The following is a 55419-nucleotide window of genomic DNA, read 5'->3' as shown; positions in this document are numbered from 1 at the left end:
GGCAGTGAGGTCATGGGCTCCATGTCGCCGTACGGCGTCGGTGGCGGCCACCGGCACACCCCCGAGATGATCCAGAACCTCGGCGCCGCAGCGGGGGAGCCGGTCACCGTCTCCTTCACGCCCACCCTCGCGCCCATGCCCCGCGGCATCCTCGCCACCTGCAGCGCCAAGGCGAAGGCGGGGGTCACCGCCGAGTCCGTACGAGCCGCGTACGAGAAGGCCTTCGCGGACGAGCCGTTCGTGCGTCTGCTGCCCGAGGGGCAGTGGCCCGCCACGGCGTCCGTCTACGGTTCCAACGCCGTTCAGATCCAGGTCGCGTACGACGCCGCCACGCACCGGATCATCGCGATCAGCGCCATCGACAACCTGACCAAGGGCACGGCCGGCGGGGCCGTCCAGAGCATGAACATCGCCCTCGGGCTACCCGAGGAAACGGGTCTTTCCACGATCGGAGTCGCACCGTGAGTGTCACGGCAGCAAAGGGATTCTCGGCGGCCGGGATCGCCGCCGGAATCAAGGAGAACGGCAATCCGGACCTGGCCCTCGTCGTCAACAACGGTCCCCGGCTGACCGCCGCGGGCGTCTTCACCTCCAACCGTGTGAAGGCCGCACCCGTGCTGTGGTCCCAGCAGGTACTGGCAGGCGGTCAGGTCTCCGCCGTCGTCCTCAACTCCGGGGGCGCCAACGCCTGTACGGGTCCCAAGGGCTTCCAGGACACGCACGCGACCGCCGAGAAGGTCGCGGACACGCTGGGCCTGAACGCCGCCGAGGTCGCCGTCTGCTCCACCGGCCTCATCGGCGTCCTGCTTCCGATGGACAAGCTGCTGCCCGGAGTCGAGACGGCCGCCGCCCAGCTCTCCGAGCACGGCGGTGAGAAGGCCGCCATCGCCATCAAGACCACCGACAGCGTGCACAAGACGGCCGTCGTGACGCAGAACGGCTGGACCGTCGGCGGTATGGCCAAGGGCGCCGGCATGCTCGCGCCGGGCCTGGCCACCATGCTGGTCGTCCTCACCACGGACGCGGAGGTGGACGGCGAGAGTGTCGACAAGGCGCTGCGCGCCGCCACCCGCACCACCTTCGACCGCGTCGACTCCGACGGCTGCATGTCGACCAACGACACCGTGCTGCTGCTCGCCTCCGGCGCGTCCGGCGTCACCCCCGAGTACGAGGAGTTCGCCGAGGCCGTACGGAAGGTCTGCGACGACCTCGGTCAGCAGCTCATCCGGGACGCCGAGGGCGCCAGCAAGGACATCAAGGTCGAGGTCATCAACGCCGCGAGTGAACAGGACGCTGTCGAGGTGGGGCGTTCCATCGCCCGCAACAACCTCCTCAAGTGCGCCATCCACGGTGAGGACCCCAACTGGGGACGGGTGTTGTCCGCCATCGGCACGACCGCCGCCGCCTTCGAACCCGACCAGCTGAACGTCGCCATCAACGGCGTCTGGGTCTGCAAGAACGGCGGCGTCGGCGAGAACCGCGAGCTGGTCGACATGCGCTACCGCGAGGTCCACATCGTCGCCGACCTCGCCGCCGGCGGCGAGACCGCCACGATCTGGACCAACGACCTCACCGCGGACTACGTCCACGAGAACAGCGCGTACAGCTCATGAGCAATACGACGCGGAAACACACCGCGCTCCCCAAGGCCCAGATCCTCATCGAGGCACTGCCCTGGCTGACCCGGCACCACGGCAAGACCGTCGTCATCAAGTTCGGCGGCAACGCCATGATCGACGAGGACCTGAAGGCCGCGTTCGCCCAGGACGTCGTCTTCCTGCACCACGCGGGGCTGAAGCCTGTCGTGGTGCACGGCGGCGGCCCGCAGATCAGCGCGGCCCTCGACCAGCACGGCATCGTCAGCGAGTTCAAGGCGGGCCTGAGGGTCACCACCGAGGACGCCATGGACGTCGTACGCATGGTGCTGGCCGGGCAGGTGCAGCGCGAGCTGGTCGGGCTGCTCAACCAGCACGGGCCGCTCGCCGTCGGCATGACCGGCGAGGACGCGCACACCATCACCGCCACCAAGCACCTGCCCGAGATCGACGGCGAGCTCGTCGACATCGGGCGGGTCGGAGAGATCACCGCCATCGACACCGGTGCCATCGAGGCGCTGCTCTCCGACGGCCGGATCCCGGTCGTCTCCTCGATCGCCCGCTCCCAGGACGACGGACATGTCTACAACGTCAATGCTGATACGGCGGCTGCGGCACTCGCTGCGGCGCTGGGCGCCGAAACACTGATGGTCCTGACCGACGTCGAGGGCCTCTACGAGGACTGGCCCGACAGCGACGAGGTGATCAGCCGCCTCACCGCCTCCCAGCTGGAGAAGCTGCTGCCCGACCTGGCCAGTGGCATGGTGCCGAAGATGGAGGGCTGTCTGCACGCCGTACGCAACAGCGTCACCACGGCCCGTGTCATCGACGGCCGGGTCCAGCACTCGATCCTGCTGGAGATCTTCACCGACGAAGGGATCGGCACGATGGTCGTGCCGGACGCACATCCCGATGAACAGGGGGACGCCGTATGACCGCCAACGAAGAGCTCACCCAGCGCTGGCAGGGCGCGCTCATGGACAACTACGGCACCCCCCGGCTGCCCCTCGTCCGCGGCGCGGGCACCCGGCTGTGGGACGCGGACGGCAAGGAGTACCTCGACTTCGTCGGCGGTATCGCGGTCAACGCGCTCGGCCACGCCCACCCCGCGATCGTCGAGGCCGTCAGCGCGCAGATCGCGTCCCTCGGGCACGTCTCCAACCTCTTCGTCGCCGAGCCGCCCGTCGCGCTCGCCGAACGGCTGCTCCAGCTCTTCGGCCGCGACGGCCGGGTGTACTTCTGCAACTCGGGCGCCGAGGCCAACGAGGGCGCCTTCAAGATCGGCCGGCTGACCGGCCGGAAGCACATGGTGGCGACCCAGGGCGGCTTCCACGGCCGGACCATGGGCGCCCTCGCGCTCACCGGCCAGCCCGGAAAGCAGGAGCCGTTCCTGCCGCTGCCGGGTGACATCACCCACGTCCCGTACGGTGACGCGCAGGCCCTGGCCGCCGCGGTCACCGAGGACACCGCCCTCGTCGTCATCGAGCCGATCCAGGGCGAGAACGGCGTGGTCGTTCCCCCGGTCGGCTACCTGAAGGCCGCCCGGGCCATCACGGCCGCCACCGGATCCCTCCTCGTCCTCGACGAGGTGCAGACCGGAATCGGCCGGACCGGACACTGGTTCGAGTACCAGGCCCATGAGGGCGTCCTGCCGGACGTCGTCACGCTCGCGAAGGGCCTCGGCGGCGGACTGCCGCTCGGCGCGACCGTCGCGTTCGGACGGGCCGCCGAGCTGCTGAAGCCCGGCCAGCACGGTACGACCTTCGGCGGCAACCCGGTCGTCTGCGCCGCCGGACTCGCCGTACTCGACACGATCGCGTCCGAGGGGCTCCTCGAGAACGTGAAGCGCACGAGCGAGAGCCTGCGGGACGGAATCGAGTCACTCGGGCACCCTTTGGTCGACCATGTCCGAGGTGCGGGTCTGCTCCTGGGTATCGTGCTCACCGAGCCTCTCGCGCCCCAGGTGCAGCAGGCGGCTCAGGACGCCGGTCTCCTGGTGAACGCGCCCGCCCCCGATGTCGTACGGCTGATGCCGCCGCTGAACCTCGGCGATGATGAAGTGGAGGCGTTTCTCCGGGCCCTTCCCGGTGTTCTCGACGCAGTCAACGGGGATGGACGATCCTGAGAAATGGGACGAAGACGATGAGTCAGGCGCAGGACCATGAGCACGTAGGGCCTGCCGTGCCGCAGACCCGCTCCGCACGCCACCGCCGGATCGTGGACATCCTCAACCGGCAACCGGTGCGCTCGCAGAGCCAGTTGGCGAAGCTCCTCGCCGACGACGGGCTGAGCGTCACCCAGGCGACGCTCTCCCGGGACCTGGACGAGCTGAACGCGGTGAAGATCCGCAACAACGACGGCGACCTCATCTACGCGGTACCGAGCGAGGGCGGCTTCCGCACGCCGCGCGCGCCGCTGGGTGAGTCGGCGAAGGAGGAGCGGATGCGGCGGCTCTCCGTGGAGCTGCTGATCTCCGCGGAGACGTCCGCGAACCTCGTGGTCCTGCGGACCCCTCCGGGGGCTGCGCAGTTTCTTGCGTCGGCGATCGATCAGGCCGAGCTGCACGACATCCTGGGCACGATCGCCGGAGATGACACGGTGTTGCTGATCAGTCGTGATCCGCTGGGTGGGCAGGCGTTGGCCGATCATTTGCTGCGGTTGGCTCAGAATCATCACTGAGGTGTACGGCGGTGGAGGCGGCACCCCCGGTCGGGGGGCCGCCTCCACTGTTGTGTTTTGGGTGCGGGTCGTATGTGGCGGGTCGCGCCCACGCGGCGGAGCCGCACAATGTCACAGCCCCGCGCCCCTGAGGGGGCGCTCCAGTCACCCGAGCCTTTGAGCCAAGCCCCCCGTACACCTGACCTCGTCTCCCGCCGTGATCAGGAGGGCCTCTATGTCCGGGAGGGACTCCAGCCAGGTCAGGGCCTCTCGGGAGCCCATGGCGAAGGCGGCTGTCGCCCAGGCGTCCACCCAGGTCAGGCGGGGGCCCACCACGGTCACGGCGACCAGGTCGGTGACCGCGGAGCGGCCGGTGCGCGGGTCGACGATGTGGGCGCCGCGCTCGGCGGTGCCCGAGGTGGCCACCGCCAGCTCGTCGGCGTCGGCGGCGGAGACCACGGCCGCGAGCGCACCGGGGCGCAGCGGGTCCGAGACGCCGATCCGCCACGGGCGTTGCGTTCCGGGCACGCCGAACAACTGGACGTCGCCGCCGCCGTTCACGCTCACCCCGCTCGCCCCGGCCGCGGCGATGTGCCGGGCCGCGCGCTCGGTCGCCCACCCCTTCACCAGACCGGTCGGATCGAGCCGGCCCTCGTACCTCGTGCTGAACCAGCCCTCGCTCAACCGCTCCGCCTCGGCGCACAGATCGAGCACCTCGGCGACCTCCGGAGCGCACTCCTCGACACTCAACCGACCGCGTGCGAGGCGCGAGATCTGACTGTCCTCGCGATAGGTGCTGAACACCTCGTCCACACGGTGGAGTTGGGCGACCGCCTCCTCCAACGCACGCTGAACGGCATCGGGTTCGCCGCCGCGTACGTCGAACGAGAAGACGGTGCCCATGACCTCCTCCGCGTGCCGCAGCACGGGCGGCTCCTGGGACGCGTCGGACGGGTCAGCCACCGGCCTTGTCCAGGGCCGATTGCAGTGACTGCTTGTAGCCGCCGCTGGTGTACGTGGCGCCGGAGACGGCGTCGATGTCGGCGCTGCCCGCGGCGACGGCCTCTTGGTTGAGCTTGGGTACGGCATTGTTCGTCACCTGCGTACTTTGTCCGCCGCTGGGGGCCTGAACGGCCTCGGCCTTGGTGATCTTGTTGCCGCTGAGGGTGAGACGGACCTGGACGGGCCCGTACTGGGTCTGGGCGACGTCTCCGGTGACGGTGCGGGCCTGCGCCGCGGGTGGCTGGGACGCCTCGGCCGCCCCGCCGCCCGAGCCCGCCGCCCCGCCGCCCGGGGCCGCCGCCCCGCTGTCCGAGCCCGCCGCCCCGCTGTCCGGGGCCTTGTCGAGGGCCGACTGGAGGGACTCCTTGTAGCCGGCGCTGGTGTAGGTGGCGCCGGAGACGGCGTCGATGTCGGCGCTGCCCGCGGCGACGGCCTCCTGGTTGAGCGTCGGTACGGAGCTGTTGCTGATCTCCGTGCTGCGTCCGCCGCTAGGGATCTGGACGACCTCGGACTTGGTGACCTTGCCGCCGCTGAGCGTGATGCGGACCTGGACGGGCCCGTACTGGGTCTGGGAGACGTCTCCGGTGACGGTCTGCTCGCCCGCCTGCTGCGCGCTGCCGCCCTGGGCCGACTCCTGCGCCGCCGCCGTCTGCTGCGGCGCAACCCCGCCCTGCGCCGACGCGGACGCCGGATCGGAGGAGGGCTTCAGCGACAGCAGCAGGACGATCCCGGACACGGTGGCGGCGCCGGCCAGCACGACACGCCGAATGGGGTGGCTTTTCTTCATCGCTCCTGACTCCCGTCGCTCACATCTCGAACGACTCGTGATGGATGCGCCGGGCGGGGACTCCCGCGCCGCGCAGTGCTTCGTAGACCTGCTGCGCGAAGCCGGGCGGCCCGCACATGAAGACGTCGTGGTGATCGATGTCCGGCAGCTTCCCGCGCAGGGTCTCGGCCGAGATGTCCGGGCGCTCCCCTTCGGGGCTGTTCACCGCGTACATCAACCGGGCCCCGCGCTCCTCCGCGATGGCCGCCAGTTCGTCCCACAGGGCCAGGTCCTGGGTGGTGTTGGCCCGGTAGAGCAGGGTCAGGTCGCCCGCCGCGCCCGGCAGCGTCTCGAACAGCGCGCGCATGGGCGTGATACCGACGCCACCCGCCACCAACAGCACCTTGCCGCGGCTGCGCTTGCCCGCCGTCAGCGCTCCGTAGGGGCCCTCGGCCCAGACCCGGGTGCCGGGCGTCAGGTCGCGCAGCGCGGCGCTGTGGTCGCCGATCGCCTTCACGGTGATGCGCAGCATGTTGGGGCGGGGTGCCGCCGACAGCGAGTACGGGTGGGAGCTGAGCCGCATGCCCGGCGCCAGGAAGCGCCAGCGGAAGAACTGCCCGGCCTCCGCGCCCATGCGGTGCAGCTTCCGCCCGCTGATCAGCACGGAAACGATTCCTGGCGTCTCCTCGATCACGGCCTCGACCCGCATCCGGTGCCGCATGTTCAGCCGGATCGGCACGACCACCCGGTACCAGAGCACCGCCGCGGTCACCGACCCGTACAGCCCGTACCAGACCGTCTTCGCGGTGGGCTCGACGGCGAAGTCGTTGCCCGTGGTCAGCTGGTGCCAGAACGACAGGTAGACGGCGGCGTAGGTGAGCAGGTGGATGTGGTACCAGGTGTCGTAGCCCATCCTGCGGCGCACCGGGCCCATCGAGAGCAGGCCGATGAGAAACAGCAGACCGGTGCCGATCGCGGCCTTGCCCATGTCCGGCAGCTGGTTGATCGAGTCGATGGTCTGCTGGACGATGTCGCCGAAGCTCTTGCCCGCCTGGAGCGCGTAGCCGTACATGGTCAGCACGAGGTGGGCCAGGACCAGACAGATCGTGTACCGCCCGCTCATGGCGTGCCAGCGCGCGACCCGGTCGGAGCCCACCCGGCGCTCCAGGGCGGGCACCCGGGCCATTTGCAGCACCACCAGTGCCATCAGATATCCGGCGAGCAGGCCGGTGATCCGGCCGGCGTTCAGGATCTTGCTGTTGTTGTCCGCGATGGACGGGGTGTTGCTCCACCACAGCCAGATGACCCCGGCCGCGCCCGCCCAGACGGCGAGCAGCAGTGGGACGGCGGGGGAGCGTCGTGGGCGGATACGGCGCAAGGTCTGGCGCCGCGCGGCGCGGCCACCGGCGATCGTGGACAACGGTTCCTCCGTGGTCGTCCGTTGGGACGGGGTGAGGGGAGAGACCCCCTGGCCCAGAGATACGGTCCGCGACGCCCGTGTGTTCAGAGGCGGCTAATAGTGAGTGATCGCGGTCGCCCCGCTCTGCGTCCCGATCGCGATGTGCGGCTTTTGGGCCGGATCGGCCCAGCGTAGGATCCGGCGCATCGCGTCCACCGGCACCGAGACGCAACCAGCCGTTGGCCCACGCCCGTTGACATGCAGGAAGATCCCGGCACCCCGCCCCCGCACCGGCCGTTCATAGTTGAACCCGATGACGAAGGCGTACGCGTACTGCGTGGGGTACGCCTTCAGGTGCTCGGACCGGGCGGCGCGGCAGTCGGCGGGGCGGGGCTCGGTCCAGCGGTTGTACGCGCGGGAGTCGTTGTCCTGGCACCACCAGGACTTCTCCCGCACGGGGCGGTAAGGGGCGGTGGTCCCGGCGGGCGCGGCCTTGATCCCGAACGCGTACGGAAGGTCGTACAGCCCGGTGGGTGTCGTGTTTGTGCCCTGCCGCCGCGAGCCGCCCTCGGTGAGCCCCTTGGCGCCGAAGCGCGCCGGCGTCGAACCGACCTTCACCCAGCGCCCGTCGCGCCGGTTCCACCATGTGAGCGTCCCGGTCGTCGAGGACGGACGCGGAGCCAGAGCGGTGAGCAGCTGGGTGCCGCCACCGGTGTCCGCCATCCGTTCGGGGAGGGTGGGCGGGCCGCTCGGGGCCAGGGCGAGAAGGGATATGGACGCGAGGGCGGCGGCTCCGAGGCGCATGGCTCAGACCGTACTGGGCGGCAGGGGGAGCGGCAGCCCGGGTAGGCCGTCCAGGCTCGTCGCGATGTGCTCCTTCTTCGCGAAGTACGCGCTCAGGGAGGCGTCGTCCTCGCGTGCGAAGCGCTTGGCGTGCAGGTCGCGGTCCTCGTCGTACGACATGAAGGGCACCGAGTAGCCGCAGCTGTCCCGGACGACCTCGGCCGTCACCACGATGATCGCGCGCAGGCCGTGCAGGGCCGGGTCGATGTCCGGGAAGTGCGTGAGCAGCTCCTGGAAGCGGGGGTCGTCGCGGAAGACCGGCTCGCCGCGGCCGTGCACCCGGACGATGTTCGGTGGGCCTTGGAAGGCGCACCACATCAGGGTGATCCGGCCGTTCTCCCGCAGATGCGCGATCGTCTCGGCGCTGCTGCCGGCGAAGTCCAGGTACGCCACGGCTCGGTCGTCCAGCACGACGAACGAGCCGGTGAGGCCCTTGGGGGAGAGGTTGACCGTGCCGTCCCCGGACAGGGGCGCGGTCGCGGTGAAGAAGATCGGCTGCGCCTCGATGAAGGTACGCAGCCTGCCGTCTATGCGCTCATAGTTCTTTCCCATGTCTAACGATTATGGAGAAAGACCTTTCGCTTGTCTAAGGAATGTCTGGTTCCGTCTCCTGCCGGAACGCGGGTTCCGTGGCCGCCCCGATCGGCGCGTGGGACGGGGCGGCCACGGAGGCTGTCACTGGTTGAGGGTGCAGGTGGCGAGGGCGCCCAGGCCCTGCGGCTTCTCCGCGGTGCGGCCGATGGAGATCGCGATGCGGTCGATGGTCGACGTGCGCTTGTCCGCCAGGGGGCCGAGGATCGCATTCTGTACGAAGTTCGGTCCGCCCTGGCCGACGGTGTTCGCCAGGCGCGTGTTCGCCTCGGAGATCTGCGTGTTCAGCAGCGCCAGATTGCGGTCGACCTCGGCCTGGGCGGAGGCCGGGATCGCGGGCAGCTGCGACGCGACGTCCGGGCAGGTGATGGTGCCGGCGGCGGTGGCGTCGCCGTTGTCGCCCGTCTCGCCCGTGTTCCCGGTGTCGCCGGTGTTCCCCGTGTCGCCGCCGGCCTGCTCGGTGGCCGTCGCGCTCGGCGCCGCGGTGGCCGTGGCGTCGCCGTTGCTCACGCCGTTCGCGTTCAGGGTGCACGGCGCGAGCGAGTCCAGGCCCGTGGGCTTGGCGGCGGTGCGGCCGATCGCGGTGGCGATGCGGTTGATCGTCGCCACCCGCTTGTCCTCCAGGGGGCCGAGGATCGCGTTCTGCACGAAGTTGGGCCCGCCCTGGCCGACCGTGTCGACGAGCCGCTTGTCGGCCTCGGCGATCTGGGTGTCCAGCAGCGTCAGGTTGCGGGTGACCTCGGCCTGGGCGGAGGCGGGGATCGCGGGGAGGCTCGGCGCGACAGCCGGGCAGTTCACCGTGCCGGGGGAGGTCGCGGCCTTCGTCGTGGCGTTCGTGCTGCTCTTGGACGTCTCCCCGGCCAAGGCGTTGCCGGCGATCACCGCTCCGGACAGCACCACCGCGGCGGTGCCGCCGATCATCACGACGCGGCGCTTGTTGTACTTCGGAAGGGCCCTGGACATGCGGAAGCCTCACTCGGGTCGGGGGTTGTCCTCTGTCGTTGACAAACGCGGCGCCTGCGTTCGGGGAGAGGTACGAGTAAGCGCGTTCTGTCGTTCAAGCGCCTCCACAAATTTCGATCACCTCTTTCGATCCGGCTCTTCCCGGGGCGGCATCCGGCTCTTCCTGGGCGGCCCGGGATTGACGAATCATGCAGAGTCCTGCATACTCATGCATATCAGCGAATGCACTGTGAGGAGCAAACCGTGACCGAGCGCGTCGTACTCGCCTACTCAGGCGGTCTGGACACCTCCGTCGCCATCGGCTGGATCGCCGAGGAGACGGGCGCCGAGGTCATCGCCGTTGCGGTCGATGTCGGCCAGGGCGGCGAGGACCTGGACGTCATCCGCAAGCGCGCGCTCGCCTGCGGTGCCGTCGAGGCCGAGGTCGCGGACGCCAAGGACGAGTTCGCCGAGGAGTACTGCCTCCCGGCGATCAAGGCCAACGCCCTCTACATGGACCGCTACCCGCTGGTCTCCGCCCTCTCCCGGCCGACCATCGTCAAGCACCTCGTCGCCGCCGCCCAGAAGCACGGCGCCACCACGGTCGCCCACGGCTGCACCGGCAAGGGCAACGACCAGGTGCGCTTCGAGGCCGGCATCGTCGCCCTCGCCCCCGACCTTCAGTGCATCGCCCCGGTCCGTGACTACGCGATGACCCGGGACAAGGCGATCGCCTTCTGCGAGGCCAAGAAGCTCCCGATCGCCACCACCAAGAAATCCCCGTACTCCATCGACCAGAACGTCTTCGGGCGTGCCGTCGAGACGGGCTTCCTGGAGGACATCTGGAACGCGCCGATCGAGGACATCTACGAGTACACCTCGAACCCGGCCGAGGCCCGCGAGGCCGACGAGGTGATCATCTCCTTCAAGGAGGGCGTCCCGGTCGCCATCGACGGCAAGCCCGTCACCGTGCTCCAGGCGATTCAGCAGCTCAACCAGCGCGCCGGCGCCCAGGGCATCGGCCGCATCGACATGGTCGAGGACCGGCTCGTGGGCATCAAGTCCCGCGAGGTGTACGAGGCTCCGGGCGCGATCGCCCTGATCACCGCCCACCAGGAGCTGGAGAACGTCACGGTCGAGCGCGAACTCGCCCGCTACAAGCGCCAGGTCGAGCAGCGCTGGGGCGAGCTGGTCTACGACGGCCAGTGGTTCTCCCCGCTCAAGCGCGCCCTGGACGGCTTCATCAACGAGGCCAACCAGCACGTCAACGGCGACATCCGGATGACCCTGCACGGCGGCCGCGCCGTCGTCACCGGCCGGCGCTCCGAGACCTCGCTGTACGACTTCAACCTCGCGACGTACGACACGGGCGACTCGTTCGACCAGGCCGCGGCCAAGGGCTTCATCGACATCTACAGCCTGTCGTCGAAGATCGCCGCCAAGCGGGACCTCGCGTAAGACCGACCGGTCTAAGCAGTAGCGTGATGGCCGCCTCCCTGACCGCCGGTCGGCAGGGAGGCGGTGGTACATCCAGGTGGCACATCTACACCTCCGAGGAGCACAGCAAGTGAGCAGCAACAGCGGTGACGTCCGACTCTGGGGCGGCCGTTTCGCCGACGGTCCCGCCGAGGCCCTGGCCAAGCTGTCCGCATCCGTCCACTTCGACTGGCGGCTCGCGCCCTACGACATCGCCGGATCGCGTGCCCACGCGCGCGTGCTGCACAAGGCGAACCTCCTCACGGACGACGAGCTGACGCGCATGCTCGCGGGGCTCGACCAGCTCGAAGCGGACGTCGCAGCAGGCGATTTCGTCGGCACCGTCGCCGACGAGGACGTCCACACCGCCCTGGAACGGGGCCTGCTGGAGCGCCTCGGCCCCGACCTCGGCGGCAAGCTGCGCGCGGGCCGGTCGCGCAACGACCAGGTCGCGACCCTCTTCCGGATGTACCTGCGCGACCACGCCCGGATCGTCGGCGGCCTGATCGCCGAGCTCCAGGACGCCCTGATCGGCCTGGCCGAGGCCCACCCGGACGTCGCGATGCCGGGGCGTACGCACCTGCAGCACGCCCAGCCCGTCCTGTTCGCCCACCATGTGCTCGCCCACGTGCAGTCCCTGTCCCGGGACGCCGAACGCCTGCGCCAGTGGGACGAGCGCACGGCCGTGTCGCCGTACGGCTCGGGTGCCCTGGCCGGTTCGTCCCTCGGCCTCGACCCGGAGGCGGTCGCGAAGGACCTCGGCTTCGAGCACGGCAGCTCGGCCAACTCCATCGACGGCACCGCCTCGCGCGACTTCGCGGCGGAGTTCGCCTTCATCACGGCGATGATCGGCGTCAACCTCTCCCGGATCGCCGAAGAGGTCATCATCTGGAACACGAAGGAGTTCTCCTTCGTCACGCTCCACGACGCCTTCTCCACCGGCTCGTCGATCATGCCGCAGAAGAAGAACCCGGACATCGCGGAGCTGGCGCGCGGTAAGTCGGGCCGCCTCATCGGCAATCTGACCGGCCTGATGGCGACCCTCAAGGCGCTGCCCCTCGCGTACAACCGCGACCTCCAGGAGGACAAGGAGCCGGTCTTCGACTCCATCGACCAGCTGGAGGTCCTGCTCCCGGCCTTCACCGGCATGATGGCCACGCTGACCGTGCACCGCGAGCGCATGGAGGAGCTGGCCCCGGCCGGCTTCTCGCTCGCCACCGACATCGCCGAGTGGCTGGTCAAGCAGGGCGTGCCGTTCCGCGTCGCGCACGAGGTCGCGGGCGAGTGCGTGAAGGTCGCGGAGGCCGACGGCAAGGAGCTGGACGAGCTCACCGACGAGCAGTTCGCGAAGATCTCCGCGCATCTGACGCCCGAGGTGCGGTCCGTCCTGAACGTCCCGGGCGCGCTCGCCTCCCGCGACGGCCGCGGCGGTACGGCGCCCAGCGCGGTCGCCGCCCAGCTCGCCGAGATCAGGTCGGACGTGGCGGCCCAGCACACATGGGCCACGGCGAAGCAGAAGAAGTAGCAGGTCGGGTGTAACAAGGGCATCGCGGGTTACGTTGGTCGGGAGCCGTACAGGAGACGTACGGGAGCCGACCGAAACGGAGCCGCGATGCCCTTCGCCCGCCTCGCCTCAGCCACGACTCCCACCGCCCACATCGGCCTGGGCCTCGCCGCCGTGGGCCGCCCCGGTTACATCAACCTCGGCCGCGAGGACGACCTCCCAGCCGTACGCAGTGTCGACGCCCTGCGCGAGCGCACCCACGAACTCCTCGACGCCGCCTACGCCCAGGGCGTGCGCTACTTCGACGTTGCCCGCTCCTACGGCCGCTCCGAGGAGTTCCTCGCCGACTGGCTGAACGCCCGGCCCGACATCGACGACATCGTCGTCGGCAGCAAGTGGGGCTACACCTACACGGCGGCCTGGCGCCCGGATGCCGAGGCGCACGAGATCAAGGACCACAGCCTCGCCGCGTACGAGCGCCAGCGCGCCGAGAGCGCCGAGCTGCTCGGCGACCGGCTCGACCTCTACCAGATCCACTCGGTGACCCCGGACAGCCCGGCCCTCACCGACAAGGAGCTGCACGCCAAGCTCGCCGAAGCCGCCGCTCAGGGCCTCTCGATCGGCTTCTCCACCAGCGGGCCCGCCCAGGCCGACGCCATCCGTGCCGCGCTCGCCGTGACCGTCGAAGGCGCGCCCCTCTTCCGTACCGTCCAGTCCACGTACAACGTCCTGGAGACCTCGGCCGCGCCCGCGCTCGCCGAGGCGCACGACGCGGGGCTCACGGTGATCGTCAAGGAGGGCATGGCCAACGGCCGCCTCGCCGCCGCGCACGCGCCGGAGGCGGTCACGGCCATCGCTGAGGAGACGGGCCTCGGCGCCGATGCCGTGGCCCTCGCGCTCGTCCTGCGGCAGCCCTGGGCCGGAGTGGTCCTCTCCGGCGCGGCCACCACCAACCAGCTGGCCTCGAATCTGCACGCCGCGGTCGTCGACCTCGACGACGACCAGCTGGCCCGCCTCCACGCCCTGGCCGAGGACCCGCACGCGTACTGGGAGCGGCGCGGGCAGCTGCCCTGGCACTGACAACCCCCTGATCACGGAGACCGTGAGACGCACACGCTTCCGATGAGACATGAATGTCTCACATGGGTTATGATTGTCTCATGGCCGTCGACCGTGAACATGTGCTGCGCAGCGCAGCCGCCCTGCTCGCCCGAAAATCCACCGCCACGATGGACGAGGTCGCCAAGGCGGCCGGGATCAGCCGGGCCACGCTGCACCGCCAGTTCGCGGGGCGCGACGCGCTCGTACGGGCGCTGGAGTCGCTCTGCATCGAGGAGTGCGAGGCGGCGCTGGACGCCGCGGACCTCGACGCGGGCCCCGCTCAGGAGGCTCTGCGCCGGCTGGTGAAGGAGATGGAAGGCGCCGCGGGCCTGTTCGCCTTCCTCTACACCGAGAACCAGCTGTTCGAGGGCGAGGAGCTGAACGAGGGCTGGGCTCGGATCGACGCCCGGATCGGCGATCTGTTCCGGCGCGGCCGGCAGAGCGGCGAGTTCCGTATCGACCTCACCCCGGCCTGGCTCACCGAGGCGCTCTTCGGGCTGATCGCCTCCGGCGCCTGGGCCGTGATGGAGGGCCGGGTGGCCGCGAAGGACTTCACATTCATGATCGTCGAGCTGCTGCTCGGCGGCGCACTACGGAGAGAGTAATCATGACCAGCACCCTGCAGCCGGTGACCGTGGCGGAGGTGGAGAAGCGTCCGGGCCGTTGGCTGGCGCTGTCCGTCCTCGTCCTCGCCGTGCTGCTGGTGGCCGTCGACGCGACCGTGCTCGGTCTCGCGACCCCTTTCATCAGCGAGGACCTGAAGCCCTCCGGCACCCAGCTCCTGTGGATCGGTGACGTCTACTCCTTCGTCATCGCGGGCCTGCTCGTCTCCATGGGCAGCCTCGGCGACCGCATCGGCCGCAAGAAGCTGCTGCTCGTCGGCGCCACGGCGTTCGGCCTGATCTCCGTGCTCAACGCCTATGCCACGACACCGGAGTTGATGATCCTGGCGCGAGCGCTGCTCGGTGTCGCGGGTGCGACCCTGATGCCCGCCACGCTCGCCCTCATCCGCAACATCTTTCACGACCGGCGCGAGCGCAGCCTCGCCATCGGCGTCTGGGGCGCGGCCGCCTCCGGCGGCGCGGCGGTCGGGCCCATGGCCGGTGGCTTTCTGCTCGAACACTTCTGGTGGGGCTCGGTCTTCCTGATCAACCTGCCCGTGATGGTGGTCCTCGTGCTCGTCGGCATCAAGCTGCTGCCCGAGTCCCGCAACCCGAACCCCGGCCCGTGGGACCTGACCAGCGTCGGCCTGTCGCTCGTCGGCGTGATCGGCGTCGTGTACGCGGTGAAGGAGACCGCCACACACGGGTTCTCCTGGGATCCGATGGGCGTGGGCCTGCTCGGCGCCGCCGCCCTGTACGGGTTCGTACGACGCCAACTCGCCATGCCCGTACCGCTGTTGGACATGCGACTGTTCCGCAACCGCGGGTTCTCGGCGGCCGTGTTCGCCGATCTGCTGACCGTCTTCGGCCTGTCCGGGCTCGTCTTTTTCCTGTCGCAGTATCTGCAACTCGTGCAGGGCAGGGCGCCGTTCGAGGCGGGCCTGGCCGAACTGCCCGCCGCGATCGGTGCGGTGGCGGCCGGCCTGATCGCGGGCTCGGTCGCCCGGCGGTACTCGGTGCGTGCCGTGGTCTCCGGTGGCCTCACCGCCGTGGGCCTCGCGCTCGGCACGCTCACGCTGCTGAGCCAGTCCACCGGCTATCCGCTGCTCGGCGGCGCGCTGCTGGTCGTCGGCGTCGGCGCGGGCTTCTCGTTCACCGTCACCGCCGACGTGATTCTCGGCGGCGTGCCCAAGGAGCAGGCCGGTGCCGCGTCCGCGGTCTCCGAGACGGCGTACGAACTCGGTGCCGCCCTCGGCATCGCCCTGCTCGGCTCCATCGTCACCGGTGTCTACCGCGACTTCGCCGCCCCGGCCGGCACCCCGGCCGCGGCCCACGAATCGCTGGGCGGCGCGGTGGAGACGGCGGCAGGCCTGCCCGCGGAAACCTCCCAGGTGCTACTGAGCGCGGCCCGCCAGTCGTTCGTCGACGGCCTCACCCTTGCGGCGGGCATCGGAGCGGCGGTGCTTCTGGCAACGGCGGCAACGGCATGGTTCCTGCTGAAGGGACAGAAACTGGAAAACGCAGGCGAGGAGGACGCGGGCGCGCCCCGATAGGGGTGCGGGGCTCTGCAGCTACGCGGCCTTGGCCTTCGTGGCGTACATGTCCACGTACTCCTGCCCCGACAGCCGCATGACCTCGGTCATCACGGAGTCGGTCACGGCGCGCAGCACATAACGGTCGCGGTCCATCCCCTCGTACCGGGAGAACTCCATCGCCTCACCGAAGCGAACCGTGACGCGCCCGGGCCGCGGGAAGCCGGCCCCACCGGGCTGGATCTTGTCCGTGCCGATGATGGCGAACGGGACCACGGGCGCGCCCGTCATCAGGGTCAGCCGGGCGATGCCGGTACGACCGCGGTAGAGCCGGCCGTCGGGGGAGCGGGTGCCCTCCGGGTAGATGCTGAAGACCTTGCCCTCCTCCAGCACCCGGCGGCCGGTCATCAGCGCCGCGACACCGCCGCGGGCGCCGTCACGGTCGACCGGGATCATGCCGACGCCGGTGAAGAACCACGCCATCAGCCGCCCCTTGAGGCCCTTGCCGGTGACGTACTCGTCCTTGCCGATGAAGAAGACCTGACGGTCGCAGAAGAGCGGCATGATCATCGAGTCGATGAAGGTGAGATGGTTGCCGGCCAGGATGACCGGACCGTCGCCCGGGATGTGCTCCATGCCCTCCACCCGTGGGCGGAACATCAGGCGCATGATCGGTCCGAGCAGTGCCTTGATGAGCGCGAAGCGGGACAACGGGCCCTCCGGTGTCAAGGGATTCGGTATGAGTCTGTGCAGGTGAGGACGATACTCGCGGCCACCCGGTGATTGCACATCGGGTTCACGGACTAGATACGCACTGTTGACCAATGTTTACCTGCCGTGGTGTCCCGGCGGCGTGAGCGTCACCCGTTCGACACGAAGTGGCGTACTCCGTACGACATTCAGCGGCACCCACGTGTTCCACCACAGGTCACCCTCCCGATACGCGTGGGCACCTACGATCGACCCGCTTTGACAGGTGCGGGGCGGTACGGCGGGAGGAGCGCTCATGGGGACGCAGGAGTCGAACGGTCAGGATCTGGGACAGGGGCGGGGTACGGCGCGACGGGCACTGCTCGGGGCCGCGGTGCTCGTCGCGGGCGGAGCGGTCCTCGGACTGCCCGGCGCGGCGAGAGCCGACGCGCGGCACGGGAGCGGCGGCTACCGGAGCCTGCCGAAGCCGACCGTCATCGGGCATCGCGGGGCCAGCGGCTACCGGCCGGAACACACCTTCGGCGCCTATCAACTGGCCCTCGACATGGGCGCCGACGTCGTCGAGGCCGGCGACCTGGTGCCCACCAAGGACGGCCACCTCGTCTGCCGTCACGAGCCCGAGATCGGCGGCACCACCGATGTGGCGACGCACCCCGAGTTCGCCGACCGCAAGACCACCAAGACCCTCGACGGCATCGCGGTCACCGGCTGGTTCACCGAGGACTTCACGCTGGCCGAGCTGAAGACGCTGCGGGCCGTCGAGCGCATCCCCGCCAACCGCCCGCACAACACCCTCTACAACGGCCGCTGGGAGATCCCCACCTTTGAAGAGGTGCTCCGCTGGCAGGACGAGCAGACGAAGAAGCGCGGCAAGCAGGTCTGGATCTACCCCGAACTCAAGCACCCCACCTACTTCCGCAAGCTGGGCCTCGGCCTGGAGGAGCGGGTCGCCACACTGCTGCGCAAGCACGGCAAGGACAAGAAGAACTCGCCGGTCATCCTCCAGTCCTTCGAGCCGACCAGCGTCGAGCGCCTGAACAAGCTCGTCGGCAACCCGCTCGTCGTCCTGCTGTCCGCCGCGAACACCCGCCCCTGGGACTTCGTCGAGACGGGTGACCCGCGCACGGTCACCGACCTCGTCAAGCCCGCGGGCCTGAAGTGGATCGCCTCGTACGCGCAGGGCATCGGCCCCACGCTCGACCTGGTCATCCCGAAGGACGCGAGCGGCAACCTCACCACGCCGACCACGCTCGTCGACGACGCGCACGACGCGGGCCTGATCCTGCACCCGTACACCATGCGCAACGAGAACCCCTTCCTGCCCACGAGCTTCCGCAAGGGCACCGACCCGGACGCCTACGGGGACGCCTTCGGCGCCTTCAAGGTCTACTTCGAGACGGGCATCGACGGCGTCTTCTCCGACAACCCGGACACCGCGCTGCTCGCCCGCGAGGACTTCGTCAACGGATGATCCCCTCACCCCGATGGGGTGACAGTCGACCGCCCCGGCAACCCCTTGCCGGGGCGGTCGCGTCCCGGCGCATATGACCCACGAGATGGTTTCCACTTTGCGCCCGCTGCTCGCCGCCGAGGCCTCGGCGGAGGCATATGCGTCCGGGACCGAACAGAGCGACCTCGAACAGGCCGTGTGGCTACGCCTCCTGGAGCGCCTCGACGCGGACGGCCCACCCGTCGACCCGCAAGGATGGTTGCGCCGCGCCGTGCGCTTCGAGGTCCGCCGTACCCGCCGCACGGCCCGCCTCGAGCGGCCGTACGTCTCGGAGCCCGCCGACGAGAGCGGGTCCGGCCCCGAGCAGCAGGCGTTGACCGCCGACAGCCGCCGCGCCCTCCATGACGCGGTCCGGCGGCTGCCCGGCCGCTGCCAGAGTCTCATGGCGGCGCTGCTCTCGCCGAAGGACCTCACCTACCGGGAGATCGCAGGTGAGTTGGGTATCTCACAAGGCAGTCTGGGTCCGGAACGTTCCAGATGTCTGGGATGTCTGCGTCGGATGCTCGCACCGGTGGTTGCGCCCAGTGGGTCCCGGGGATAGGAGTGAGGGACGACCGGTGGAACAGGTGAGCGGGAGGCATGCACACATGGGCATGAGCGTGACCATCTCGGCGGCGACCGAGCAGGACGCAGAGCAGATCCTCAAGCTGCAGTACCTCTGCTACCAGAGCGAGGCGGAGCTGTACGGCGACTACGGCATCGAGCCGCTCACGCAGCCGCTCGACTCCCTCAGGGCGGAACTGGCGGGCGGCACGGTCCTGGTGGCCCGGCTGGGAGACGAGGTGGTGGCCTCCGTCCGCGGCGCCGTGGACGCCGACGGCACGGCGCGCATCAACAAGCTCATCGTCCACCCGCGCATGCAGCGCCACGGCCTGGGCGGACGGCTGCTCGCCGCGATCGAGGCCCAGCTCGCCGAGGCCGGCGCGGCGAAGTCCTTCCAGCTGTTCACGGGCCACCGCAGCGACCGCAACCTGCGCCTGTACCGCAAGCACGGCTACGCGCAGGTCTCCACGGAGCGCGTCGACGAGCGGCTCACCCTGGTGACCCTGGCCAAGGGCGCCGAGACGACCGCGTTCGTGGCGAGCGCTTAAGACCGACCGGCAATTGGAGGGCGGCGTCGCGGGTTCTGGCACGCACATCTGCCGCGTTGTCGTCGGTCGCGATGGCTCCGCCATCACTCCCTCCTCCGCCTTGCAGCTGCACGCACCAGAACCCGCTCCTTCTCCCACCCTCCCATTGCCGGTCGGTCTAAGGGGCGGCGCCGCGGTGCTCTCAGTCGAGCGCCGCCACGCGCGCCTTGCGCAGCCAGTACATCGCCGACAGCGGCAGCAGCACCGGGATGAACAGATAGCCCATCCCGTAGTCCGACCACACCGTGGCGTCGGGGAAGGCGGACGGCTCCACCAGCGTCCAGGTCCCGACGACCAGTACGCCCGCGAGCTCGGCGGCGCAGCACACCAGCGCCGCCCTGCGGGCCCTCTCGCCGCCGCGGACGAGCGAGTACGTGATGAAGCCGTAGACGAGACCCGCGACCGCCGACAGCGAATAGGCGAGCGGGGCCTTGTCGAACTCCGTCGCGATCTGCACGGCGGAACGCGACACGGCGCCGACCACCATCACGCCGTACAGCCAGAGCAGCAGCATGCCGGGGCCGCTGATGAGCCTCGTCCGCTGCTTCTTCTCCGTCTTCCCCGTGATGGCGTCGGCCTTCGTCACGTCAGCCTCCCCAGATGTCATAGAGCCGCACCTCCAGTACGGCGAGGACCACACCGCCGGCCGCCACCGTGATCGAACCCCAGCGGGTGCGCTCCGCCAGCGACATGAAGCCCGCGGCCGGAACGCACGCGAAGGCACCGAGCAGATACGCCACGAAGATCGTCGTGCCCTGCTCCGGCTCCTCGCCGCGCGCCAGCTGGACGATGCCGATCACCAGCTGGACCGCGGCGAGCAGCGACACCACGGCCATGCCGATGAAGTGCCAGTCCTTCGTGGACTGGTCACGGTAGGCGGCCCAGCCGCACCAGGCGGCGAGCGCGAGAGCGGCGACGGCGGTCGCGACCGTCAGGGCATCAAGCATGCCGTGACCCTATTACGGGCCAAAAGGCCCGATGCCCTCGCCCCCGGCTGCCCCGTAGGGTCGAGGGCATGAAGATCCACGCTGATGCCCTGCTGTTCGACAACGACGGAACGCTCGTCTCATCCCTGGAGTCGGTGAACCGCTGCTGGGCCCGATGGGCGGGGGAGTACGGCATCACCGCCGAGGACTTCGCCCGGATCGAACTGCACGGCCGCCCGGCCGTCGAGATAGCCGCCGACCTGCTGCCCGCCGACCTCGTCCCCGAGGCCCTCGCACGTATCGAGCAGCTGGAGGTCGAGGACGTACCCGGCGGTGTCGTGCTGCTCCCCGGCACCGCCGCGTTCCTCGACTCGCTCCCCGCCGACCGCTGGGCCGTCGTCACCTCCGCCACCCGGCGGCTGGCCGAGGCCCGGCTCGGCGAGGTCGGCATCCGCCCCAAGACGCTGGTCTGCGCCGACGACGTCACCCGCGGCAAGCCCGACCCCGAGCCCTACCTGCTCGCCGCCCGGGAGCTGGGCGTCGACCCGGCCCGCTGCGTGGTCTTCGAGGACGCTCCGGCAGGGTTGCAGGCGGGCCGCGCCGCCGGCATGACCACCGTGGCATTGGCCACAACCCACCAGGCGTCCGAGCTGCACGCGGACCTCGTGGTGCCGGACCTCTCCGCCTTGTCCGCACTGGTCACGCGCGGGGGAGTGGAGATCTCCACCCGGGACTGACGACAGTCCACCGCTGTCCGCTATCCGGACAGCGGTGGCGGGTCCCGGCTGTGGGTCTGCTTTACTTGCTTCCATGACCACGACGAGCAGCCGCATCCTTGCGACCGAGGCGACCACGACGCCCGGTGCTCGTTGTATGTGTCGAATGTGCGCCTGCTAGAGGGCCCCCGCACCACCGCCTGGCCTTGCGCCCCGAAGCGAGACCGCCGCGCCCTGTCCGTACCGCGTATGTGACCTGGGCTGCCCCGCGCACATGTTCTCCCCGGACAGTTCCGGTTCCCTCGCACCGCGAGAACCGTGCCGCGTTCCCGACCGAATGCACCCGTGCCCGGCGCACACCCACGCCCTGCACTCGACAGTGACGGAATCCCCAGTGATCACGACAACGGGCCTCACCAAGGTCTACCGCTCGCGCGGCCGTGAGGTGACCGCCCTCGACGGCGTCGATCTGCGCGTCCGCGAGGGAGAGGTGTACGGCGTCATCGGCCAGTCCGGCGCCGGCAAGTCCTCGCTCATCCGCTGCGTCAACCTCCTCGAGCGTCCCACCTCCGGCACGATCACCGTCGCCGGACAGGACCTCACCGCGCTCGCCGGACGCGGCCCGCGGGCCGGCGCGGAGCTGCGCAGGGCGCGCAGCCGCATCGGCATGGTCTTCCAGCACTTCAACCTGCTGTCCTCGCGGACCGTCCAGGAAAACGTCGAGCTGCCGCTCGAAATCCTTCGCATCGCGGGGAAGGAACGTTCCCGCAAGGCGCTCGAGCTCCTCGACCTCGTCGGTCTCTCCGACAAGGCCAAGGTCTACCCGGCGCAGCTCTCCGGCGGCCAGAAGCAGCGCGTCGGCATCGCCCGCGCCCTGGCCGGCGACCCGAAGGTGCTGCTCTCGGACGAGGCGACCAGCGCCCTCGACCCGGAGACCACCCGCTCCATCCTTCAGCTGCTGCGCGACCTGAATCGGCAGCTGGGCCTGACCGTCCTGCTCATCACCCACGAGATGGACGTCGTCAAGACCATCTGCGACTCGGCCGCCCTCATGGAGAACGGCAGGATCGTCGAGTCCGGCACCGTCAGCGAGCTGCTCGCGACGCCCGGCTCCGAGCTGGCCTCCGCGCTCTTCCCGGTCAGCGGCGACGCCTCCGGCGACGATCGCACCGTCATCGACGTCACCTTCCACGGCGAGGCCGCGACCCAGCCCGTCATCTCGCAGCTCTCGCGCACGTACAACATCGACATCTCGATCCTGGGCGCCGCGATGGACACCGTCGCAGGCAAGCAGGTCGGCCGGATGCGCATCGAGCTGCCCGGCCGCTACGAGGAGAACGTCGTGCCGATCGGATTCCTGCGCGAGCAGGGGCTGCAGATCGATGTCCAGGGCCAGGAGCCCGTGCTGCTGAAGGATGGTGCCAAGTGACCTGGTCGGAGATGCAGCCGCTGCTGTCCCAGGCGTGTTGGGACACGTTCTACATGGTCGGCTGGTCCACGCTGATCGCCATCGTCGGCGGTCTGCCGCTCGGCATCCTGCTCGTCCTCACCGACCGCGGCGGACTGCTGCAGAACGTCCTCGCGAACAAGGTCATCGGGCAGGTCGTGAACATCGCCCGCTCCCTGCCGTTCATCATCCTGATGGTCGCGCTGATGAGCTTCACGCGCACGATCACGGGGACGACGATCGGCCGCGAGGCGGCGATCGTGCCGCTCGCGATCGGGGCGATCCCGTTCTTCGCGCGTCTCGTCGAGACGGCTGTCCGTGAAGTGGACGGCGGGCTCGTCGAGGCCGTGCAGTCGATGGGCGGCAACACCTGGACCGTCGTCCGCAAGGTCCTCGTACCGGAGTCGCTGCCGTCGCTGATCTCCTCCGCGACCACCACGATCGTCGCCCTCATCGGCTACTCGGCGATGGCCGGCACGGTCGGCGCCGGAGGCCTCGGCGACATCGCGATCCGCTACGGCTACCAGCGCTTCGAGACCGGACTGATGTGGATCACCGTGGCGATCCTCGCCGTGGTCATCTCCGTCATCCAGTTCGCCGGCGACTACGCGGCCCGTGGGCTGCACCGGCGCGGCGGACAGTCCGGAGCCGGGCCGAAGCTGAGGCTGCTGAAGGCCAAGGAGCCTGCGACCGCGGACGTCGGCAAGGTCGCCTGAGCACCACGCTCAACCCGTACAGCACCCGCAGAACACCCGCAGAACACCCGCAGATTTCCCCGTACCACCCTCACGGGGCGCTTCACCCACATGGAAAGGCACTTTTCGTGCGTAACACCGCCAAGATCACCACCGCCGTCCTCGCCGCCGGAGCCCTCACCCTCGGCCTCAGTGCCTGCGGCTCGGAGAAGGACTCCGCCGCCGACACCAGCGGTCCGCTGATCGTTGCCGCGAGCCCCGTCCCGCATGCCGAGATCCTCAACTACGTGAAGGACAACCTGGCGAAGGACGCGGGCCTCGACCTGGAGGTCAAGGAGTTCACCGACTACGTGACGCCGAACACGGCGACCGAGGACGGGTCCGTGGGCGCCAACTACTTCCAGAACCAGCCGTACCTCGACGACTTCAACAAGAAGAACGGCACCCACATCGCGCCCGTCGTCACGGTGCACCTGGAGCCGCTCGGCCTCTACTCCCACAAGGTCAAGAGCGCCGACGCCCTGAAGAGCGGTGCGACGATCGCCGTCCCGAACGACAGTGTCAACGAGGCACGCGCCCTCAAGCTCCTCGACGCCAACGGGATCATCACGCTCAAGGACGGCGTGGGCAACGAAGCGACCCCCGCGGACATCACCAAGAACCCGAAGAACCTCAAGTTCAAGGAGCTGGAGGCGGCCCAGACCCCGCGCTCCCTGGACGACGTCGACGCCGCGGTGATCAACGGCAACTACGCCATCGAGGCCGACCTCAAGCCCGCCACGGACGCCCTCGTCCTGGAGTCCGCCACGGACAACCCGTACGGCAACTTCCTCGCCGTCAAGGAGGGCAACGAGGACGACCCGCGCGTGAAGAAGCTCGCCAAGCTCCTCACGTCGCCCGAGGTCAAGAAGTTCATCGAGGACAAGTACGAGGGTTCCGTCATCGCGTCGTTCTGACGGCGCGACCGATTCCAGAGGGGTCAACGCAATGCGCAAGCACGTCATACCCGCGGTGTCCGCCGCGGTAGCCCTCGGCCTCGGACTGACGGCCTGTGGTTCGGGCTCGGACTCAGGCAGTGGTGACAACGACGCCCTGGTCGTCGGCGCCACCGCCGTACCGGCCGGCGAGGTCCTGTCGTACATAAAGAAGGATCTCGCCGATAAGGCCGGACTCGATCTGGAGATCAAGGAGTTCACGGACTACGTCCTGCCGAACACCGCGGTCCAGGAGGGCTCGCTCGACGCGAACCTCTACCAGAACCAGCCCTATCTGGACGACTACAACAAGTCCAAGGGCACGGACCTGGTATCGGTCGTCAAGGCGTACCTGCCGCCCATGGGCGTGTACTCGAAGAAGGTCGAGGACGTCACCGAACTCGCCGACGGAGCCACCGTCGCGGTGCCCAACGACGTCACCAACGAGGGACGCGCCCTCAAGCTCCTTGCCTCCAAGGGGGTCATCACACTCAAGGAGGGTGCCGGAACGACCGCGTCCCCCGAGGACATCACGGCCAACCCGAAGCACCTGACGTTCAAGGAGCTGGAGCCTGCCCAGCTGCCGCGCTCGCTCGACGACGTGGCCGCAGCGGTGATCAACAACAACTACGCACAGGACGCGGGGCTCAGCCCCGCCACCGACGCGGTCCTCCTGGAGTCCGCGAAGGACAACCCCTACGCGAACCTGCTGGCGGTCAAGAAGGGCAACGAGGACGACCCGCGGGTCAAGAAGCTCGCCGAGCTCCTGACCTCGCCCGAGGTGAAGAAGTTCATCGAGGACAAGTACAAGGGCTCGGTCCTGCCGGTCACTTCCGGCTGACAGCTCTCGTCACCGCACGGGGGCCACTCCATCGTCCGGAGTGGACCCCGTGGTGCGTCACGGTGGTTTCATGCTGCATGCTGGGCAGTTCAGCGGGCCCGCGGGAATCCTAGGTTTCGCAACGGCCCGAAGTCCCCGACGGTTACGGAGCGGCGCATGACCAGCACCTTCCCCGACATCTCCATCAGCACGGAGCGGTTGGTTCTGCGCGCCCTCGAGGAGGACGACGTCCCCGCTCTGGCCGAGATGATGAACGACGAGCAGGTCGCGGCCTGGACCGACGTGCCCCAGCCCTACACCGAGGACGCCGCCCGCGGCTGGATCACCGAGTACGCGCCTGCCGAACGCACCGCGGGCCGCGGACTCGACCTCGCCGTCACCGAGTTCCTCACCCAGCGACTGGTCGGCGTCCTCCAGCTCGGCAAGACGAACTGGCATGTCCGGTCCACCGAACTGTCGTACATCATCGCTCCCTGGGCCCGCGGCGAGGGCTATGCCTCCGAGGCCGCTCTCGCGACCGCCCAATGGCTGTTCCGCGACCAGAAGTTCGAGCGCATCGAACTGCGCACGGCCGCCGACAACACCGCCTCGCAGCAGGTCGCCCAGAAGATCGGCTGCATCAGCGAGGGCGTCCTGCGCAACGCCTGCATAGCGCACACCCGCACCGAGGACGGCCGCTGGGTGGACCTCCGTACCGACTTCATCGTCTGGAGCCTCCTGCCGGAGGACCTCGACGGTGTCGGCGAGCAGCTCGCCGACACCGGTGGTTTCACGTCGTTCTCCGACTGGAACTGAATTCAGGGGCTCGAGGCCCGCGCCGCACCACCCAGCGACACCAGGTACGCTCACGGAGCGCCCGCGGGCTGCCCCCTGACGACCTGCGAAAACCTTCTGGAGACTGAGGACGATGGCCGACCGGGTCACGGTGATCGGCTGGGACGGCTCGCCACTGACCGCCGCGGCGCGCTCCGCCCTCGGCGCGGCGACACTGGTGGCCGGCGCGGCTCATCACCTTTCGCTCCCCGAGGTACCCGCGGCCGCCGAACGCGTCCGGCTCGGCAGCGTCGCCCTCGCCGCCCGCCGCATCGCGAACCATCGCGGCACCGCCGTCGTCCTCGCCGACGGGGACCCGGGCTTCTTCGGCGTCGTACGCACCCTGCGCGCCCGCGAGTTCGGACTGGAGGTCGAAGTCGTCCCCGCCGTGTCCTCGGTGGCCGCCGCCTTCGCCCGCGCCGGCATGCCCTGGGACGACGCACAGGTGGTCGTCGCACATCGCCGCACCCTGCGACGCGCGGTGAACGTGTGCCGCGCCCACACCAAGGTCGCCGTTCTCACCTCACCCGGCGCGGGCCCCGCCGAACTCGGGCTGCTCCTCGAGGGCGTGCACCGCACCTTCGTCATCTGCGAGGAACTCGGCACCGCTCGCGAGCGGGTCACGATCCTCACCTCCGACAAGGCGGCCGACCACACCTGGCGCGACCCCAATGTCGTCATCGTCATCGGCGGCTTCGTCGCCACGGCCGAGGACGGTGGCTGGATCGCCGGACGCGACCCCGGCACCGGGCCGCGCGGCTGGGCCCTGCCCGCCGAGGCGTACGGCGGCGCACTCGGCGAAGGCGAAACGGATCTGCTGCGCGCCGCCCAACTCGCCCGCCTGGGACCGCGCGTCGGGGACCTCGTGTGGGACATCGGCTCGGGCAGTGGCGCCTTCGCCACCGAAGCCGCACGCACCGGCGCGGCGGTCATCGCGGTCGACCGCAACCCCGGGTCCTGCGCCCGCACCGAGGACTCCGCCCGCCGCTACGGCGTCCAGATGCAGATCGTGCACGGCGCCGCCCCGCACATTCTGGAGAACCTTCCCGAACCCGACGTCGTGCGCGTCGGCGGCGGGGGAGCGGCGGTCGTCTCGGCCGTCGCCGACCGCCGTCCGCAGCGCATCGTGACGCACGCGGCGACCCGCGACGCGGCCGAACTCATCGGCCGCAATCTCACCGAGCACGGCTACCACGTCGAGTGCGCCCTCCTGCAGTCGGTCGAACTCGACACGAGGGCCTGGACGGAGAAGGAGCGGAGCGTCGCGTTCCTGCTCACCGGACGTCTGCCCGATCGCAACCCGTGATCCTGTTGTCGTACCGCGCGCGGTAGGCTGGCCGATCGTTGTACCGCTCTCGGGGGATCGGCTTTTCGTAGGCCAATGTCCGGAAAACCCGCCCGTTTTGAGGCGTGTGTGGTACGGCAGAACCGGAGGACGCGCGACGTGGCGCAGTCCACAGCGGGCCGTCGCGGATCAGGTGTCGCGAGGGCCGGACGACCGGGACAATGCCAGTTAATGGCTTTGTCGCCTTTGTTGGCCGGTCGTTCGTGCCGCTGGGCACGCACGCTCGTTCTTCACTACGGGGCGGTCGGTGCGCCGTTCCGGGCGAGCTGGACTTGGAAGCACTAACCGATGGGCGAGGGGTACGCATGACCGACACCGGCCAGGTCCCGGGCGAGGGACTGCCGGAGAACGCAGGCATGGTGGAGCAGCCGGGCGTCCTCGCCCCGGGCGCGTACACCTTCCTCGACCCCTCCGAGAATCCCGCCGACGACGACGACCTGCTCCTCATGCCGGGCGCGCAGGGCGCCTGGGGCAACGAGGTGGCGCCGCCTGCCCCGCAGCCGCTCGTCCACGAGCCGCTCGTCCACGAGCCGGGCCCGCACGAGACGGCCGGCCGGGACAGCGGCTCGGTCGACCTCAGCGGTGTCCGGCTGCCGAACCCCGCGCCCGCCCCGCAGCTGCCGCCGCCGCGCCGCCCACTGCACCTCGGTCCGCCGACCCCGGACGGCTCCGCGAGCCCGGTGCGCTCGCTCGCCGACCGCGGCCCCGCCGCGGCGCCGCTCGCCACCCCGGCCTACGCGGCGAATCCGGTGACTCCGGTGCGGCACGCCGGTCCCCCGACCGTCGGGCCCGAGTACCTCGACGTACCGCAGCTCTCCGAGATTCCGCCGCAGGGGGCGGTGCCGTGGGGAGCTCCGCCGGTGGGCTCCGGGGCGGCGGCTGCAGAAACGGTCGTTCCGGGAGTGGGGCAGGGATCCGAGGCCGCGCCGGTCGCCGAGCCGGAGACAGCGGCGGCGCCGGAGGCTGCCGAGGCCGCGGGGCTCGGGTCGGCTCCTCAGGCGCCGGAGGCACCTGAGGGCGCGGGTCTTGAGGCGGCGCCGCAGGTCGTTCCGGAGGTCGACCACTCGCCCGAGGCGGCGGAGGGCCATCTCGCTGCGCAGACTCCGGAGCCTGCGCAGGGCGCCGAGGCCGCGTACGTGCTGGACGGCTCGTTGGACCTGCACGCTCCGCAGCTCTCTGACGCCACTCCCTTCCCGGCAGCCCAGGAGGTCCCGGACGCGGTTCCGCCGGCCGGCGACAGCGGCAACGACGGCGGCAGGGACGGCGATGTCGCCGAGCACGTCACCGACGTCCAGGGGTCCGAGCATGCCGCCGTCCCGGCGCAGGTCTCGGCGGACGAGGAGTACTTCGCGCCCGAGCGGAACCTCCACGTCGTGCAGGACCCGCAGGCGACCCCCGCGGCTTCGCAGCAGGTCGCCGAAGAGGCAGCCCACCTCGTCGCCGACCCGCCGGTCCACCTTGCCGACCCGTCCGTTCACCTCGCCGACCCGGCCGGCCCCTTCACCGACCCGGCCGCCCAGACAGTGGACCCGGCACCCCAGTTCCCGGTCCAGGCCGCCCAGTTCGCGGATGCCGGTGTCCACATCCCGGAACCCGTGGCTCAGTTCGTGGACGCCGGTGCCGAGGTGGACGCCGGAGCGGACAGCGGATCCGCCGAGGAGGCCGCCCGGTCCGTGTCCGCCCCGCAGCCCCTCGTGGCGGACGCCCCGCACGCTTCCGACGACGCGCAGGCGCAGGCCGCGCACTCCATGGAGGCCCCGCACGCGGAGGCGGTCCCCGGCGTCGAGGCCTTCCCGGTCCAGGCCGCCCAGTTCATGGCCCCCGCCGAGGCGCACGCCGCGTTCGCCGTGGCCGAGGCCGGCGTGCCGGTCGGCGTCGCCGTACCCGCGCAGGCGCCCCAGGCGGCCATGAACCACCTGGACCAGTCGCACGGCGAGCACCTCCCCGGCGACGCGTCGGGCGCGGCCGGATTCCAGGACGCACCCCTGGAACCAGCGGCGGAACAGCCCGTCGGCCAGTTCGTGCCCGTCGAGGGCACGGTGCCGACGACCCCGCAGCTGGCCCCGACCCCGCCGCACCCCATGACCGTGCCGCCCCTCCTCGAGGAGGAGCAGCCCCCGGCCGAGGAGGCCGCGCAGGAGCAGGCTCCGGTCGTCGCCGACGTGGCGGAGATGGCGCCCGTGGAGGACCCGGAGGCCCCCACCGCCGAAGCGGAGCCCGTCACTCCGGTGCCCGCGCCCCGTAAGGCCGACACACTCCCCGTACCGGAGCCGCTCGCCGCGGACCCGGAGCCCGTAGTCGCACAGCAAGCGGAGGACCTGGACACCCGGGGCGCCGACCAGGAAGAGAGCACGGCCGCAGTGGAAGACGTACGAGAGTCCACCGGCCCGGCGGCCCCCGGCTACGACGACGCGGAGCGCGAGGCCGTGCTGCGCGTGATGCGCGAGCGCCGCGACATCCGCAACGGCTTCCGCAGCGACCCGATCCCGCACGACGTACTGCTCCGCGTCCTGGAGGCGGCCCACACCGCGCCGTCCGTCGGCCACTCCCAGCCCTGGGACTTCGTCGTCATCCGCTCCGCCGACACCCGGCGGTCGATGCACGAACTGGCCGCCCGTCAGCGCGACGCGTACGCCAAGTCGCTCCCCAAGGGCCGCGCGAAGCAGTTCAAGGAACTGAAGATCGAGGCCATCCTCGACACCCCGGTGAACATCGTCGTCACCGCCGACCCGACCCGCGGTGGCCGCCACACCCTGGGCCGCCACACCCAGCCGCAGATGGCCCCGTACTCCTCCGCGCTCGCGGTGGAGAACCTCTGGCTCGCGGCCCGCGCCGAGGGCCTCGGCGTCGGCTGGGTCAGCTTCTTCGACGAGCGCGAGATGGTCCGCGCCCTCGGCCTCCCCGAGCACCTGGAGGTCGTGGCCTACCTTTGCGTCGGCTACGTCGACGAGTTCCCGGACGAGCCCGAGCTGATGCAGGCCGGCTGGTCCAAGCGCCGTCCGCTGTCGTGGGTCGTGCACGAGGAGACGTACGGCCGTCGCGCGCTGCCCGGCGAGGAGCCGCACGACCTGCTCGCCGAGACCGTCTCCAACATCCGCCCCCTGGACGCCAAGGCGCTCGGCGAGGCGTGGGAGCGGCAGAAGCGGATGACCAAGCCCGCGGGCGCGCTCGGCATGCTGGAGATCATCTCCGCGCAGCTGTCGGGCCTGTCCCGCATGTGCCCGCCGCCGATCCCGGAGCCGGCCGCCGTCGCGATCTTCGCCGGCGACCACGGCGTGCACGCCCAGGGCGTCACCCCCTGGCCGCAGGAGGTCACCGCGCAGATGGTGGCCAACTTCCTGGGCGGCGGCGCGGTCTGCAATGCCTTCGCCAACCAGGTGGGCGCCGAGGTCTGCGTCATCGACGTGGGCGTCGCCTCCGACCTTCCGGCCACCCCGGGTCTGCTGCCGCGCAAGGTCCGCCCGGGCACCGCCGACATGACCACGGGTCCCGCGATGACCCGCGAGGAGGTCATCGCGGCGATCGACGTGGGTATCGAGACGGCCCGGGACCTGGTGGCGGCCGGTAACAAGGCCCTCCTGACCGGCGAGATGGGTATCGCCAACACCACGGCGTCCGCAGCCCTGATCTCGATCTACACGGACACCGACCCGTCCGAGGTGACGGGCCGCGGTACCGGCATCAACGACGAGACCCTGGCCCGCAAGACCGAGGTCGTACGCCGCGCCATCGAACTCCACCAGCCGGACCCGGCCGACCCCATCGGCGTCCTCGCGGCCGTCGGCGGCCTCGAACACGCGGCGATGGTCGGCCTGCTCCTGGGCGGTGCCTCCCTCCGTACGCCGGTGATCCTGGACGGCGTCAGCGCCGGCGCCGCGGCCCTCGTGGCCCGCGCCGTCGCCCCCGAGGTCCTCGCGGCCTGCATCGCGGGCCACCGCAGCGCGGAGCCCGGCCACGTCGCCGCCCTGAACAAGCTGGGCCTGCGCCCCCTGGTCGACCTCGACCTCCGCCTCGGCGAGGGCACGGGAGCGCTGCTGGCTCTGCCGGTGGTGCAGAGCGCGGCAAGGGCGATGCACGAGGTGGCGACGTTCGACTCGGCGGGGGTAACGGAAAAGTAGGCCTACAGGCTGTGGGCAGGCGTTCCGCAGGGCGAACGCCTGCCCACAGCCTGCCCACGGCCCGCAGACGAACAGGGGCCCGGGGCGGAGCCCCGGTTTCGGGAAGGGGCGGGCTTGGGGAAGGAACCCTCCCACCCCCGCCGTATCGTGGTCCCGCACTTAGAAACAGCACGTCAAGGCCGCTCCAGCCCAGCGCAGCGGCCCCGCACGAGGAGCCGCACCTCCATGGCCGAACACCCCGCCTACCCCGTAGGCCTCCGCCTCACCGGCCGCCGCGTAGTCGTCCTCGGCGGCGGCCAGGTGGCCCAGCGCCGTCTCCCGGCGCTCATCGCGGCAGGCGCGGACATCCACCTCGTATCCCCCGAGGCCACCCCGTCCGTCGAGGCGATGGCGGACGCGGGCGAGATCACCTGGACGAGGCGCCCGTACGAGGACGGCGACCTGGCGAACGCCTGGTACGCCCTGATCGCCACCAGTGACTCCGAGGCGAACACCGGCGCCTCCGCCGAGGCGGAGCGCCACCGCGTCTGGTGCGTCCGTTCCGACGACGCCGACGCGGCGACGGCCTGGACCCCGGCGACGGGCCACAGCGAGGGCGTGACGGTCGCGGTCCTCACCACGGACGCGCGCGGCCGGGACCCGCGCCACACCGCGGCGATCCGCGACGCGGTCGTCGAGGGCCTGCGCGACGGCACCCTGGTGGCGCCCCACCACCGCACCCGCACCCCCGGCGTCGCCCTGGTCGGTGGCGGCCCCGGCGACCCGGACCTGATCACGGTCCGAGGCCGGCGTCTGCTCGCCGAGGCGGACGTGGTCATCGCGGACCGCCTCGGCCCGCGTGACCTGCTCGCCGAACTCCCGCCGCAGGTCGAGGTGATCGACGCGGCGAAGATCCCGTACGGCCGTTTCATGGCTCAGGAAGCGATCAACAACGCGCTGATCGAGCACGCCAAGCAGGGCAAGTCGGTCGTCCGCCTCAAGGGCGGTGATCCGTTCGTCTTCGGCCGCGGCATGGAGGAGGCGCAGGCACTCGCCGAGGCGGGCATCGCCTGCACGATCGTCCCGGGCATCTCCAGCTCGATCTCGGTGCCGGGCGCGGCCGGTATCCCCGTCACCCACCGGGGTGTCGCACATGAGTTCACCGTGGTCAGCGGTCATGTCGCCCCTGACGACGAGCGCTCCCTGGTCGACTGGCCGGCCCTCGCCCAGTTGCGCGGCACGCTCGTCGTGCTGATGGGCGTCGACAAGATCGGCCGTATCGCCGAAACCCTGATGGCGCACGGCAAACCGGCCGACACCCCGGTCGCTCTGGTGCAGGAAGGCACGACCGCCGCGCAGCGCCGCGTCGACGCGACCCTGGCGACGGTCGCCGAGACCGTCACGGCGCAGGACGTGAAGCCCCCCGCGGTGATCGTCATCGGCCCGGTCGTGAACGTGGGCGCCGGACTCCCCGTGAACACCCCCTCCGAGTCCGCCGAGTAACCCGGGGTAACCCAACCCCTTCCAAGCCGTTGGCACCGCACCCAGGACAAGGCAGTATCACCCTGTGGCCGATCTCATCACCGTTGAGAACCCCGACGACCCGCGTCTGCGCGACTACACGGGCCTGACCGACGTGGAACTGCGCCGCAAGCGCGAACCCGCGGAGGGCCTGTTCATCGCCGAGGGCGAGAAGGTCATCAGACGGGCCAAGGACGCCGGGTACGAGATGCGCTCGATGCTCCTGTCCGCCAAGTGGGTCGACGTGATGCGCGACGTCATCGACGAGCTCCCGGCGCCGGTGTACGTGGTCACACCGGCGCTCGCCGAGCAGGTCACCGGCTATCACGTGCACCGCGGCGCGCTCGCCTCCATGCAGCGCAAGCCACTGCCCACGGCGGACGAACTCCTGCGCTCCGCCCGCCGGGTGGTTGTCATGGAGTCGGTCAACGACCACACCAACATCGGTGCGATCTTCCGCTCCGCCGCGGCCCTCGGCATGGACGCGGTCCTGCTCTCCCCGGACTGCGCCGACCCGCTCTACCGCCGTTCCGTGAAGGTCTCCATGGGTGCGGTCTTCTCCGTCCCGTACGCGCGTCTCGACTCCTGGCCCAAGGGCCTGGAATCGGTCCGCGAGGCCGGCTTCAACCTGCTCGCCCTCACCCCGGACGAGAAGGCGAAGTCCCTCGACGAGGCGGCCCCGCACCGGATGGACCGGGTCGCGCTGATGCTGGGCGCGGAGGGTGACGGCCTGTCCACGCAGGCCCTGATGGCGGCGGACGAATGGGTTCGCATCCCCATGGCCCACGGAGTCGACTCACTCAACGTGGGCGCGGCGGCCGCCGTCGCCTTCTACGCGGTGGCGACGGGCCGCCCAGGCATCTGACACTCCGTACGACGAGCCGCCCGGGGGCCCGACCACCCCTGTGGTGGACCGCCGTACAGACCCCGGTCCCGTTCACGGATGAGCCCGGCGGAGCCAGGGAGCGTCGTTCGGATCACCCCGGGTCCGAGGTGACCGAACGACACCCCCTAGCCGTCCTTGCGGATGTCACTCCGGTACTGCTCCGCCATCAAACCCCCGGCGGGCAGCGGTGCGAACGACGACTGCTCCTGCCGTACGTCCTTCCGCCCGCCCCCGTCGTCCAGCCCGCGCGCCGGTCCCTGGCACCCCTGCGCCGCCGCGATGCCCAGCGCGACGAGCAGGGTCACCACGACGAACACGAAGAGCCGCTGGCGCAGCAGCCGCGGGTTCGCCGGCCGCCGTCCGGTCCCGGTGGTCCGAGGAGAGGGCCGCCCGGCACCACTGCGGGGCGCGGGCCTGCTGCCGGACCGGCCGGTGTTCCGCGAGGCTGCGGGGCGCGAACCCGACGGCGCCGACCGTGAGCCGCCGTTCGTCCCGCCCGTACGGGAAGAGTTCGTCCCGCCCGTACGCGGCGGATTCGTCCCGCTCGGACGCGGCGGGGGAGTGCCCTGCGGGCGACGCTGGGTGCGCTGCTCGGCGTACTGCTCGGCGAGGCGTCCCGTCGGCCGGTCGGGATCGTTGCGCGGCGCGGGCGGGCGGACATCCGCCAGGCCCTGTGCCTCGCGTGCCGCGATCTCCTTGAGCCGCAAGGACAGTTGGAGCGTGCTGGGCCGCTCCTCGGGGTCCTTCGCCAGGCACGCGCGGACGAGCGGGGCCAACGCGTCCGGAACGCCGTGCAGCTGCGGCTCCTCGTGCACCACTCGGTAGAGCATCACTTCGGAACTGCCCTGCCCGAAGGGCGAGTCGGAGGTCGCCGCGTACGCCAGCGTGGCCCCGAGCGCGAACACGTCCGTGGCCGGGGTCACGGTCGCCCCGCGCACCTGCTCGGGCGCGAGGAAGCCGGGCGAGCCGACAGCCGTACCGACATGGGTGAGCGTCGAGGCTCCCGTGGCCCAGGCGATACCGAAGTCGATGATCCGCGGCCCCTTCGGGGACAGCAGGATGTTGGACGGCTTGAGGTCCCGGTGGACGACACCGGCCTCGTGCACGGCGACGAGCCCCTCGGAGAGCGCGGCACCGACGGCAGCCACGTCGGTGGCCGCCATCGGGCCTTCCTCGGCGACCTTGTCGTGCAGGGAGGGCCCGGGCACGTACTGCGTGGCGAACCACGGCCGCTCCGCCTCGAGATCGGCGGCCACGAGCCGCGCCGTGCATCCGCCCTTGATCCGTCGGGCCGCCGAGACCTCGCGGGCGAACCGCGACCGGAACTCCTGATCCTCCGCCAGATCCGGCCGGATCACCTTCAGCGCGACCCGCTGGCCACGCCGGTCGGAGCCCAGGTAGACCACGCCCATGCCACCCGCGCCGAGCCGCCTGTGAAGCCTGAACGAGCCGACGACACGCGGGTCCTCGCGCCTCAGGCGCATCATCGCCATGTCCATCCCCGCTGCCCGGTCCGTTTGACGAGCCACAGCTTACGTTTCCGCGGCCGGGTGCGCGCAGAGGCCGCGCCCTCGCGGCCCGATCGATTGTCAGTGCCGGGTGGGAAACTTGAAAGGTGGTCAGGGAATGTGCGAACAGGAGGGCTTTGGGCCGCCTGTGATCCCAACCATCCGTCACAGAAGGGGGATTGAACCCGTGAAGGGTGATCGAGTGGAGATAGTCGTGGACGCCGGGGACACGACGCGTACGTACGAGGTGGTGGCGAGCAGGGCGGGCCGCAGGGTGGAGACGGCGGTGCGTCGAGGTGTCGTGGAAGTGAGCGAAGTCACCCGAAGCGGATCAGTGGTGCGCACCGCCCGCTTCATGGCAACACGGGTGCTGGCGCTGGTCGAGCAGCCGGTCCCGAGAGAGGACAGCTCGGAACAGTAGGGGCACATCGGACGCCCCCTCCGGGAAGACCCTGAGACCCAGGTCCTCGTCTCCACCCAGGGGAGTACTCCGCAGGTAATCGCTCATCCTCCGGGAGGCCCGGCAATCGGTACGAGGGCATGACGACCCCACTCCGCCGCGCCCATAGATTTGAGGTCAAGCGGCGGGTGCAGCACTCGTCCCCCGAGGTCAGACACTCGCCGCTGCCAACCACATAGATGCTCGGTCAGGAGAGGGACCATGGCCCACACGGCACCGCGGACGGCGATCCGCACGCAGGGACGCAGGGCGTACACCGCGTACACCGCCGCGTTCGGTGCGCAGCGCCAGGGCCGGCGCCACCCCTTGGTGGCGACAGCGATGGTTCTCCCCCTGGCGGCCCTGCTCGTGGTCGTCTTCGGCGGCTGGGAGTCAGTGGTCACACAAGCGTCGTCCGTGGGCGTGATGCTGGGGCGCTGAGCGGCGCCCCAGGCCCGGAAGAGCGGTCCGGGCGGGGACATCCGGCCATGAAACCCCGTGGGGACGGGGGTGCGGCGGACGGCACAAATGCCCGCGCAGCTGGGGAGCTGCGCGGGCATTATTTTTTTGCCACGGGCTTTTCGCCAGGGGGGATTTGTCACGGGGACGCCGCCGGTCCGAAGGAGACCCTGTGTACGCCCGCCGGGCCGAGCGGCGGGGAAAGCCTGCGTAGGCTCACGAGGAACCGAAAGCACCCCAGGGGGACCCGTGACCGCAGATGTGCTGCCCGCTCTGACCGTCAGGGCGCGAAGCGCGGCCCACCTCGTGACCGCCGCCTGCGCGCACCACGACACAGTCCTCGCCGACCGCCACGACGGCACCGTCGTCCGCCATGGCGACACCGTGGCCAAGGCCCACGCCCCCGGCACGGACCGCGCGGAACTCTCCCTGCGCCTGGCCGTCGCCGCCGACGCGGCAGACACACTCCTCGCCCCGCTCCGGCCCGCCCCGGTCGACCTCCACGGCCGTCTCGTGACCTTCTGGCCGTACGGCACTCCCGTCGACCCGGAAGTGCCCGAGGCCGCCCCCTGGGAGGCGGCCGCCTCCCTCCTCGCCCGCCTCCACCGGACACCCGCGCCGCCCGGCCTGCCGGCCATGCGGGGCCCCGTCAAGGCGGCCCAGGCGATCGCCCGGCTCCGTGCGGCGGGCCCGCACCCCGCCACCGCCCCTGTCCTGCGCGCCTGGGTCACCCTCCCCGCCTGGGCCCGCGCGCAGGCCCCCCTGCCGGACACGACGACGCTCTGCCACGGCGATCTCCACCTCGGCCAGCTCGTTCGCCACCCGGCACCGGCCGGCCCCTGGCTCCTCATCGACGTGGACGACCTCGGCGTGGGCGTGCCGACCTGGGACCTGGCCCGCCCGGCGGCCTGGTACGCCTGCGGTCTGCTCGCGCCCGACGAGTGGACCCGCTTCCTGACCGCCTACCGGTGCGCGGGCGGCCCGGCCGTCCCCGCCGACGGCGACCCCTGGCCCGCCCTGGACGTCGCGGCACGCGCCCTCACGGTGCAGACGGCGGCCCTGGCGATCGCCAAGTCCGTGGCGGCGGGCGTCCCGTTGGACGAGGTGCAGCAGTCCGTGATCGACGCCTGCGACCGAATGGGCACCGTCCCGCCCGATTTGGCGCACGGACCGAGGACGTAGGGTGCAACCGACCGAGGACGGGCAGTGTCTGTCCTGGCGGAAGCAGTACCGACCGGCGAGGAGTTGAGCCGAGCATGCAGTGTCCGAAGTGCCATGCGCCGATGCACACGTACAACCGCAATGGTGTCCAGATCGAGCAGTGCAGCGGCTGCCGCGGGATATTTCTCGACTACGGCGAGCTGGAGTCGCTGACCCGCCTGGAGTCCCAGTGGTCGCAGCCCGCGCCGCCGCCCCCGGGCGCCCCGCAGGCCTACCCGTCCGCTCCCGCGCCCGCCTGGGGCGCCCCGCAGCACGGTGGACACGGCGGTCACTACGGCGGCCACCACCGCCAGAAGAGCTTCGGCCGCATGCTCTTCTCGTCCTGAACGAAAGGGGCCCTTCTGAGCGGAGGGCCCCTTCCTCGTGCCGTCTCGTACGGCCGGGGGAACGACGAAGCCCCCGGCCGTACGAGACGGCCGGGGGCTTCGGCTGGTGCGCGATACTGGGATTGAACCAGTGACCTCTTCCGTGTCAGGGAAGCGCTCTCCCGCTGAGCTAATCGCGCGGGTACGGATCTTCGAGAAGATCCAGTGCGCGATACTGGGATTGAACCAGTGACCTCTTCCGTGTCAGGGAAGCGCTCTCCCGCTGAGCTAATCGCGCGGGTACGGATCTTCGAGAAGATCCAGTGGACGATACTGGGATTGAACCAGTGACCTCTTCCGTGTCAGGGAAGCGCTCTCCCGCTGAGCTAATCGTCCTTGGAGGTGGAGACGGGATTTGAACCCGTGTAGACGGCTTTGCAGGCCGTTGCCTCGCCTCTCGGCCACTCCACCAGGAGTGCGGGGGTTCGGGAAGATCCCCCACTTCCTGCGAGCGGACGACCAGGTTCGAACTGGCGACCTCAACCTTGGCAAGGTTGCGCTCTACCAACTGAGCTACGTCCGCTTGTCGTTTCCGGATCGCTTGCGCGTCCCGGCGACGTGTTGAACTCTAGCGGATTCCCGGGCCAGTACAAAAACGCGTTTGTGCAGCGTGCTGCGGTCTGCCCGCTCAAGGACACGGTCAGGGCACCCGCAGGTCACCCGCCCTAGACTCGACTGCGTGCTCGACCTCCCTCCTCTCGCCCGCTTCGGTGGCCTCGTCGCGACCGGTCTCCTCGACGTCACCAGCGACCCCGCGGCCTTGGACTCCGCCGGCTTCTGGGCCGTGTCCGCCGACTTCGAGGGCCGTCTGGTCTGCGCCCGCTTCGCGGACGTACGCGAGGAGTCCGTGCCCGCGCCGGTGCCCGGGCAGTGGCGCGGGCCCGCGGCCGGTGACTGGAAGTCGTCGCTCGACCGCGCCGCGTACACCGCGGGCGTACGCCGTATCCGCGAGCACATAGCGGCCGGTGAGGTCTACCAGGCGAACCTCTGCCGGGTGCTGTCCGCGCCCCTCGCCCCCGACGCCGATGTGGACGCGCTGACCGCCCTGCTGGCGCGCGGCAATCCGGCGCCGTACGCCGGAACGATTCGCCTGCCCGGCCATGGCGTGGAGATCGCCACCGCGTCCCCGGAACTCTTCCTGCGCCGCACGGGCCGCGTCGTCGAGTCGGGCCCGATCAAGGGCACCGGACGCACCGAGGCGGACCTCCTGGAGAAGGACTACGCCGAGAACGTGATGATCGTGGACCTGGTCCGCAACGACATCGGGCGGGTGTGCGCCGGCGGCACCGTCACCGTCCCCGACCTCTGTGTCGTCGAGAAGCACCCGGGCCTCGTCCACCTCGTCTCCACCGTGCACGGCGAGCTGCGCGCGGACGTGGGATGGCCGGAGCTCCTTGCCGCCGCGTTCCCACCCGGCTCCGTCACCGGCGCGCCCAAATCCAGCGCACTGCGGATCATCGACGCCCTGGAGACCGCGCCCCGCGGCCCCTACTGCGGGGGCATCGGCTGGGTCGATGCCGACCGCAGCACCGGAGAGCTCGCCGTGGGCATCCGCACATTCTGGATCGACCGGACGGAGGGCGTCCTGAGGTTCGGCACCGGCGCCGGCATCACCTGGGGCTCCGATCCCGAGGCGGAGTGGCGGGAGACCGAGCTGAAGGCCTCGAGACTCCTCGCGGTAGCGTCGGGTGCGTACGGAGATGCGTACGAGAGTGGAAGCACGTCGGACGATCGGCCCGGCACGTTCTCGCGAGGTGAAATCCAGTGAAGCTCTGGCTCGACGGCGGGCTGCAGGACATCGAGTCCGCCCGTGTCTCCGTCTTCGACCACGGACTGACCGTGGGCGACGGCATCTTCGAGACCGTGAAGGCGGTGGACGGCCGGCCGTTCGCGCTGACCCGACACCTCGACCGGCTGGCCCGCTCGGCGCGCGGCCTGGGGCTGCCCGAACCCGACCGCGACGAGGTGCGCCACGCCTGTGCCGCCGTCCTGGACGCCAACCCGATGGCGCTCGGCCGGCTGCGGATCACGTACACCGGCGGCCACGGCCCGCTCGGCTCCGACCGTGGCGAGCACGGTCCGACTCTGGTCGTCGCCCTCGGCGAGTCCGCCCGGCGCCCCGACTCCACCGCGGTGATCACCGTGCCGTGGACCCGCAACGAGCGCGGCGCCCTCACCGGCCTCAAGACCACCTCGTACGCCGAGAACGTCGTCGCGCTGGCCCGCGCGCGTGAACAGGGCGCGTCCGAGGCGCTGTTCGCCAACACGGTCGGGCAGCTGTGCGAGGGCACGGGCTCGAACGTCTTCGTCGTCCTCGACGGCGAGATCCACACCCCGCCGGTCGCCTCCGGCTGCCTCGCCGGCATCACACGTGCGCTCACCGTCGAATGGACCGGCGCCAAGGAGACCGACCTGCCGCTCGACGTCCTGGAGCACGCCGAGGAGGTCTTCCTGACGTCCACCCTGCGGGATGTGCAGGGCGTGCACCGGGTCGACGGACGCCAACTCCCGGGCGCGCCGGGCCCGGTGACCGCCAAGGCGATGCGGACCTTCGACGAGCGGGCCGGGAACGACCTCGACCCGTAACCCGTACGCCGTAACCCGCAGAACGGACGCGGTCGGTGGCTCCTGTCGGCAGCCGCCAAATTCGGATGACGACATGCCGCGGGGCGGGTAGAACACCCGTGATGACGACCACCCTGCGGCCGACCGAGCCGCTTCAGCGCGGAGCCGACGGGGCGCTGTCACGCCGCTACCAAGTGTGCGTGAACAGCCGTCCCGTGGGCGGGATACAGCTCTCCACGCACCCAGAGTACGGCCCCACCGTAGCCCGGGTCGGCGAGCTGAGCATCGACGAACCGGACCGCGGGCGGGGCCGGGGCACGGTGGCCGTGCTCGCCGCCGAGGAGGTGGCACGCGGCTGGGGCTGTCGGCGCATGGAGACGGCCGTGCCCGGCGACGCGGAGGCCGCGCTCCGGCTCGCCACGGCGCTCGGCTACGTCCTGAGCAACCGGAACATGACCAAGCGGCTGGACGCCCCCCTGCCCGAACTGCCCGCCGGCAGCGTCGCCCGGCCCATGACCGAGGCCGAGTACGTGCCCTGGCTGGCGCACGAGCGCGAGGAGTTCGCCCGCGTTCTCATCGAGTGGGGCGTGCCCGAGACCGAGGCGTACAGCAAGACCGACCAGGGACACGCCAGGTTCCTCCCGGACGGTCTGGCCAGCGAGAACACGCTGATCAGCGTCCTGGAGCAGGAGGGGGCGCCGGTCGGCACCCTGTGGCTGGGCCTGTGGCCCGAAACGGCGTACGTGCTGGACGTCGAGGTCGACGCGGAGCACCGGGGGCGCGGGCACGGGCGCACCCTGATGCTGCTGGCCGAGGCTCAGGCGGTGGCCGGCGGGAGGGACCGCATCGGCCTCAATGTCTTCGCGGGGAACACCTCGGCGGAGAAGCTCTACGAGTCACTGGGCTACACGACGAGTTCGTACTACCTCTACAAGACTCTGCTCTGAGGGCATGACTCTGCTCTGAGGGCTGAGACAAGTCTCTGCTCCGAGGGCTGCCCCACCCGTAGCCCGGCCCGCTCTTGGGGCTCCGAGGGCTACGCGCCCTCGGCCAGCAGCCGGTCGGTGATTTCCTCGATGCGCTCGCGCAGGCCCTCTTGGCTCTTGCCGCCGTCGAGCCGCTCGCCGTCGATCACGTACGTCGGGGTGCCGGTCACGCCGATGGCCTTGCCCTCGGCCTGGTCGGCGTCGACGATCAGGATGTGCCGGCCGTCGATCAGGGTCGTGTCGAACTCCTCGGCGTCCAGGCCGAGTTCGCGGGCCACCTCGACCAGGAAGGGTTCTCCCTTGCGGTCCAGCTCCTCGACGCGGCCGAGTACCGCCTCGACGTACGGCCAGGCCTGTCCCTGCTCCGCGGCCTCCTCGGCGGCCTGCGCCGCGGCGAAGGCGTGCTTGTGCTTCTCCAGCGGGAAGTGCCGCAGCCGCAGCTCCAGCCGGTCGCCGTAGCGGGCGCGCAGTGCGTGCAGGTCGTCGAGGGCGCGGCGGCAGTCGGGGCACTGGAGTTCGCACCAGACGTCCAGGACGGCGGTGGTGCGGGCGGTGGCGGCGTCGTTCATGGAACCCAGTCTCCCAGTCTCGGCTCCCACGCCCCAACCGGGACCTGGGGAGGACCCCTACCCGGAGATCTCCCTGAGGTCCGCCCGGAGCATGGCATACCGGGCGGGCGGCGGTGCAGGATGGAAGGGACGAACCGACCCTGTGCGACCGAGTTCTGCCCTGGAGGACCGGATGATTGCCGAGACCGTCTGTTCCGCCGTCTCCGCGGCAGGCCTGGGGATCGCCGCGGTCACGGCATACCGCAAGCGCTTCCTCGCCGCCGCCCGTATCGCCGCCTACTCGCTGGTGCCGGTAGGCCTGGTGATGACCGGGGCCGTCGGCTGGGTGGCCGACACCGCGTTCAGTCCGACCGCGTGGGCGGGCTTCGCCGTGCTCGGCGGCGCCTGGCTGCTGTTCATGACAACGCGAGCCGTGGAGCGGCGCGGCGGTGGGACGCGGAAGGAACGCAAGGCGGCCGCCCGGGCCGCCCAGCGCGACGCGGTGGCCCCCGCGTCCTCGGCGCCCTCGCTCGGCCAGGCCTCCCGCCCGGCGTCCCGGCCCGCGACGAAGCCCCCGGCCACCGGTGCCGGGGACGACTTCAGCGACATCGAGGCCATCCTGAAGAAGCACGGCATATGACGGCCTGAAACGACACAGAAGATCATGCGAAGACGCGGAAGTGATCACGTTCGTCACCGCGCATCACGGATATTGGCGAACTACCGGTCATTCCGGGCGCGTTGATCGCGTAGGGGGTGGTGGCTGCGCCATCATCGCCCGCGAGATGCTGGACACAACACAGAGCGACACCGCCGCCCCGCCAGAGGAGCGGCGAGGTTGTCTTTTCGCGCTTTCCCAGCCACCGCTGATGATCTTCCTTGCGGTGATCGGCTGTCTGCTGCTCATGGCTTCGCTGCACGACCTGCTGCTGCTCTGAGCCGTACACGGGGCCCCTGGCGTCACCCGCCGAGGGCTCCGTCAGCCCGCCGCCCGTCCAGCGGCTCAATCGCTCCGCCGCCCGTCCAGCAGCTCAGTCACGCCGTCGCTCGTCCTGCGGCTCAGTCGCTCCGTCGCTCATCCTGTGGCTCAGCCACGCCGCCGCTCGTCCTGTGGCTCCTTCAGCCCGCCGCTTCCTTGCGGCGCGCCCGGTAGGCGGCCACGTGGAGCCGGTTTCCACAGGTCCGACTGTCGCAGTAACGCCGGGAGCGGTTGCGGGAGAGATCCACGAAGGCGCGCCGGCAGTCGGGAGCCTCGCAGCGCCGCAGCCGGTCCTGCTCTCCGGCGACCACGAAGAAAGCCAGCGCCATCCCGCAGTCGGCCGCGAGGTGGTCGGCCACCGAGGCGCCCGGCGCGAAGTAGTGCACATGCCAGTCGTAGCCGTCGTGATCGGTGAGCCGGGGTGTGGTGCCTGCCGCGGCGACCAGTTCGTTGATGAGGGCGGCGGCTGTCCGCGGGTCGTCGGCCGCGAAGATCCCGGCGAACCGGCCGCGGACCTCGCGTACGGCCGCGAGGTCGTGCTCGGACAGCACACCGACATCGCTGATTTCGTGGTTTCGTACGAAATCGGCGAGGGACGCGACATCCGCGAGCCCGTCCGTCGTGTGCTCGTCCGGAGAGGTGTTCACCAGATCCACCACGGTGTCGAGGGCGCACCGGGTGTCGTGGGTGATCAGCACGTTTCGCTCCCTGGCCTGGGGGTCGGGCGGGCGCCCGCCGATGCTGGCCGATGGTAGTGGCTTCCCGGGTCGGGGGAGGGGTGCCGGGCATGCGGACCCGGGGGCCAAGGGCCCGGGTCGTCCCGGATCACGTGCGACGGCGCCGACGCACGTGAACCGCGACCCCGGCCGAAGTCGCCCCGGATCACGTATGCCGACGCCGCCTCCGCGGGAAGTCCGCGGCGACGGCGCCGATGTGCGTGCCTTATGCGGTTGTGCCTCATGAGGTTGAGTCTCATGAGGTTGTACCTGATGCGGTTGTGTTTGATGCGGTTGTGCCATATCTGGTTGTGCCCTATGTGATTGTCTAGGCCCGAGCCGTCTCCCCGAGTGGACGGTGCCGGGCGGCTCTGTGGTGTCTCGCTAGCTCTCGGCCAGGATGTGTGAGAGCTCGGTGTCGAGATCGAAGTGCCGGTGTTCCGTGCCGGGGGGCACGGCGGCGTCCGTTCGCTTCAGGAACGACTCAAGGGCCCGCGCCGGGGCCTCGAGCAGGGCCTCGCCCTCCGGGGAGCTCAGGGCGATGCATACGACGCCCTGACCATGGCTCCGGGACGGCCAGACACGGACGTCGCCGGTACCGGTGGGCCGGTGCAGGCCCTCGGCGAGGAGGTCGCGGGCGAACACCCACTCGACGGTTTCCTCGGCTCCGGTGTGGAAGGTGGCGTGCACGGCGTAGGGATCGGCCGTGTCATACCGCAGTCCTGCGGGAACAGGCAGTGAGGACTCGCTCGACACAACGAGGCGCAGGTGCAGCTCGCAGCTGACCGTGGTGTTCATAAGCGCCAGGGCCTTTCGCTCAGTGTGCGCTCGGGGATTCGCACGTCGGCGAAATCGACATGCCACCTACGGTGCCGTTGTAAACCCCTCTGAGTGTTTTGCGTGCCTTTACGTAACTCATCCGGCCGAGAGCCCCTTCGCCGGATAGGGCCATTCCGGTGACTGGTTTCTCTCCGGTAGGGTATGGCTGTATGAATACGGGGAGTAACGAGCCGGGCGAGGTCGCCATGGCTGCTGACGAGTCGAAGATCGAGCGCGCGCTCGGTTCGCGGGCGCCGGAATTCATCAAGGCGCGTCGCGCGCTGCACATGAGCTGGCAGGTGGGCGTTTTCATCGTGGGGCTCGCGGTCGTCGCCGCGGGCGTGGTCATGCTTCCGCTGCCGGGGCCCGGCTGGCTGGTGATCTTCGGCGGCATGGCGATCTGGGCGACCGAGTTCGTCTGGGCGCAGTTGGTGCTCCGCTGGACGAAACGCAAAGTCACGGAGGCGACACAGCGGGCGCTCGACCCCAAGGTGCGGCGCCGCAACATCATCCTCACGACCGTCGGCCTCGTCATCATCGCGGCCCTCGGTGCCGTCTACCTCTGGAAGTTCGGCCTCGAGATGCCCTGGAACATCAAGGAGTGACGGTGCCCCTTCCGGCGGTGCCCCTTCCGGCGGTGCCCTGAAGGTCCTTCGGCTGGTCGGAGTCCCCCTCTGACATGGGGTAATGTTCTCTCTGCGCCCGGGCGATTAGCTCAGCGGGAGAGCGCTTCGTTCACACCGAAGAAGTCACTGGTTCGATCCCAGTATCGCCCACGTACGCGATTGGCGACCTGGTCCACGGAATGCGTGGATCGGGCCGCCTTCGTCGTTCCCGCACGACCACACCGCGCGCGCCGTGAGCTTCGTCATGGGTGCTGTGCGCCGGGGAGTGGGCTTGGGGTGAGGGCTGGGTGGCATCCCCACCTCGTCGCGCCCACAGCCGACACGGGCAACCGGCAGGAAGCCGAGCCCGAGGCGCGCCCCCTGACGAACACCGCCCGGTGGGTGCACCAGTTCGAGCCGACCCGGCGTGAGGCCCGGCCGGCCCGTCCCCTCACCCTCGGTTAGTGCAATCCCGCTCGCCCTCGCCCCTGTGACGCCAACCCCCTTGGTGCCACGGTTGTTTTCGGCCCGTTCCGTATCCCGCCCGACCCGTCGTTTCCCGTTCGGTGGGTCGACCGCATGCGTCGGACCTGCCCAGTCGGGCGCCCGCGGCGGCGAGGCGTCCCCCGTGAACACCGTCATGCGAGCGAACCGCGTCACATCAAATCCTGTCCGAATCATTGACGCGCCCGAAAGCCCTCCGTAGCTTGTGCCAGCAAGCGCTTACTTGAAACGATTCACGCAGGCGGCAATGACGCTGTGGGGAGGGGGCCCAACCATGGGAACCAGCAGGAATGTTGAGAGGCGAACGATCCTGAAGGTGGCCGGGGCCTCGGCGGCCACGCTGGGGCTGGCCGCGACGACGGGCTGCGGCGGCGACGGCGGTTCGGGCAACGGGAATGTGACACTTCGTTACGCGTGGTGGGGTGGCGAGCCGCGCACCATCGCCATCAAGAAGACGATCGCGCTCTTCGAGAAGAAGTACCCGAAGATTAAGATCAAGCCCGAATTCACCGACTACGAGGCATTTTGGGAGAAGTTCCAGACCCAAGCCTCCGGTGGGAATCCGCCGGACGTTTTCCAGAATGCGGTCGGTTTCCTGCGCAAGTACGACAAGCGCGGTGTTCTGATGGATCTCAAGACGCAGGCGGACGCGGGGAACTTGGGCCTGGAGAACTTCCGCAACGGCGTTCTGGCGAACGGTCAGGTCGACGGCAAGCAGATCGGCATACCCGTCGGCGCCAACACCATGTCGCTCGTCATCGACCTCAAGGCCTTCAAGAAGGCGGGCGTGGAGCCTAAGTTCGGCTGGACCTGGGACGAGTACTTCGACACCCTCCAGACGATCCAGGACAAGCTGAAGATCGCCGGTGACACCGGCTACTTCGCCATCATGTACCTCTACGACCTGTACCTGCGTCAGAACGGAAAGGCCTTCTTCACCGACTCCGATCTCGGCTTCACCGAGGACGATGTGACGCAGTGGTGGGAGGACGGCTACAAGCGCGTGAAGTCCGGGCTCGTCGCCGACCCGAAGAAGATCGAGCAGGTCAAGCCGAAGTCAGGTCTGTCGGCGGGGCTCGCCGCATCCGAGTTCACCTGGGACAACTTCTCCATCCGTTACGCGGGCGAGGGCGAGTCGGACTACGGGCTCGCGCCGATCCCCACCACGGACGGCAAGGACACCGGCCAGTACCTCGGTTCGCTGATGCTCAGCGCCTTCTCCGGGACCAAGCACCCCAAGGAGGCCGCTCAGTTCATCGACTTCATGGTCCACGACCCCGAGGTCGGCGAGATCATGGGCTACGACCGCGGCATCCTCGCCACGACCGAGCAGTACGACGCCTTCAAGCCCACCGACGCCAACAACAAGGGCGTCGCGTCGTACGAGGACGAGGTCGCCGAGGCGGGCGTGCTCGGGAAGATCACCCCGCACCCGTCCGGCGCGGATGTCATCGAGGCGGCGTTCCTGCGCATCGGGGGCGAGGTCGCCCAGGGCAAGACCAAGCCGGCCGACGCCGCTAAGGCGCTGTTCAGCGAGGCCAAGGCCGCGTTCGCGGGCTGAGGGGACGTACCACCATGACGCTCGTCAAGGAAGCGCCCGCGCGCCCGGCGAAGAAGCGGTCCGCCGCTCCTGCCGCCGGGCGGCGCGGGCGGCGCCGCGAGAACCTCGCCGGCTATCTCTTCATGTCGCCGTGGATCGCGGGTTTCCTGCTGCTCACGGCGGGGCCGATGATCGCGTCGCTGTACTACGCGTTCACCAGCTACAACCTGTTCACGCCGCCCGAGTGGGTGGGGCTGGACAACTTCACGACGATGTTCCAGGACCCGCGCTGGCAGAAGTCGGTCGAGGTCACGCTGAAGTACGTCGTCGTGGCCACACCGCTGAAGCTGCTCCTCGCGCTCGGAGTGGCGCTGCTGCTCGCGCAGAGGCGGCGCGGACAGGCCCTGTACCGTGCCGCGTTCTACATGCCCTCGCTCATCGGCGCCAGCGTCTCCGTCGGCTTCGTGTGGCGGGCACTGTTCTCCGACGACGCCGTCGTGGACCGTACGCAGAAGATCTTCGGGCTCGACGTCGGCGGCTGGATCGGCAACCCGGACTATGTCCTGTACGCCCTGGTGGCTCTGAGTATCTGGCAGTTCGGTGCGCCGATGGTCATCTTCCTGGCCGGCCTCAAGCAGGTGCCGCGGGAGCTGTACGAGGCCGCCGAGGTGGACGGAGCCGGTCCCTTCCGACGGTTCTGGAACATCACCCTGCCGATGATCTCCCCGGTGCTGTTCTTCAACGTGCTGCTGGAGTCCATCCACGCGTTCCAGGTGTTCGGCTCCGCGTACGTCGTCTCCGACACCCGGTGCGGGCCCGCCGACGCCACGCTCGTCTACACCTGTTACCTCTACCAGAAGGGCTTCAAGGAGGCCCAGATGGGCTTCGCCTCCGCGATGGCCTGGACGCTGGTGATCGCGGTGGCGCTCGTCACGGCGGTCCTGTTCTGGTCGCAGAAGAAGTGGGTGCACTACGAGGAGGCCGCCAAGTGACCAGTGTCACCAGCCCTGTTGTGCGGACCGCGAACGAGCGGCGGCGCTTCGGATCGCTCGCCTGGCACGTGGGCGCGCTCGTCATCCTCGCGGTCATCCTGTATCCGGTGATCTGGGTGGTCGGGGCCGCCTTCAAGCCGGGCAAGGACATCATCGCCAGCCTCGACCTGCTGCCCACCAAGCCGGTCTGGGAGAACTTCTCCGGGCTCGCCGACGGCATCTCCGGCATCTCCATCACCAGCTTCTTCACCAACTCGCTGATGTACGCGGGCCTGGCCGTGGTCGGTGTGGTGCTCTCCAGCTCGCTGACGGCGTACGCCTTCGCCAAGATCCGGTTCGCCGGGCGGAACCTGCTGTTCACGCTGATGATCGGCACGCTGCTGCTGCCGTATCACGTACTGCTCATCCCGCAGTACGTGATGTTCCGCAAGCTCGAGCTCATCGACACGCTGGTGCCGCTCGTCGCGGGCAAGTTCCTGGCCACGGAGGCGTTCTTCGTCTTCCTGATGGTGCAGTTCATGCGCGGGCTGCCGCGCGAGCTCGACGAGGCCGCCAAGCTGGACGGCTGCGGGCACCTGAGGACCTACTGGTCCATCGTGCTGCCGCTGTGCCGCCCCGCCCTCATCACCAGCGCCATCTTCACCTTCATCAACGCGTGGAACGACTTCATGGGGCCGTTGATCTACCTCAACACCCCCGAGAAGTACACCGTTTCGCTCGGCCTGATGATGTTCCGCGACCAGGAGGGCATCTCCAACTACGGCAGCATGATCGCGATGTCGCTGGTGGCGCTGGTGCCGGTCATCGCCTTCTTCATGGCCTTCCAGCGCTACCTGATCGACGGTATGGCGACCTCCGGACTGAAGGGCTGAGGCGGTCACCATGGCCCAAGCACGCGTGAAGGCGCGCAAGGAGTCCGTCTTCGGCGAGCGGTTCGGCGTCTTCGCCGAGTGCCTGCTCACCGGGGTGTGGATCGCCGTGGCCTCGCTGGGGGTCGTCACCTACCCCGCCGCCTTCGCCGCCGGCGCGCGGCATCTGCGACGCCGTACGTCCCACGAGGCGGGCGGCTGGCGGGAGTTCGTCGCCGACTTCCGCTCGGCCCTTCGGGGCGGCTGGATCGCCGGGGCCGTCGGCTGGGCCGCGGCGGCCGCGGTCTGGGTGGACGTGCAGGCCGTGCGCGCCGGACTGCCCGGTGGCCCGCTCGTCGGCGCCGTCGGTCTCTTCGCGCTGATCGGCCTGGCCGTCGCCGGGCTGCGCGCGGCGGCGGTCTGGGTGCCCGGTGCCTCCTGGCGTGCGCTGCTCGCGGCTGCCGGGCGGCGTACGGTCCTGGACCCCGCCGGGTCCTTCCTGCTCGTCGGTGGGCTGGCCGTGGTGGCCTCCTCCGCCTTCTTCATCGCGCCGCTGGCGGTCCCCGTTCTGGGGGCCGTCGCGGCGGCGGCCGTAGCCGTTGAGGAGCGCCACCGCCGCCGGTGAGCCCTTCGCAGGTCGGCGCCCTCGGCGTCGTACCTCTCTCTGTCATGCCCCTGACTTCCCCGCACGGAAAGGAAAGGCCATGTCCCCCATTCCCCGCAGGTCCCTCCTCAAGGCGGCCGCCGTCGCCGGAGCCGCCGCACAGTTCAGCTGGGCCCTAGGGAGCACGAACGCCCAGGCCGCCCCGAGAGCCGAGGCCGCGGACCCGGTGACCCTGGACTGGCTGGAGGACGGCGGCCTTGGCGCCGCTCCCGGCTCCACCGTCGGCGTGCCCTGGCCGAAGGGCGCATACCAGGAGGACCAGACCTTCGCGCTCACGGACGCCGACGGCAAGGACGTGCCGGTGCAGTCCTGGCCGATCGCGTACTGGCCCGACGGATCCCTCAAGTGGACGGCACACGCGGTCAGTTCGGGCTCGGGCAAGCTCACCCTCGCTGCCGGGACGACCGCCGCCCCCGACAAGAAGGTGACCGTCGACAAGAGCGGCGGCACCATCGACATATCGACCGGGGTCATCACCGCGCAGATCGGCAAGAGCGGCTCCACGCTGGTGAAGTCGGTCAAGCGGGGCTCCGTCGAGATCGCCAAGAACGGCCGGCTCGTCCTCATCCGTCAGCCCGAGATCGAGGACGAGGACCAGGGCGCGGAGAAGTACGAGCGGTTCGAGAGTGTCATCGGTGAGGTGGCGGTCGAGCAGGAGGGCCCGATCCGTGCCGTCGTCCGCATCGACGGCAAGCACCGCAAGGGCAACCGCAGTTGGCTGCCCTTCTCCATCCGGCTGTACTTCTACGCGGGCGCCGACTCGTTCCGCATGGTGCACACCATCACGTTCGACGGGAAGCAGGAACCGGGGAAGGCGAGCGGCGACTTCATCCGCGGGCTCGGCGTCCGCTTCAGCGTGCCGATGCGCGACGCGGCGTACGACCGGCACATCCGGATCGGCGGCGAGGGCACCGGTCTGCTGCGTGAGGCCGTCAAGGGCATCACCGGACTGCGCCGCGACCCGGGCGCGGCCGTGCAGGCGGCCCAGTTCGCGGGCCAGAAGCTGCCCGACCCGTCCACCTGGGACCAGCGGGTGACAACCCGGCTGCAGTACATCCCCGAGTGGGGCGACTACACCCTCTCCCAGCTCTCCGCCGACGGCTTCGGGCTGCGCAAGCGGACGAAGAAGGGCCACGGCTGGATCGGCGCGGGCGGCGGACGCCGGGCGAGCGGCTTCGGCTACGTCGGCGGCCCCAGCGGCGGATTCTCCTTCGGCCTCAGGGACTTCTGGGAGAAGTACCCCGCACAGCTCGACATCCGCGACGCGCAGACCGACGAGGCCGAGGTCACCCTCTGGCTCTGGTCGCCCGAGGCGCAGCCCATGGACCTGCGCTTCTACCACGACGGCATGGGCCAGGACACCTTCGCCGAGCAGCTCGAAGGCCTCAACATCACCTACGAGGACTACGAACCCGAGTTCGGCACCCCGTACGGCATCGCCCGCACCTCCGAACTCCTCTTCTGGGCCAACGAGTCCACGCCCACACCCGAAAAGCTCGCCGAACAGGTCGCCGCCGTACGGGTGTTGCCGCAACTCGCCGCCCCGCCCAAGCAGCTCATCAAGGCCAAGGTCTTCGGCCCCGGCCTGTACTCCGAGCCGGACCGCTCCACGCCCGCCAAGGCGAAGATCGAGGACCACCTCGACTTCCTCTTCACCTACTACAAGGACCAGGTGGAGCAACGCCGCTGGTACGGCTTCTGGGACTACGGCGACATCATGCACACGTACGACACCGCCCGACACCAGTGGCGGTACGACATCGGCGGGTACGCCTGGGACAACTCCGAGCTGTCGCCGGATCTCTGGCTGTGGTTCGCGTATCTCCGCTCCGGCCGCGCGGACATCTTCCGCTTCGCCGAGGCGATGACCCGGCACACCGGCGAGGTCGACGTCTACCACCTCGGCCAGTGGGCGGGCCTCGGCACCCGGCACGGCGTACAGCACTACGCCGACAGCGCCAAGCAGCAGCGCATCGCCAACACCACCTACCGCCGCTACTACTACTTCCTCACGGCGGACGAGCGGGTCGGCGACCTCATGCACGCCAACGTCGACTCCGACGAGACGTTCCTGGTCCTCGACCCGATCCGCAAGATCCGCACCGAGCCGTACACCCCCGACCGGCACGCCCTGTCGATCGGCTTCGGTACGGACTGGAGCGGGCTGGCGTCGGCGTGGCTGACGGAGTGGGAACGCAAGGGCCCCAAGTGGGAGAAGGCCAAGGCGCGGGTGCTCTCCACCATGGAGACGATCGCCGCCCAGCCCAACGGCTTCGTCCAGGGCAGCGGGCTGTACGACCTCGACACCGGCAGATTCGCCGTCGCCGCGTCGCCCGTCGTCGGCGTCTCGCACCTCTCCGCCGTGTTCGGGCTCAACGAGTTGTGTGCCGAGCTGATCGACCTCGTCGACATGCCGAAGTTCAACGAGGCCTACTTCGACTACTGCCGCTACTTCAACGCCACCAAGGCCGAACAGGCGGCCCGCTACGGCTCGAACTTCGGCTCCCTGCTGCTCTTCCAGGGCCACTCGCGGCTCGACGCCTACGCCGCCGTCCAGACCGGCGACGAGACGCTCGCCAAACGCGCGTGGACGAAGTTCTACAGCTCCGACGGCTACATGGAGTCCTCGCCCTGGAAGACGGAACCGCTGAGCGGCCCGGTCACACTGGTTTCGGGCAGCGAGGCCACCTGGATCAGCACCAACGACACCTCCCTGTACGGCCTCGCCGCCATCGAGAACCTGGCGCTGCTCGGCGACAAGATGCCGTAGTGCCCTTCGGTTAGCGCATCCTCCCCAGCACCTCCCGCACCCGCCGCGCGTCCCGGATCCGCTGCTCGTACGTCGCACCGAGGGCGAGCAGCACCAGACCGGCGAGTGCGGGAGGTACCCAACGGGGCAGCGCGCCGGCCACCTGCACGAGGTACGGGGCGAGTTCGTGCAGCACGTCCAGGACGAGCACGGCGCCCCCGAGGACCAGCGGGGCCCGCAGCCGATGACGGGCGCCCACGAGCGTGACCGCGAGCGCCGCCGCCCCGAGCAGCAGGGGGCGCAGCCACTGAGGGTCACCCCAGGTCGCGAGGAGACTCGGCACGAACGTGACGGAAATCCCCGCTCCGTACGCCGTCCAGGACGAGGCCGTCGGGTCCTTGCGGCGCCTGACCACCCCCACCAGCAACGCCGGGACGGTCACCGGCAGCGTGTACGCCTCCGGGGAGCCGACGTCCCAGGCCGCCAGGCGGATCCAGGCGGCGAGTACGAACAGGGCGACGGCCGCGTATCCGACGGGGCGCCGGTCCGCTCGTACGGCGGTGCCCGCGGCGATCACCGCGCACAGGGCCAGGAGCAGGGCCAGCATCGGCGGATCACCGGCCGTGAGACCGAGGGCCGGCAGGCAGGCCGCGGCACCCGTCACCTCGACGGGCACGGTCGTCGGGGAGCCGCCGAGACGCGCCGCGAGCAGGGCCGCGACGGCCGGTACGACCAGCACCAGCAGTGCGGCGTGCTGCGGCTGCCAGCCGAGGGACGCCCCCACCGCACAGGCGAGGGCGGTGGCGTACCCGAGGGCCGCGGGTGCGCAGACCGGGCCGAGCTGCGGTTGCCCGGCCATGGTCGCGAACAGCACGGTCAGAGCGGCGAGGACGCCCAGCGTCACGCCCTCGGAGGCCAGCGCGAGGCACGCGAGGTTCACAGAGGTGAGGAGGGCCAGGACGAGGGGAGTCGACCGGGACTCCGTCGAACGGGCGTACGCCAGGGCTGTCACGGTCGTGAGTCCCTGCACCAACAGACCGACCATGTACGGGAGTTCGAGGACTGCGGGGAGTACGAGCGCCGTCGCCCAGGTGAGTGTCAGCGCGCCGGTGACGGCTCGCGGTCGCCCGGCCGTGCCACGTCCGACCGCGGCCAGCACGCCGGCGACGACCACGAGGACGACGGGGGCCATGGTCGCGTACGAAGGCCAGGGGGCATCGACCGTCACCGCGTCGCGGGCGGTCGCGGGAGACCCGGACCAGATCGACTTCAGCCGGCCGACCGGGCCCAACAGCACGACGGCGAACAGCGGCAGCGTCCACACCACGGCGGCGGCCTGTACAGAGCCGGAGGCCCAGGCGAGGCCGCGCCTCAGCGGCTCGGGGAGACGGGTGCGGAGCGCCGCCGACAGAGCGACGCCGAACGCCAGATACCCCACAACCGTCCAGCCGTCCGGCAGCGACGGGCGCAGCACCCCACCGAGCGCCGCGACCGTGATCAGGCCGCCGGTCAGAGCGAGCGCGGTGACGGCCTTCGGATTCGGGTCAGGCAGGTGCCGCGCCGCCGCCAGGGCGATCGCCGCGGCGAAGAGGAGGAGCGCCGCCGCACGGGCGGCGGCGCTCGGGCCGGTGGCCGTCCAGGACAGCCAGCCGGCCGCAAAGGTGGCCCAGCCCCCCGAGCCGTACGCGCCCACGGTGGCGACGAGACGTACGGACCGCAGGGGAACCCGGAGCGCGACGGCCGTGTCGAGCGCCGCCGTCAGCAGCAGCGCGGCCGTCATGGTGGGGGCGCCCGCGTCGGCGGCGGCCGCCCAGAGAATCAGCGGGAACTGGGCCGCGGCCATGGCCGCGGGCAGGGGCAGGTGCAGAAGGCCGGTCGCCCGCGGCCGGCCCGCGGGCAGGGGCGGGACGGCGGTCGCCGTCGACTGGTCCGAGCGCCGGTGCGGACCGCCGAGGACGAGCCCGTACCCCGCCCACACCGCCGCCAGCACCGCCGACGCGACCGCCGCGTACCCGAGACCGTCCACGCCCGGGAACGCCACCTCGTACAGCGCGTACACATCCAGGACCGTCAGGGCGAGACCGAGCCCCGCCACCGCCTCGGCCGTCGAGCGGAGCCTGCGCCTGAGCAGCGGCACCGGCCCGCCGAGCACCGCCAGCGTCACCGCGCCCAGCACCACCGCCCGCCCGGAGATCCCCATGCGGCCCCAGCTGACCAGGGTGAAAGCGATCGCGGCGATGGTCAGCAGGACGCCGCCGAGGACGAGGAGCACGTTCTGGACGCCGGGTGCGGTGGTCTCGGGCCGACGCGCGCGAGGGGGCGCGGGGGTCACGACCGGCTGGAGCGCGGCGATCAGCCAGGCGCGGCGTGCCAGCAACAGGGCCCGACGCGCGTCGAGTTGCCGCAGCTCGCCATCGAGGAGCCGCAACTCCTCGGCCGGGGGCGGAAAGTGGGTCATGCTCCGGAGTGTGGTCCCGGTCATGTTCGACGGCATGAGTGTGCGTACACATGTCGTACTCAGATGGCCGTTTGGGCACACTCCGTGCATGGACTGGAGTCATTACCGCTTCCGCTGCGTGTGGGAGCTGACCGCGCCGCCCGCCGACGTGTACGCCGCCCTGGAACAGGCCGATGACTACCCCCTCTGGTGGCCCCAGGTGCGCGAGGTGAACCGTATCGATGACTGCAGCGGCACGATTCGGATCCGCTCACTCCTGCCGTACGACCTGGTGTTCGACGCCCAGGAAGTGCGGCGCGACCCCACGGCCGGTGTCCTGGAGATCGCCATGACCGGCGACCTCGACGGCTGGGCGCGCTGGACGCTCACGTCCGACGGTTTTGGCACCCGGGCCCGATACGACCAGGAGGTGGACGTGAGAAAGCCCTTGATGCGGCGGCTCGCCGTGCCGGGACGCCCCGTCTTCCGCGCCAATCACGCCCTGATGATGCGCGCGGGACAGCGGGGTCTTACGGCCTACCTGGAAGCGGTTTGAACGACACCCCCGGGGACCTGTATTGTTCAGTGCGTTCCCGGGCGATTAGCTCAGTGGGAGAGCGCTTCGTTCACACCGAAGAGGTCACTGGTTCGAACCCAGTATCGCCCACCGGGAAAGGCCGGTCCGTCACACACGGACCGGCCTTTTTGCATGCACAGGCCGATCAGGCCGCTGCCGACAGCTCCGGACGCAGCGGCCACGCCGGATCCACCGCCTCCTCCGAACCACTGCGCGCGAACCATGTCTGCAGGCCACGCGCCTGTGCCGCGTGCCACACCGCCTGCAAGGTGTGC

At 70.3% G+C, this 55419-nt stretch carries 55 protein-coding genes and 7 tRNA genes (2 of these 62 running past the window's edge); 42 read left to right on the top strand and 20 right to left on the bottom strand.

Features of this window, described 5'->3' with window-relative positions:
* The 5 genes in view from argC to ACX28W_RS02725 are tightly spaced (at most 17 nt apart) and all read left to right on the top strand, a layout consistent with a single transcriptional unit that may run on beyond the window.
* Window positions 1–465, top strand: the 3' end of a protein-coding gene (gene argC, locus ACX28W_RS02745) for an N-acetyl-gamma-glutamyl-phosphate reductase (RefSeq protein WP_458997125.1). Its footprint begins 564 nt before the window's first position; the window shows 465 of its 1029 coding nt (coding positions 565–1029); the start codon falls outside the window, past its left edge; its stop codon occupies window positions 463–465.
* Window positions 462–1613, top strand: a complete 1152-nt coding sequence (gene argJ, locus ACX28W_RS02740; protein ID WP_458997124.1) for a bifunctional glutamate N-acetyltransferase/amino-acid acetyltransferase ArgJ — start codon at window positions 462–464, stop codon at window positions 1611–1613. Before argC ends, argJ begins: the two co-directional genes overlap by 4 nt.
* On the top strand, window positions 1610–2530 hold the full coding sequence (gene argB, locus ACX28W_RS02735) for an acetylglutamate kinase (protein WP_458997123.1): 921 nt from the start codon (window positions 1610–1612) through the stop codon (window positions 2528–2530). Before argJ ends, argB begins: the two co-directional genes overlap by 4 nt.
* Complete coding sequence (locus tag ACX28W_RS02730; protein WP_458997122.1) at window positions 2527–3720, top strand: acetylornithine transaminase; 1194 nt, start codon at window positions 2527–2529, stop codon at window positions 3718–3720. The genes argB and ACX28W_RS02730 overlap by 4 nt, the downstream gene beginning before the upstream one ends.
* Before the next feature lie 17 nt (window positions 3721–3737).
* Complete coding sequence (locus ACX28W_RS02725) at window positions 3738–4274, top strand: arginine repressor (RefSeq protein ID WP_458997121.1); 537 nt, start codon at window positions 3738–3740, stop codon at window positions 4272–4274.
* A gap of 144 nt (window positions 4275–4418) precedes the next feature.
* Here ACX28W_RS02725 and ACX28W_RS02720 read toward each other — a convergent pair whose 3' ends face one another.
* The 6 genes from ACX28W_RS02720 to ACX28W_RS02695 all read right to left on the bottom strand — a co-directional run bounded on the left by ACX28W_RS02720 (window position 4419) and on the right by ACX28W_RS02695 (window position 9817).
* The gene (locus tag ACX28W_RS02720) at window positions 4419–5156 is read right to left on the bottom strand and encodes an FAD:protein FMN transferase (protein WP_458997265.1); all 738 of its coding nucleotides are present in this window, start codon (window positions 5154–5156) and stop codon (window positions 4419–4421) included.
* Window positions 5157–5208: 52 nt separating this feature from the next.
* Window positions 5209–6042, bottom strand: a complete 834-nt coding sequence (locus ACX28W_RS02715; RefSeq protein WP_458997120.1) for an FMN-binding protein — start codon at window positions 6040–6042, stop codon at window positions 5209–5211.
* 19 nt (window positions 6043–6061) lie between these two features.
* Window positions 6062–7441 carry a ferredoxin reductase family protein gene (locus ACX28W_RS02710; protein WP_458997119.1) on the bottom strand — a complete coding sequence of 460 codons (1380 nt, stop codon included), beginning with the start codon at window positions 7439–7441 and terminating at the stop codon, window positions 6062–6064.
* Between the two features lie 93 nt (window positions 7442–7534).
* Window positions 7535–8224 carry a L,D-transpeptidase family protein gene (locus ACX28W_RS02705; protein ID WP_458997118.1) on the bottom strand — a complete coding sequence of 230 codons (690 nt, stop codon included), beginning with the start codon at window positions 8222–8224 and terminating at the stop codon, window positions 7535–7537.
* Window positions 8225–8227: 3 nt separating this feature from the next.
* Window positions 8228–8815, bottom strand: coding sequence for a pyridoxamine 5'-phosphate oxidase family protein (locus ACX28W_RS02700; RefSeq protein WP_458997117.1), 588 nt, complete (start codon window positions 8813–8815; stop codon window positions 8228–8230).
* Between the two features lie 123 nt (window positions 8816–8938).
* Window positions 8939–9817: a hypothetical protein gene (locus ACX28W_RS02695; protein WP_458997116.1), complete on the bottom strand. Its 879-nt coding sequence runs from the start codon at window positions 9815–9817 to the stop codon at window positions 8939–8941.
* Between the two features lie 243 nt (window positions 9818–10060).
* On the opposite strand from ACX28W_RS02695, the gene ACX28W_RS02690 reads away from it, so the two are divergent.
* The 5 genes from ACX28W_RS02690 (at window position 10061) to ACX28W_RS02670 (ending at window position 16032) form a co-directional block, all read left to right on the top strand.
* The gene (locus ACX28W_RS02690; RefSeq protein ID WP_458997115.1) at window positions 10061–11254 is read left to right on the top strand and encodes an argininosuccinate synthase; all 1194 of its coding nucleotides are present in this window, start codon (window positions 10061–10063) and stop codon (window positions 11252–11254) included.
* Between the two features lie 109 nt (window positions 11255–11363).
* Window positions 11364–12797 (top strand): argininosuccinate lyase, encoded by a 1434-nt coding sequence (argH, locus tag ACX28W_RS02685; RefSeq protein WP_458997114.1) that lies wholly within the window; start codon window positions 11364–11366, stop codon window positions 12795–12797.
* Window positions 12798–12884: 87 nt separating this feature from the next.
* On the top strand, window positions 12885–13856 hold the full coding sequence (locus ACX28W_RS02680; protein ID WP_458997113.1) for an aldo/keto reductase: 972 nt from the start codon (window positions 12885–12887) through the stop codon (window positions 13854–13856).
* Between the two features lie 80 nt (window positions 13857–13936).
* On the top strand, window positions 13937–14482 hold the full coding sequence (locus ACX28W_RS02675) for a TetR/AcrR family transcriptional regulator (protein ID WP_458997112.1): 546 nt from the start codon (window positions 13937–13939) through the stop codon (window positions 14480–14482).
* Between the two features lie 2 nt (window positions 14483–14484).
* Window positions 14485–16032 (top strand): MFS transporter, encoded by a 1548-nt coding sequence (locus ACX28W_RS02670; protein WP_458997111.1) that lies wholly within the window; start codon window positions 14485–14487, stop codon window positions 16030–16032.
* 18 nt (window positions 16033–16050) lie between these two features.
* Here the strand turns inward: ACX28W_RS02670 and ACX28W_RS02665 are convergent, their stop codons facing one another.
* Entirely contained in the window at window positions 16051–16722 is a 672-nt protein-coding gene (locus ACX28W_RS02665; protein WP_458997110.1) for a lysophospholipid acyltransferase family protein, read from the bottom strand.
* Window positions 16723–17017: 295 nt separating this feature from the next.
* Here ACX28W_RS02665 and ACX28W_RS02660 point away from each other — a divergent pair, with 295 nt between their 5' ends.
* The 3 genes from ACX28W_RS02660 to ACX28W_RS02650 all read left to right on the top strand — a co-directional run bounded on the left by ACX28W_RS02660 (window position 17018) and on the right by ACX28W_RS02650 (window position 19323).
* Window positions 17018–18193 (top strand): glycerophosphodiester phosphodiesterase, encoded by a 1176-nt coding sequence (locus ACX28W_RS02660; RefSeq protein WP_458997109.1) that lies wholly within the window; start codon window positions 17018–17020, stop codon window positions 18191–18193.
* Between the two features lie 73 nt (window positions 18194–18266).
* Window positions 18267–18773 (top strand): RNA polymerase sigma factor, encoded by a 507-nt coding sequence (locus tag ACX28W_RS02655; protein ID WP_458997108.1) that lies wholly within the window; start codon window positions 18267–18269, stop codon window positions 18771–18773.
* 46 nt (window positions 18774–18819) lie between these two features.
* The gene (locus ACX28W_RS02650; RefSeq protein WP_458997107.1) at window positions 18820–19323 is read left to right on the top strand and encodes a GNAT family N-acetyltransferase; all 504 of its coding nucleotides are present in this window, start codon (window positions 18820–18822) and stop codon (window positions 19321–19323) included.
* Window positions 19324–19504: 181 nt separating this feature from the next.
* Here the strand turns inward: ACX28W_RS02650 and ACX28W_RS02645 are convergent, their stop codons facing one another.
* Window positions 19505–19969: a hypothetical protein gene (locus tag ACX28W_RS02645; protein WP_458997106.1), complete on the bottom strand. Its 465-nt coding sequence runs from the start codon at window positions 19967–19969 to the stop codon at window positions 19505–19507.
* Entirely contained in the window at window positions 19950–20309 is a 360-nt protein-coding gene (locus ACX28W_RS02640) for a hypothetical protein (RefSeq protein ID WP_458997105.1), read from the bottom strand. The genes ACX28W_RS02645 and ACX28W_RS02640 overlap by 20 nt, the downstream gene beginning before the upstream one ends.
* 68 nt (window positions 20310–20377) lie before the next feature.
* Between ACX28W_RS02640 and ACX28W_RS02635 the strand changes: the two genes are divergently transcribed.
* The 10 genes from ACX28W_RS02635 to ACX28W_RS02590 all read left to right on the top strand — a co-directional run bounded on the left by ACX28W_RS02635 (window position 20378) and on the right by ACX28W_RS02590 (window position 33602).
* Complete coding sequence (locus ACX28W_RS02635) at window positions 20378–21025, top strand: HAD family hydrolase (protein WP_458997104.1); 648 nt, start codon at window positions 20378–20380, stop codon at window positions 21023–21025.
* Window positions 21026–21398: 373 nt separating this feature from the next.
* Window positions 21399–22433, top strand: a complete 1035-nt coding sequence (locus ACX28W_RS02630; RefSeq protein ID WP_458997103.1) for a methionine ABC transporter ATP-binding protein — start codon at window positions 21399–21401, stop codon at window positions 22431–22433.
* Complete coding sequence (locus ACX28W_RS02625; RefSeq protein ID WP_458997102.1) at window positions 22430–23167, top strand: methionine ABC transporter permease; 738 nt, start codon at window positions 22430–22432, stop codon at window positions 23165–23167. The genes ACX28W_RS02630 and ACX28W_RS02625 overlap by 4 nt, the downstream gene beginning before the upstream one ends.
* 107 nt (window positions 23168–23274) lie before the next feature.
* Window positions 23275–24102, top strand: coding sequence for a MetQ/NlpA family ABC transporter substrate-binding protein (locus ACX28W_RS02620; protein ID WP_458997101.1), 828 nt, complete (start codon window positions 23275–23277; stop codon window positions 24100–24102).
* Between the two features lie 31 nt (window positions 24103–24133).
* The gene (locus ACX28W_RS02615) at window positions 24134–24961 is read left to right on the top strand and encodes a MetQ/NlpA family ABC transporter substrate-binding protein (RefSeq protein WP_458997100.1); all 828 of its coding nucleotides are present in this window, start codon (window positions 24134–24136) and stop codon (window positions 24959–24961) included.
* A 156-nt stretch (window positions 24962–25117) separates the two neighbouring features.
* The gene (locus ACX28W_RS02610) at window positions 25118–25756 is read left to right on the top strand and encodes a GNAT family N-acetyltransferase (RefSeq protein ID WP_458997099.1); all 639 of its coding nucleotides are present in this window, start codon (window positions 25118–25120) and stop codon (window positions 25754–25756) included.
* Window positions 25757–25868: 112 nt separating this feature from the next.
* Window positions 25869–27080, top strand: a complete 1212-nt coding sequence (cbiE, locus tag ACX28W_RS02605; protein WP_458997098.1) for a precorrin-6y C5,15-methyltransferase (decarboxylating) subunit CbiE — start codon at window positions 25869–25871, stop codon at window positions 27078–27080.
* A gap of 344 nt (window positions 27081–27424) precedes the next feature.
* The gene (gene cobT / locus ACX28W_RS02600; protein WP_458997097.1) at window positions 27425–31237 is read left to right on the top strand and encodes a nicotinate-nucleotide--dimethylbenzimidazole phosphoribosyltransferase; all 3813 of its coding nucleotides are present in this window, start codon (window positions 27425–27427) and stop codon (window positions 31235–31237) included.
* 225 nt (window positions 31238–31462) lie between these two features.
* A complete protein-coding gene (gene cobA / locus ACX28W_RS02595) occupies window positions 31463–32719 on the top strand; it encodes a uroporphyrinogen-III C-methyltransferase (protein ID WP_458997096.1) in 1257 nt (418 codons plus the stop codon).
* Window positions 32720–32783: 64 nt separating this feature from the next.
* Window positions 32784–33602 (top strand): TrmH family RNA methyltransferase, encoded by an 819-nt coding sequence (locus ACX28W_RS02590; protein ID WP_362087072.1) that lies wholly within the window; start codon window positions 32784–32786, stop codon window positions 33600–33602.
* A 146-nt stretch (window positions 33603–33748) separates the two neighbouring features.
* Here the strand turns inward: ACX28W_RS02590 and ACX28W_RS02585 are convergent, their stop codons facing one another.
* Window positions 33749–35122 carry a serine/threonine-protein kinase gene (locus ACX28W_RS02585; RefSeq protein WP_458997264.1) on the bottom strand — a complete coding sequence of 458 codons (1374 nt, stop codon included), beginning with the start codon at window positions 35120–35122 and terminating at the stop codon, window positions 33749–33751.
* Window positions 35123–35318: 196 nt separating this feature from the next.
* Between ACX28W_RS02585 and ACX28W_RS02580 the strand changes: the two genes are divergently transcribed.
* From ACX28W_RS02580 to ACX28W_RS02565, 4 genes are all read left to right on the top strand, one after another.
* Window positions 35319–35552, top strand: coding sequence for a hypothetical protein (locus tag ACX28W_RS02580; protein WP_081223398.1), 234 nt, complete (start codon window positions 35319–35321; stop codon window positions 35550–35552).
* Window positions 35553–35792: 240 nt separating this feature from the next.
* Window positions 35793–36011: a hypothetical protein gene (locus ACX28W_RS02575; RefSeq protein WP_458997095.1), complete on the top strand. Its 219-nt coding sequence runs from the start codon at window positions 35793–35795 to the stop codon at window positions 36009–36011.
* Window positions 36012–36278: 267 nt separating this feature from the next.
* On the top strand, window positions 36279–37211 hold the full coding sequence (locus ACX28W_RS02570; RefSeq protein WP_458997094.1) for a phosphotransferase family protein: 933 nt from the start codon (window positions 36279–36281) through the stop codon (window positions 37209–37211).
* A 74-nt stretch (window positions 37212–37285) separates the two neighbouring features.
* Window positions 37286–37576, top strand: a complete 291-nt coding sequence (locus ACX28W_RS02565) for a TFIIB-type zinc ribbon-containing protein (RefSeq protein WP_458997093.1) — start codon at window positions 37286–37288, stop codon at window positions 37574–37576.
* 104 nt (window positions 37577–37680) lie between these two features.
* Here ACX28W_RS02565 and ACX28W_RS02560 read toward each other — a convergent pair.
* From ACX28W_RS02560 to ACX28W_RS02540, 5 genes are all read right to left on the bottom strand, one after another.
* Window positions 37681–37755 (bottom strand) — tRNA-Val (locus tag ACX28W_RS02560).
* A gap of 26 nt (window positions 37756–37781) precedes the next feature.
* Window positions 37782–37853: transfer RNA gene (locus ACX28W_RS02555), tRNA-Val, on the bottom strand.
* Window positions 37854–37879: 26 nt separating this feature from the next.
* Window positions 37880–37951 (bottom strand) — tRNA-Val (locus tag ACX28W_RS02550).
* A gap of 1 nt (window position 37952) precedes the next feature.
* Window positions 37953–38026: transfer RNA gene (locus ACX28W_RS02545), tRNA-Cys, on the bottom strand.
* Between the two features lie 39 nt (window positions 38027–38065).
* Window positions 38066–38138: transfer RNA gene (locus ACX28W_RS02540), tRNA-Gly, on the bottom strand.
* Between the two features lie 156 nt (window positions 38139–38294).
* On the opposite strand from ACX28W_RS02540, the gene ACX28W_RS02535 reads away from it, so the two are divergent.
* The 3 genes from ACX28W_RS02535 (at window position 38295) to ACX28W_RS02525 (ending at window position 41127) form a co-directional block, all read left to right on the top strand.
* A complete protein-coding gene (locus tag ACX28W_RS02535; protein WP_458997092.1) occupies window positions 38295–39383 on the top strand; it encodes a chorismate-binding protein in 1089 nt (362 codons plus the stop codon).
* Window positions 39380–40201, top strand: coding sequence for an aminotransferase class IV (locus ACX28W_RS02530; RefSeq protein WP_458997091.1), 822 nt, complete (start codon window positions 39380–39382; stop codon window positions 40199–40201). Before ACX28W_RS02535 ends, ACX28W_RS02530 begins: the two co-directional genes overlap by 4 nt.
* A gap of 101 nt (window positions 40202–40302) precedes the next feature.
* Complete coding sequence (locus ACX28W_RS02525; protein ID WP_458997090.1) at window positions 40303–41127, top strand: GNAT family N-acetyltransferase; 825 nt, start codon at window positions 40303–40305, stop codon at window positions 41125–41127.
* A gap of 89 nt (window positions 41128–41216) precedes the next feature.
* Here the strand turns inward: ACX28W_RS02525 and ACX28W_RS02520 are convergent, their stop codons facing one another.
* Window positions 41217–41735: a DsbA family protein gene (locus ACX28W_RS02520; RefSeq protein ID WP_458997089.1), complete on the bottom strand. Its 519-nt coding sequence runs from the start codon at window positions 41733–41735 to the stop codon at window positions 41217–41219.
* A 172-nt stretch (window positions 41736–41907) separates the two neighbouring features.
* On the opposite strand from ACX28W_RS02520, the gene ACX28W_RS02515 reads away from it, so the two are divergent.
* Window positions 41908–42354, top strand: a complete 447-nt coding sequence (locus ACX28W_RS02515) for a hypothetical protein (protein WP_458997088.1) — start codon at window positions 41908–41910, stop codon at window positions 42352–42354.
* 40 nt (window positions 42355–42394) lie between these two features.
* Window positions 42395–42652, top strand: a complete 258-nt coding sequence (locus ACX28W_RS02510) for a hypothetical protein (protein ID WP_362070112.1) — start codon at window positions 42395–42397, stop codon at window positions 42650–42652.
* A gap of 181 nt (window positions 42653–42833) precedes the next feature.
* Here the strand turns inward: ACX28W_RS02510 and ACX28W_RS02505 are convergent, their stop codons facing one another.
* Window positions 42834–43391: a CGNR zinc finger domain-containing protein gene (locus ACX28W_RS02505; RefSeq protein WP_458997087.1), complete on the bottom strand. Its 558-nt coding sequence runs from the start codon at window positions 43389–43391 to the stop codon at window positions 42834–42836.
* A gap of 402 nt (window positions 43392–43793) precedes the next feature.
* Complete coding sequence (locus ACX28W_RS02500) at window positions 43794–44207, bottom strand: SsgA family sporulation/cell division regulator (RefSeq protein ID WP_003959770.1); 414 nt, start codon at window positions 44205–44207, stop codon at window positions 43794–43796.
* 191 nt (window positions 44208–44398) lie between these two features.
* Here ACX28W_RS02500 and ACX28W_RS02495 point away from each other — a divergent pair, with 191 nt between their 5' ends.
* The 8 genes from ACX28W_RS02495 to ACX28W_RS02460 all read left to right on the top strand — a co-directional run bounded on the left by ACX28W_RS02495 (window position 44399) and on the right by ACX28W_RS02460 (window position 52151).
* On the top strand, window positions 44399–44833 hold the full coding sequence (locus tag ACX28W_RS02495) for a TIGR02611 family protein (protein ID WP_458997086.1): 435 nt from the start codon (window positions 44399–44401) through the stop codon (window positions 44831–44833).
* A gap of 99 nt (window positions 44834–44932) precedes the next feature.
* Window positions 44933–45004 (top strand) — tRNA-Val (locus ACX28W_RS02490).
* 126 nt (window positions 45005–45130) lie between these two features.
* Window positions 45131–45298 (top strand): hypothetical protein, encoded by a 168-nt coding sequence (locus ACX28W_RS02485; protein ID WP_458997085.1) that lies wholly within the window; start codon window positions 45131–45133, stop codon window positions 45296–45298.
* A gap of 313 nt (window positions 45299–45611) precedes the next feature.
* Window positions 45612–46898, top strand: coding sequence for an ABC transporter substrate-binding protein (locus tag ACX28W_RS02480; RefSeq protein WP_458997084.1), 1287 nt, complete (start codon window positions 45612–45614; stop codon window positions 46896–46898).
* A 14-nt stretch (window positions 46899–46912) separates the two neighbouring features.
* Entirely contained in the window at window positions 46913–47869 is a 957-nt protein-coding gene (locus ACX28W_RS02475; RefSeq protein WP_458997083.1) for a carbohydrate ABC transporter permease, read from the top strand.
* Window positions 47866–48741: a carbohydrate ABC transporter permease gene (locus ACX28W_RS02470; RefSeq protein ID WP_458997082.1), complete on the top strand. Its 876-nt coding sequence runs from the start codon at window positions 47866–47868 to the stop codon at window positions 48739–48741. Before ACX28W_RS02475 ends, ACX28W_RS02470 begins: the two co-directional genes overlap by 4 nt.
* Before the next feature lie 10 nt (window positions 48742–48751).
* Window positions 48752–49342: a hypothetical protein gene (locus ACX28W_RS02465; protein ID WP_458997081.1), complete on the top strand. Its 591-nt coding sequence runs from the start codon at window positions 48752–48754 to the stop codon at window positions 49340–49342.
* A 79-nt stretch (window positions 49343–49421) separates the two neighbouring features.
* Window positions 49422–52151: an exo-rhamnogalacturonan lyase family protein gene (locus tag ACX28W_RS02460; protein WP_458997080.1), complete on the top strand. Its 2730-nt coding sequence runs from the start codon at window positions 49422–49424 to the stop codon at window positions 52149–52151.
* Window positions 52152–52161: 10 nt separating this feature from the next.
* On the opposite strand, the gene ACX28W_RS02455 is transcribed toward ACX28W_RS02460, so the two are convergent.
* Entirely contained in the window at window positions 52162–54588 is a 2427-nt protein-coding gene (locus tag ACX28W_RS02455; RefSeq protein WP_458997079.1) for an SCO7613 C-terminal domain-containing membrane protein, read from the bottom strand.
* Window positions 54589–54676: 88 nt separating this feature from the next.
* Here ACX28W_RS02455 and ACX28W_RS02450 point away from each other — a divergent pair, with 88 nt between their 5' ends.
* Together ACX28W_RS02450 and ACX28W_RS02445 are read left to right on the top strand one after the other, a co-directional pair.
* Window positions 54677–55123, top strand: coding sequence for an SRPBCC family protein (locus ACX28W_RS02450; protein WP_458997078.1), 447 nt, complete (start codon window positions 54677–54679; stop codon window positions 55121–55123).
* A gap of 39 nt (window positions 55124–55162) precedes the next feature.
* Window positions 55163–55234: transfer RNA gene (locus ACX28W_RS02445), tRNA-Val, on the top strand.
* Between the two features lie 55 nt (window positions 55235–55289).
* On the opposite strand, the gene ACX28W_RS02440 is transcribed toward ACX28W_RS02445, so the two are convergent.
* Window positions 55290–55419, bottom strand: partial view of an exonuclease domain-containing protein gene (locus tag ACX28W_RS02440; RefSeq protein ID WP_458997077.1) — the end only. 596 nt of this gene lie beyond the right edge of the window; only the last 130 of its 726 coding nucleotides appear in the window; the start codon falls outside the window, past its right edge; it ends in the stop codon at window positions 55290–55292.

The sequence above is a fragment of the Streptomyces sp. SD15 genome (genome assembly GCF_054462255.1).
The sequence above is the reverse complement of the archived record's forward strand: the minus strand, read 5'-3'. Positions and strand labels throughout refer to the sequence as shown.

Bases quoted from the DNA above. Each gene is read 5' to 3' on its own strand.
- ACX28W_RS02500 (WP_003959770.1), bottom strand. From the start codon at position 44,207: ATGAACACCACGGTCAGCTGCGAGCTGCACCTGCGCCTCGTTGTGTCG.
- ACX28W_RS02520 (WP_458997089.1), bottom strand. From the start codon at position 41,735: ATGAACGACGCCGCCACCGCCCGCACCACCGCCGTCCTGGACGTCTGG.
- ACX28W_RS02670 (WP_458997111.1), top strand. From the start codon at position 14,485: ATGACCAGCACCCTGCAGCCGGTGACCGTGGCGGAGGTGGAGAAGCGT.
- ACX28W_RS02450 (WP_458997078.1), top strand. From the start codon at position 54,677: ATGGACTGGAGTCATTACCGCTTCCGCTGCGTGTGGGAGCTGACCGCG.
- ACX28W_RS02655 (WP_458997108.1), top strand. From the start codon at position 18,267: ATGACCCACGAGATGGTTTCCACTTTGCGCCCGCTGCTCGCCGCCGAG.
- ACX28W_RS02475 (WP_458997083.1), top strand. From the start codon at position 46,913: ATGACGCTCGTCAAGGAAGCGCCCGCGCGCCCGGCGAAGAAGCGGTCC.
- ACX28W_RS02675 (WP_458997112.1), top strand. From the start codon at position 13,937: ATGGCCGTCGACCGTGAACATGTGCTGCGCAGCGCAGCCGCCCTGCTC.
- ACX28W_RS02720 (WP_458997265.1), bottom strand. From the start codon at position 5,156: ATGGGCACCGTCTTCTCGTTCGACGTACGCGGCGGCGAACCCGATGCC.
- cbiE (WP_458997098.1), top strand. From the start codon at position 25,869: ATGGCCGACCGGGTCACGGTGATCGGCTGGGACGGCTCGCCACTGACC.
- ACX28W_RS02480 (WP_458997084.1), top strand. From the start codon at position 45,612: ATGGGAACCAGCAGGAATGTTGAGAGGCGAACGATCCTGAAGGTGGCC.
- ACX28W_RS02705 (WP_458997118.1), bottom strand. From the start codon at position 8,224: ATGCGCCTCGGAGCCGCCGCCCTCGCGTCCATATCCCTTCTCGCCCTG.
- ACX28W_RS02515 (WP_458997088.1), top strand. From the start codon at position 41,908: ATGATTGCCGAGACCGTCTGTTCCGCCGTCTCCGCGGCAGGCCTGGGG.
- ACX28W_RS02730 (WP_458997122.1), top strand. From the start codon at position 2,527: ATGACCGCCAACGAAGAGCTCACCCAGCGCTGGCAGGGCGCGCTCATG.
- ACX28W_RS02525 (WP_458997090.1), top strand. From the start codon at position 40,303: ATGACGACCACCCTGCGGCCGACCGAGCCGCTTCAGCGCGGAGCCGAC.
- ACX28W_RS02495 (WP_458997086.1), top strand. From the start codon at position 44,399: ATGAATACGGGGAGTAACGAGCCGGGCGAGGTCGCCATGGCTGCTGAC.
- ACX28W_RS02615 (WP_458997100.1), top strand. From the start codon at position 24,134: ATGCGCAAGCACGTCATACCCGCGGTGTCCGCCGCGGTAGCCCTCGGC.
- ACX28W_RS02610 (WP_458997099.1), top strand. From the start codon at position 25,118: ATGACCAGCACCTTCCCCGACATCTCCATCAGCACGGAGCGGTTGGTT.
- ACX28W_RS02460 (WP_458997080.1), top strand. From the start codon at position 49,422: ATGTCCCCCATTCCCCGCAGGTCCCTCCTCAAGGCGGCCGCCGTCGCC.
- ACX28W_RS02700 (WP_458997117.1), bottom strand. From the start codon at position 8,815: ATGGGAAAGAACTATGAGCGCATAGACGGCAGGCTGCGTACCTTCATC.
- argB (WP_458997123.1), top strand. From the start codon at position 1,610: ATGAGCAATACGACGCGGAAACACACCGCGCTCCCCAAGGCCCAGATC.
- ACX28W_RS02660 (WP_458997109.1), top strand. From the start codon at position 17,018: ATGGGGACGCAGGAGTCGAACGGTCAGGATCTGGGACAGGGGCGGGGT.
- ACX28W_RS02640 (WP_458997105.1), bottom strand. From the start codon at position 20,309: ATGCTTGATGCCCTGACGGTCGCGACCGCCGTCGCCGCTCTCGCGCTC.
- ACX28W_RS02465 (WP_458997081.1), top strand. From the start codon at position 48,752: ATGGCCCAAGCACGCGTGAAGGCGCGCAAGGAGTCCGTCTTCGGCGAG.
- ACX28W_RS02645 (WP_458997106.1), bottom strand. From the start codon at position 19,969: ATGACATCTGGGGAGGCTGACGTGACGAAGGCCGACGCCATCACGGGG.
- ACX28W_RS02650 (WP_458997107.1), top strand. From the start codon at position 18,820: ATGGGCATGAGCGTGACCATCTCGGCGGCGACCGAGCAGGACGCAGAG.
- ACX28W_RS02575 (WP_458997095.1), top strand. From the start codon at position 35,793: ATGGCCCACACGGCACCGCGGACGGCGATCCGCACGCAGGGACGCAGG.
- ACX28W_RS02455 (WP_458997079.1), bottom strand. From the start codon at position 54,588: ATGACCCACTTTCCGCCCCCGGCCGAGGAGTTGCGGCTCCTCGATGGC.
- ACX28W_RS02680 (WP_458997113.1), top strand. From the start codon at position 12,885: ATGCCCTTCGCCCGCCTCGCCTCAGCCACGACTCCCACCGCCCACATC.
- ACX28W_RS02715 (WP_458997120.1), bottom strand. From the start codon at position 6,042: ATGAAGAAAAGCCACCCCATTCGGCGTGTCGTGCTGGCCGGCGCCGCC.
- ACX28W_RS02585 (WP_458997264.1), bottom strand. From the start codon at position 35,122: ATGGACATGGCGATGATGCGCCTGAGGCGCGAGGACCCGCGTGTCGTC.
- ACX28W_RS02565 (WP_458997093.1), top strand. From the start codon at position 37,286: ATGCAGTGTCCGAAGTGCCATGCGCCGATGCACACGTACAACCGCAAT.
- ACX28W_RS02695 (WP_458997116.1), bottom strand. From the start codon at position 9,817: ATGTCCAGGGCCCTTCCGAAGTACAACAAGCGCCGCGTCGTGATGATC.
- ACX28W_RS02725 (WP_458997121.1), top strand. From the start codon at position 3,738: ATGAGTCAGGCGCAGGACCATGAGCACGTAGGGCCTGCCGTGCCGCAG.
- cobT (WP_458997097.1), top strand. From the start codon at position 27,425: ATGACCGACACCGGCCAGGTCCCGGGCGAGGGACTGCCGGAGAACGCA.
- ACX28W_RS02635 (WP_458997104.1), top strand. From the start codon at position 20,378: ATGAAGATCCACGCTGATGCCCTGCTGTTCGACAACGACGGAACGCTC.
- cobA (WP_458997096.1), top strand. From the start codon at position 31,463: ATGGCCGAACACCCCGCCTACCCCGTAGGCCTCCGCCTCACCGGCCGC.